Genomic DNA, 57,671 nt, shown 5'->3' with positions numbered 1-57,671 from the left:
AGGAACCATGGAAATTGATTAATTTGGATCAGGATATTAATGAGCAACATGATTTAAGTGCTAAATATCCTGAAATGTTGAGAGAAATGGTGGCTGAAACTGAAAAATGGAGCCAAACTCATCAGCAACCAATATGGTGGCACGATGAACAAACCGGCGTTGAATGGAAGCGGGATAGTATGCCGAGATTCGAGGAAACATTTAAAATTGATTAGCCTTTAATCAGAATAAAACTTACTTAAATGAAGAAGACACTTTTACTTTTCGGACTATTTTTATTTGCATTCTCGCAGTTTGCAATGGCCCAAAATGATTGGGAAAACGAGCTGATGTTTGAAAAAAACAAAATGGAGGCTCGCGTACCAACTTTCTCATACACGAATGCAAAGGATGCATTGAGTGGAGATCGAAATAAAGCGAGAGTAAAATCATTAAATGGGATTTGGAAATTTAATGATGTGGGAAAATCGGAAGATCGTCCAACGGATTTTATGACTAATGATTTTACCGGAGAGAATTGGAACGATATTGAAGTGCCTTCTAATTGGGAGTTGAAAGGATTTGGACAGCCAATTTATTCCAATATTATTTATCCGTTCACACCAAATATTTTGGATACAACGCTAAAGTTTAATTGGAGAGGACCACAACCTCCAAGACCTCCAAAAATTTATAGAGACAATCCTGTAGGTAGCTACTTTCGTGATTTTGAAGTTCCGGAGGAGTGGAAGGATCAATCAATTATTTTACATTTCGGTGGCGTTTCTTCAGCTTTTTATTTGTGGGTAAATGGCAAAAAAGTAGGTTATAGTCAGGGTAGTCGTTTAGCGGCAGAGTTTGATATTACCAAATTTGTTACTGCCGGTAAAAATAGAGTAGCAGTTCAGGTTTTTCGCTGGAGTGATGGATCTTATTTGGAAGATCAAGACATGTGGCGATTAAGTGGTATTCATCGTGAAGTTTTGTTGATGGCACAACCAAAAATTGCTTTGAATGATTTTTTTGTAAGAACCAAATTTGATGCAAACCTGCAGGATGCCAAGCTGGAAATTCGACCAAAAGTTTGGGTGGTAAATGAAGATGCGAAGTTGGATGGTTGGAAAGTGTCGGCACAATTATATGACGCTCAGGGCAATGCTGTTTTGGAAAGTCCAATGTCTGTTTCGGTAAAAGATATTTATTTGGAGAGATGGCCACAACGAGATATTACCAAGTTTGGGATGATGGAAGCGAATATTCGTTGTCCGAAAAAATGGTCTGCCGAAGCGCCATATTTATACAAACTTGTTTTTAGTGTCTTAAATTCGGAAGGAGAAGTTGTGGAAGCCAGAAGTCAGTCTATTGGTTTTCGAAAGATCGAGTTTAGTAACAAAAATGAGTTGCTGATTAATGGAAAGTCGGTTGAGATTATGGGCGTAAATCGTCACGATCATAGCCCTATTCATGGAAAAGCATTAACACGAGAAGAAATGCGTAAGGATGTTGAATTATTAAAACAATTTAATTTCAATGCGGTTCGCACATCTCATTATCCTAACGATCCCTATTTTTATGAGCTATGCAATGAGTATGGTTTGTATGTAATGGGAGAAGCAAATATTGAGTGCCACCATTTGGGAAGTTTTATTCCGCAAAGTCCTACTTGGCCAGCTGCAATTTTAAGCAGAACCATTCGTATGGTCGAAAGAGATAAAAATCATCCATGCATTATTTCGTGGTCGCTAGGAAACGAGGCAGGAACAGGTCCAGCCTTTGCTGCATCGGCTGCTTGGATAAAAGATTACGATCCCTCACGCTTTGTTCATTACGAAGGAGCACAAGGCGATCCTACCGATCCTGAATACGTAGAAGGAGTTGCCTTTTCATTATCAAAACTCCCAGTTTATGCGAATCCTGATGATCCGAATTATGTGGACGTACTTAGTAGGATGTATCCTGATTTGAGTCAATTGGTAGGAATGGCAAAAAGTGCACATATTACGCGACCAATTATTATGTGTGAGTACATGCATGCAATGGGAAATTCAATTGGTGGATTATCCGATTATTGGGAGGAAATAAGAAATAGACCCAACCTGATTGGTGGATTTATTTGGGATATGGTAGATCAAGGAATAGAAAAAACGACTGAAAAAGGAGAAAAATTTTATGCTTTTGGTGGCGATTTTGGGGATATTCCAAATGACGAAAACTTTTGTTTGAATGGAGTCTTTGCTTCTAATCGTACGCCAAATCCTCACGCTTGGGAATGTAAACATGTATTTCAACCAGTTGTTTTTGAGGATGCTGATGTTAAGAACGGACAGGTTAGAATTTTGAATAAATTTAATTTTACCAATTTAAATCAATATGAAATTCGTTGGGCATTGTCTGAAGATGGAAAAGCTTTGCAATCAGGAATTTTGCCAGAGCAAGATATTGATGCCTATGCTAGTTCAGTAGTAACAATTCCTTTTAAAGCACTTAATTTTAAGTCGGATGCTGAATATTGGTTGCGCGTAAGCTTGCATGAAAAAAAGGATCGCTTGTGGTGTAAACAAGGATATGAAATAGCAAGCAATCAAATTGTTCTGAAAGAAAGAGAAGAAGTAAGCCCTTACGTTTCAGCATCAAAAGAAAGTATTACCTATTCAGAAAGCGATGCTCAAGTTGTTGCGAAAGGGAAAGGATTTTCAGCAAGCATATCTAAAAGTAATGGGGAGCTATTGTCTTATGTAGTTAATGGTATGGAGCAATTAAAATCTCCTTTGCATGCCAATTTCTTGCGTCCCTCGGTTGATAATGATAGAAGAGGTGCCAGTAGTGGCGATTTTAAAAAATCGGAGCAAGTGTGGGGAAATCTGGAAACAAAACTAAAAATGAAAACGCTAACTGTAAATAGCGATAAGGATAAGTTTATTAGTGTTGTTGTAAAACAAAACTTTGAAGATAAAATTGAATTAGCTACTGTTTATACCATTTATAATGATGGAAAAATTCAGGTAAAAATGGATTTGAATGCAGACGAGTCTTTACCAAATTTGGTTCAGTTTGGCGTTACAATGGGTGTTTCTGAAAGCTATGTGAATGCGCTTTATTACGGAAATGGTCCGTGGGAAAATTATTGCGATCGTAAAGAAGCTTGTGAGGTTGATGAGTATAGTTTTAAAACGGATGATTTATTTACCAATTATGCCAAAACGCAAGGAAATGGAAATAGGACAGATACGCGTTGGTTGAAGTTGATGAATGAAAGTAAAAAGTATGGAATAAAGATTTCCGGAAAAGCCTTGTTTGGATTTTCAGTTTGGCCCTACTCTGCGATTAATATCGAGAAGGCAAATCATCCATACGATTTGGAGAAGCAAGGATTTTATACCCTTAATATTGATTGTGTGCAAGCAGGGGTTGGCGGGACATTGTCGAATACTTTGCCAAAGTATATGCTAAAATCGGGAAAATATAGCTTTGAGTTTTTAATAGAGTCATTCAAATAATCATTTATTAAAAAAAATATACGCATGAATTATAAATTTAGTCACATAGGAATACCAACTACAGAAGAGAAAAATTGGGACGGTTTTTACGAACCCGGAAAAATTCATTTCACCGATTTTAGTAAGGATGAGTTTGGTATTGAATGGGTGAAATGTGATGCTGATAGTCCAATGCCAGCAATGTTTCAAAATGTTGCACATGTGGCTTATTTGGTTGATAATATTGAAGATGCATTGAAAGGAAAAGAAATCCTTGTGGATACATTTTCGCCAGGAGAAGGTGTTCGTGTTGCATTTATTGTGCATAATGGATCTCCTATCGAATTTATGGAGATAACAGAATTATAAAGAAGAGTGTAAGTTGCCGTTTAGAACAGTCCATTGGGTTTCCTAATCTAATGGACTGTTTTATTTGATCATGCAATTGGGATGCTGAGAAATCAAATAAAATTTAATTATATTGTAAGAATAACATTTGGATTCATTGTGTTTCTATAACGTGGAGATAGTTGTTTAAAAGATAGATACTTGATTTCATGAAACTGATATTAAAAAATACAGACAGTGCTTTGAATGGCAGGGTGATAATAACCAAAAAAGAAATTCCTTGTTTGGATTCCTCTTGGCATTATCACGATCAGTACGAACTTTTATACATATCAAAAAGCAATGGTATTCGTTTTGTCGGTGATAGTGTTTCGCAGTTTCATCCGGGGGAATTGGTTTTGGTAAGTCCTTACCTACCACATCTTTGGAGGAATGATGCTTCTTATTATAATCAGGATGAAACCAATAAGGTCAAGACAATTGTTATTAAGTTTTCGAAAGATTTTATAGGAGAAGGAACTTTTAATTTAGCAGAATTTATTGAAATAAATAATCTGTTCGAACAATCTAAATATGGAGTAAGTTTTGGTAATAATGTTAGTAGTGCTCTCCACAACGAACTAATAGAAATTATCGATTTATCGCCTGCACAGCAATTAATTAAACTTCTGGATATATTATGTCGTTTATCCGCTACTAAGGATAAAAAAATATTATCCTCTTCTGATATGCGGCAATATACCACCGATAGTTCAGATCGGTTGGATTCAGTAATAAAATTCGTTTCCGACAACTACTCCAGTGATATTAATTTAAATGATGTTGCTGATATTGCCTGCATGACAAGCAATTCGTTTTGCAGGTTTTTTAAAAAGATGACTAATAAGTCTTTTACACAATTTTTAAACGAAATACGTGTTCGTAATGCCTCCCGTCTTTTGGTGCAGGAAGATATACCTATTTCAGAAGTTTGTTATATGGTGGGTTACAATTCCATCACTAATTTTAATCGTCAGTTTAAGGAGATAATGGGCAGTACTCCGAATAGTTATCGCAACACAATATAGGGCAATTTATTCTTCAATCAGCTCTTATTTACCTCCTGCTTACCATCATTTACCCTACCCATAAAAATAGGGGTAAAATAATGTAGGAACAGGGTAAATTTAACCAATCCCACCATCAATATTTTCAGTTAATTTACAGTAATAAATTAAGGTTAAGGAGCTTACGTAAACGTTCTGCTTGATCGTATTTAGTGCTACTAGTAGGATTTTATCTTTACATAGTAGTTTTAATTAAGAACAGAACCTTCCATTATTCTGTTTGCAATCGCTTTATGCTACTTGTTAAATGGGTAGTACTACACGCGCAAATGACTATGCTTTAAATGGTGCTTGAATTATGGATGGGATACATATCGTAAATACAAATTCAAATTTTAATTAAAAATACTTAGGGAAAAATAGTAGTGCATTTTTTGAGTACATGCTTGTAATGCAATCGATATAAAAATTACAGCATTTTTTACTAAAAACAATTTAAAATCTAAAATAGAAATTAAGCCAGATAGTTGTTCAAATTATTATGGCACTAATGAATGTAAAAATCAACTAATCTTTTATTCACCTCAAGATGAAAATTTTATGAAAAAACCGAAAAATTTACAGAAAATTTTTAGGATTATATCTTTTACAGTATTTAGCTTTTTGCTTAGTGCAATGCAAGTTACTGCTGTGAATACTAATTCTCAAAATACAGCTTGGTCAGCCAATTTGGATGATGAAGCGATGGAAACTACTACGGTGCAAAAAGCTGTTTCAGGAATAATTAGTGACGCAACGGGTATGACTATGCCTGGTGTTAGTGTTGTTATAAAAGGGACTACTACTGGAACCATTACAAATATTGATGGATTTTATGAACTTTCAGGTGTTTCGGAAGGAGATATTCTGGTAATTTCTTTTGTAGGGATGAAAACACAGGAAATTGTGTTTACTAATCAAACTGCTTTGAATATTGTATTGGCAGAAGATACAATTGGTTTAAATGAAGTGGTTGCAATTGGTTATACAACTCGAAAAAAAGGTGAATTAACCGGATCTGTAAGTACTATTCAATCAGATGAAATTGCTAAGACATCTAACAAGGATTTAGCAAAATCATTAGCGGGTAAAGTTACTGGTTTAATTGTTGCCGACCGTGGAGGTTATCCTGGAGATAGCGATATGACACTTTTAATTCGAGGAAAATCGACTTTAAATAATAATTCACCCTTAATCTTAATTGATGGTATTACTGCCAGTAGTTTTTCTCACTTATCACCTCAAGATATAGAGTCGTTAACTGTGTTGAAAGATGGAGCTGCCGCTATTTATGGTGCTCGTGCAGCAAATGGGGTTATATTAATTACTACCAAAAGAGGTAAAACAGGAAAACCTCAATTCAATTTTTCCAGTTCGGTAAATATTGCCTCATTTTCAGCTACACCTGATGTAATGACATCTGAGCAATATGCAATTTACAATAATGAAATTGCTGAAAGAAATGGTACCGCTCTTCCTTATACTCAGGATGATATCGACAAGTATGCTGCAGGTAATGACCCTAACTATCCGAGTACCGATTGGTCCGATTTAACTTTTGCGGATTCCGCACCAGAGTATAGAAGCTCTCTTTCAATTTCTGGGGGTAATGAGAATGTAAACTACTTTGTGAGTGGTGATTATATGGATCAAACAGGTATGTATGAATCTGGTGATTTAAAATTTAAGCAATACCAAATTCGTTCAAATATCGATATTAAACTTCACGAGAAATTTAAAATTGGTCTTGATTTGTCAGGTCGATTCGGAGATAGAAAAGAACCTAGTGTTGAAGCATCATATATTTATAAGCACATTTATACAAATGAGCCTACACAAGTCGGTATTTACCCAAATGGATTACCTGGTTGGGGTGGTGAAAATGGCGCAAACCCCTATGTAATGTCTAGTGACGAAGCTGGCTTTGTTAAAAAAACAGATAATGATTTACGAGGTAAACTGTCTTACGATTGGAATCTTAACGCCATTACTGATGGATTGAAATTTAAAGGTTTTGCTAGTTATAGAAGACAGAATAGTGATACAAAATCATGGTACACTCCATGGACAACATATCAGTATCAACAAGGCACCGGAGAGTACGTTGCACAAGAAAGTTTCTCGCAAAGCGGAAATGAACGAATTTTAAGAGAAAGTTTCTGGAAGTTTGATGAGTTAATGCTGAATGGAGTCGTACATTATTCAAAAACAATAAATGACGATCATAACATTAGTGCATTTGCCGGTTATGAGTATTTCTCATCGGAAGAACGTTCATTCTGGGTAGAGAAAAAAGGATTTCCAACGGCAGATCATTCGGAGCTATTCGCTGGAAGTGTTGATGGAATGCAATCTTCTGGAGGATCATCGGAATGGGGTCGTGTTAACTATTTTGGATCTCTTTCTTATGATTATCAGAAGAAGTACTTCGTTGACATGACAATTCGTCGTGATGGCTCAAGTAATTTTGGAGAAAGTAAGTTTGGTACTTTCCCTGGAGTTGCTGTAGGATGGGCAATAAACAAGGAATCTTTTATGGATAACATTTCATGGTTAAGTGCTTTAAAATTAAGAGCATCATGGGCTCAAATGGGTAATGATCGTATTACGGGATTTCAATATCTAACAAAGTATAGTTATGGTGGAACTGATTGGAATCGACCTAATTCTTATGTTTTTGGAACGCCTGGTGTTCAATACAATTCCTACTCAAGTGATGTGCTACCTAATAAAGATGTTACTTGGGAAAGTGCTGATATGAAAAATATCGGTTTAAGTTTTAGTTTGTTCGATTATAGACTGTCTGGAGATGTTAACTATTTCTATCAAAAAAGAGAAGATATTTTGGTTGATCAGGCTGCTTCTATTCCAAATTTTAGTGGTTTGGATGCAAGTAAATTACCTGATATGAATATTGGTAAAGTAGATAATTTTGGATGGGAATTTGAATTGAACTGGAAGGATAAAATAGGAGCGGTGGATTATAACTTTGGTTTTAATTTGACTCAAGCTAAAAATGAAGTTGTATATATGTCGGAAGCAGCAGATGTTCCTGATGCATTAAAAAGAGAAGGACACTCAATGGATTCCTATATAGTTTATCCTACTGCAGGTATTTTTAAAGATCAGGCACAAGTTGATGCAACTTTAGTTAAAAAGGACAATACAGTTCCAGGTGAACCAATTTATTTAGATACGGATGGTAATGGGAAAATTGATTCAGGTGATAGAATTCGTACTTATGATTCTAATGTTCCTGAAATTCAGTATGGTATTCATGGTGGTGTGAGTTATAAAAACTTTGACTTTAGTTTCTTATTGCAAGGGCAAGCAAAAGCTAAAATGCTTGTATTCTTTGATCAATTGGGTGCAAAACCAGATTATGTATTCAATGAAAGATGGACTCCAGAAAATCGAGATTCTAGGTATCCAAGAGCATTCGTACAAGATGATTCTTTTAGTGGAAATCAAAGTGGTAATGCCAATAATTTTCAGGGAGCTGATTTCTGGTTACACGATGCATCTTACGTTAGATTAAAAGAGGTGTCGTTAGGCTACACATTCTCTGAGGATAAAATCAAGTTTGGAACTCTAAAAGTGTTTGCACGAGGATTTAATCTTCTAACAATGTTCTCTGATGTTTATGATTTAGGTTTAGACCCCGAAGCTAGTGGTTATAACAATTTTAAAGGGAGTACTTATCCATCTTTAAAATCTTATACTTTCGGATTTAACCTAAGTTTTTAATTAAAATTTAATAGATACACCTTTTAGCTAGAGGATTGTTTATTTATAAAATAAAAAGAGATGAAAAATATTAAATATATATTGATCGTATTTGCATTTTTTGCTGCATTTGGCTGTGAGGATGTGCTGGATACAGAAGCAAAAGATGCTTTTGCAGAGGATTTAATCTATAGTGATCCTGTGCAGGTGGAAAGATTAGTTTATACAGTCTATAACAGCACCGAGGGATGGGGTGTAAATCGCCAACAGTGGTGGTCTCGTCGATTTAATCTTGAAGGAGCTTCTTTTGAGGCAAAGTTCAATTTTCAAAATAAAGATTTATTCAGAGTAAGGGCTGGTTGGACTGCTAGTAATGTAGGCGTTCTAAAAGAAAAATGGCTGTATTACTGGGGATATGTGCAACAAGCTAATGAGTTTCTTGATAAAGTTGATGAAAGTGTAGCAATGCAAAAAGATCCAGATAAAGTAAAAGTCTTAAAAGCTGAGATGAAATTTTTAAGAGCCAACATCTATGCCAAGCTTATTCAATATTTCGGAGGGGTACCAATTATAGAAACAGCCTTTGGTTTGGGGGATGATTACAATTTAGCAAGAAATTCATATGAGGAATGTGTTGATTTTATTGTGAAAGAATTAGATGAAGTAGCTGCTGTTCTTCCTCAAACAAGGCCTAATGGTGAGTTTGGTAGAGCAACAAGTTTGGCTGCCTTGGCTGTAAAATCTAGAACATTGCTTTATGCTGCTAGTAAGTTGCACGATCCAGCATTTGCCCCGGATAACAATGCTCTTTATGTTTATACAAAAGCAACAAAATGGCAGGATGCAGCGGATGCTGCTAAAGCAATTATTGATATTGTAGAGGCTCGTAATTTAATTTCAGTTGCTAATGCTACAGAATATCAAAAGCTGTTTTTATCACCAAATCAGGATATTTTATTTGCAAGACCTTATGGATCTGTATACTACGATTATGGAACCGATGTGAATTCATTACCTGATATGACGCAGTCTCCTAATGGATATGGTGGATGGGGATTGTCGTCTCCAACTCATAATTTTGCTCTAGAGTTTAACATGGCTGATGGAACAACTACTGATGATGTGAATTATGATTCTAATAATCCGAATGATGGAAGAGAAATGAGATACTATGCAAATCTCCTTTATCAGGGTGCTGAATTTAGAGGAAGACCTGTTAATTACGCTTTATCTGCAGATCCTGCTATTATTTCTCATGGAGATGATTCACCGCTAGGATTAGGGAATAGAAATCATTCATCAAAAACAGGTTATAATATCAGAAAGTTTCAAGATGAAAGCTTAAGTGCTTTAACCGATATCTCTGCGTCAAGACCATACATATTGTATCGATTAGCTGAAGTGTATTTGAATTATGCTGAAGCTCAATACCACCTAGGTGCAGAAGGTGTTGCAAGAGAGTTTGTTTCTAAAGTTTCAACCAGAGCACTTCAGCCTGCTGTTACCGCAACAGGAGCAGATCTTTTGGAAGCTATTAAGAGAGAGCGTAGAGTTGAACTTTGTTTTGAAGGACATAATTTCTTCGATGAAAGAAGATGGATGAACGAGGCTCATTTAGGTTTTATAATTAATGGTTTAACATGGACAGCAGCAACTGATGGAAGTTTTTCTTTCACAGAAGGACCTGTTGTAACAAGACCATGGTGGGATAAACATTATTATTTGCCAATTCCTTCAGATGAGATTGAAAAAGCACCTGCTATGTTACAGAATACAGGATATTAATCCCAAAAAATTCAAGTTAGTGTTAGATTAGTTATAGTAAGATTAGTGTGAATGCCGGAAGGAAACTTCCGGCATTTTTTTGTGCCGTGCATGGTAATCCATGTTTTACAATATTAGCGAGTTAAAAATGATTAGCCCAATTATTGAATAAACTCAAACCTTTAATCTCAAAATTCTAATTGGTTCTATTCAATATAAATAGTAAAAGACTGACACCATAACATTAGCCCAGAGCGAAGTGGTGTCGCTAGTTCCCCTTTACTCTTTTAGGTAGTATATTCGGATCTAATTTGATAATGCAAGTATAAAAGTGATGTGGAAGGAAGAAACGGGAACTAATCCCGTTTCTTCGATCTGATTGATAGAGATAAGCATCTTTATAGTATGTGATTATTGGGGGGAATTAAAGGTATTTGATTGAATTTCGTTTGTATGTAACGATTTTTCACTGAGTAGCATAAATTTATTATTAGGATTAAATTCTACTCGAAATAGAGTTCGGATTGGATAGTTGTTTGAGAAATTCACCATTGGAATCAATTAAATCGAATTGATGTACTGTACTAAATTTGTTTCCCTATCTATTCCCATTTTCTTTCGCAACCTATGTCGAGCTACATTTACACTACCTTCCGAAATGCCTAATAAATAAGCCATTTCCTTACCTGAAAAGTTTAGTTTAATTAAGGCGCAAATTTTAAGGTCGGCAGCACTTAGGTCGGGAACTTGCTTTTTAAGACGATCATAAAACTCCTTGTTAAGTGCGATAAATCTAGTGTTAAAAGCTTCCCATAAACTTACAGAATGTTTTTCAATAGAAGACAAAAGGATTTTGTTGCTTGGATCTTTTTTTAATTGATTACTAAGTGTCTTAATAATTTCATCTTTTTCTATGAGCTGTAACATAGTTGATGTAAGCTCTTTGTTTTTGAGTTCAATCAGTTCTTTAGATTGTTGTTGTTTTTTATTATTAATAGCATTTTCTTTTTGATGTTTAAGGTATTGAGTTCTGTATCGAAAAATAAATACGACAACAATAATCAGAGAAATAGCAATAAAGAAAAATATTCTGAAACGTAAATTTTCTCGTTTACTCTCTGCTAATTCTAGGTTCTTTAGGTTAATTTCTGTGTTCTTTTTATTGATTTCTTCGCTGTATCGATTTTTTATGGAAAGAAAATTATGGTTTTCATCATTTCTAGGATTCAAATATTTATCGTTTATTTCTTGGGCACGTAACAAATTTTCATACGATTTTTTGAATTCGCCAATGTCATATAATAATGTAGCATAGGATTTATAGACAAAAGATTTGTAAAATGTGTGTTCACCATAAAGATCTTTTTCTTGAAGTGATTTTTCTAAAAATATCTTTGCTTTTTCAATCTTTCCTTGTGACCTATAAATGCTTCCTTTCGTTGCGTATAGGATAATCAGGAAACTCTTTTGTTTGAGAAACAATTTTTCATCTGTCTTGAGATTTTCTAAAGTTTGAATTGATTTTTCTATAAAGGCAATCGCTTTGTCAAAATCAGAATCCCATCTACATAGATTTGCTCGTTTTTCATTTATGAAAATTTTTTCAAAATTTAATAATCCATTTGACTTAGTTATGAAACTGCATGAATCTATATATGCTTTAGTTTTTTGATAATCTTTTATTCGTTGATAGTAAAGCAATAGATTATAGTATGGATGGAGAAGACTTTGTTGTTTATTGATAGCTTGGCTTTTTTTATAAAAGAGCAAGGAGTTTCTAAAATGTAAGCCAGCGCTATCGTCCTGTTTAAACAGGTAATTCAATACTCCAAGTTCCTCATGTGCTTTTGCGATAAGTAAAGCGTTATTGTATTGTTCAGCCAAAAACAAAGCTTCACCTGCGCGATCAAATGCAGTTCTATAATTGAGATTGATCCGCTCCATACTGCTTAACAATATAAGTGTCTGAATAACACTCACTGTATCTTGTTTTTGTACTACTTGTTTATACTTTTTAGTTACAAGATCTATAACTGATTTGCTATCTGTTTTTAATGGATGAAATGATTCAGGAAGATAATGGTTGAATTGTTGTGCTTGTAATGGTGAGTTTGTTCCATTGTTAATAGTTAATATTCCAACAATAAAAATACAGTACGTGAATTTTGCTCGTAAACATCTAGCTATCTGAATCATATAATCTATGTATTGGGTCAGTTTCAAAGATATGTTAATATATTGTAACAGGAAAAGATCTGCATGTTAATATTTTGTAATAGTTTTTTTTGGGTTTAATGTGTTGTTAAATCCTATTTTTAAATTATTGGAAATTTTAACATTTAATTAGATGAATAAACTTTTTATTGTTCTGTTTTTATTGATTACAGTATCGGGCTGTCAGACTCGTAATGAAAAAAAAGAAAGACCCAATATTCTCTTTATTGGAATAGATGATCTTCGACCGGAATTGGGTTGTTATGGATCCGATATAGCTGTGAGTCCAAATTTGGATAAATTAGCCGGACAGGGTTTACTTTTTAAGCGTGCTTATTGTCAAGAGGCTATTTGTGGCCCTTCAAGGGCTAGTTTAATGACCGGAATTCGTCCAGAAACAAGTGGTATTATTCATAATTATATAAAATTTCGGGAGAAAGTTCCTACAGAAGCTACTTTATCACAGCATTTTGGAGCTAATGGATACAATACTGCATATCTAGGCAAAATTTTTCATCATGGCGATGATGATGATGCATCTTGGAATTGGAAGCCAGTAACAGATAGCCTCGACCAGGCAAAAAGAAAGAAAATAAAGGGTTTTGCACTTTCTGAAAATATAGAGCGAACACAAAAAAAGAGGACGGAGATGTTTGCAAAATATGGTGAAGTAGCTAAATATGGACTTGCAATGGGACCAGCCTACGAATGTGCTGATGTGCCTGATAACGCATATATTGATGGATACAATACGGATATTGCGATAAAGACTATGCAAGAGATGTTGAAAAAAAGTGATAAGCCATTTTTTCTCGGATTAGGATTTAATAAACCACATTTGAATTGGATAGCACCGAAAAAATATTGGGATTTATATGATAGAGAGAGAATACCACTTGCTAATCAGCAATGTGGACCAGAAGGAGGTTCAGCGATGGGTTTACATCCATCTTTTGAATTAAGAACACGAGATTTTATTCCTAATAAAGGCGACATAGATCCAGAACTTGCTAAAACATTAAAACATGCCTATTTGGCTTGTGTTAGTTACGTTGATGCTCAAATAGGTAGGATGATTCATGCTTTGGAAGAAGCTGGCGTTCGCGATAATACAATAATAATAATTTGGAGTGATCATGGTTGGCATCTTGGAGATATGGGAATATGGGGAAAAGCTACAAATTATGAGATTTCTAATCGTGTACCTTTACTAATATGGACGCCAGATATGCCAAAAGGAAGTCGTGGAAAATCGACAGATGCTTTGGTTGAATTGGTTGACATGTATCCTAGTCTATGCGATCTTGCCGGAATAGGGATTCCTGAACATGTAGAAGGAACTAGCTTTAAAGCTTTAATCGAAAATCCTGATCGAAACTGGAAAACAGCATCTTTTAGTCAGTTTCCAACACCTGCATTACGCGAATGGGGAGGTTTTCCATTGCGCCCTGCAATGCGAGAAACCTACTTTGGCCCTCTTATTGAAGAAATGGAAAATAAAATTGAGGTGGAACAAAAAGGGAATTGGAACAAAGAAGAGTTTGAAAATAATGTGATGGGCTATTCAATGAGAACTAAATCATATCGCTTTATTGTTTGGAAAAACAATAAATTTCCAGATCGCAAGCCTCTTGCAATTGAATTATATGATCTAAAAGAAAATACTTCAGAAAGGGTAAATATAGCTGATAAGAACCCAGAGCTAGTTGAACAGCTAATGCAGCAATTTAATGCTGGCTGGAAAGGAAGTAGTGTTGGTATTTAAGCTATAAAATAGTATGATATGAAAAGAAGAGATTTTTTTATTAAAGGAGCAATTGGAGCTATTGCAACAAGTATAGTTCCAATATCTGCAATAGCTTCAACAAAAGAATTAAGTGTTTCGGATAAGGCTACAGACAATTGGGTAAGAATGGCTGATGGCAAAAAAGGAATTTCTCAACGGAAAGAAATTCATAGTTTTGATGTTGCTGTTTTGGGAGGTGGTTTGGCTGGAATTTGTGCGGCAGTAGCAGCAGCTCGAAATGGTTCCAAAACAGTATTGGTTCAAGATAGATCGGTATTAGGAGGTAATAGTTCTAGTGAAATGAGGGTTCATGTTCATGGAGTTACTCGCTTAAAACCTGACAATAAACCGGAGCGTGAAACTGGTATATTGGAGGAAATATTACTTCATAATAGGTTCTGTAATCCTCAGGAATCGTTCTATGTTTGGGATCATGTTTTGTATGATTTTGTAAGTCGGGAGCCAAATTTGAAATTGATGTTGAACACTCAGGCTATTGATGCTGTAATGGATGGTTCATTAATAAAGGCTGCGCGTTGTCACCAATTAACAACAGAGAAAGAAATTACTCTAAATGCGAAACAATTTATTGATTGTTCAGGTGATGGGTTATTGGCAGCAACTTCGGGTGCAGAATATAGAACCGGACGAGAAGGGAAAGCAGAATTTAATGAAAAATATGCTCCTGATGAACCAGATGGATGGCAAATGGGTGCAACATTACTTTGGCAAGCGAAAGATATGGGTAAACCTATTCCTTACGAAGCTCCACCTTTCGCAATTAAATACGAAGCAGAAAAATCAAATCCAAAACGTAATTTTGCCAAATTTCAGAATGGTATTTGGTGGATCGAGATTGGAAGTGAAAATGATATAATCGGCGAAGCAGAAGAAATTCGTCATAAATTAATGGGCTACCTGCATGGTGTGTGGGATTACATTAAAAATTCGGGTAAATTTCCTGAAGCAGAAAATATGGCTTTGGACTGGGTTGGAAGTATTCCAGGTCGTCGAGAATCGAGAAGATTTATGGGAGATTTTATCTTATCTGAAAAAGATTTATTAGAACACAGGCATTTTAGTGATGCAGTAGCTTATGGTGGTTGGTCTTTAGATGAGCATTGCTGGGCAGGGATTGAAAATTTGCAGGATCCTCCGAGTTATTTCCACGAACATTTTCATGAGATTTATGAAATTCCATTTAGAAGTTTGTACTCTAAAAACATTTCTAATCTGTTCTTTGCAGGTCGAAATATTAGTCAAACGCACATAGCTCTTTCTTCATCACGTGTTATGGGTACTTGTTCCTTAGAAGGGCAGGCTGCGGGAACAGCGGCTAATTTATGTGTGCAAAAAGGGGTGAATCCAAGAGAGATCTATACCGATCACATCAATGAATTGCAAGAGAATTTACTACGCGATGATGCATTTATACCAAATCGTCCGGCTAATGATTCGAAAGATTTAGCGAAACGAGCAAGTCTGATTATTGCTTCGTCAACAATTTCGGGTGATGCGAAATTATTAAGCAACGGGATGTCAAGAGATTTTAAAGGGGAAATAAATCATTGGCAATCGGATGGTTTGCCAGCAAATATTCAAGTAGAATGGAAAAAGCCTGTTTCTCTTTCGAAGGTGGAAATTAAATGTGATACCAATTTGAAACGTAATATAATGATGCTTAAGGAATCATTAAGTGATGAGGCACATACGAATACAGTGCCTAAAGAGTTGTTGAAATCACTAAAGGTTGAGGCTCGTGTAAATGGGGAATGGATTGATTTTGGATCTATTGACAAGAATAAGAAGCGACTAATTAAATTTCAGTCGGAGCAAATAAAAACCACAGCCATTCGGGTTACGTTAAATGAAACTTATGGAGTGAAAAATGCTAAATTGTTTGAAATTCGTTGTTACAAATCCTGATTTTAAATTTTCACAATATTTTATAGCCACACCTTTTTAAGTGTGGCTTTTGTTTTAGTCTATTTTGGATCTGGCAATATTGCAATAGGAATGCTTAAGGTTTGGGTGCATCTAATATTACTGTAGGGTAAAATAATGTAATGACAAGGTAAATTTCACCAAGCAAATTCATTCTGATTTGATTTTCTTTGCTAATAAGATTAATTTATAACGGTTGCAGAATTGTAATTTGAATAGTAAAGATAAATTAGAGTAGGTGAAAATTCATAATTTACTAAGATGAGATATAAAATATTATTTATTGTGATGCTGCTTTTTCAGCAGTTTGCATTTGCACAAAAAAAACCCAATATCATTCTTCTTTTTTCGGATGATGCAGGTTATGCTGATTTTGGCTTTCAGGGAAGTAAGGAAATGATTACTCCTAACTTAGATAAATTAGCAACCGAAGGGGTGCGGTTTACACAAGGCTATGTTTCGGCATCGGTATGTGGTCCTTCTCGTGCAGGACTAATGACAGGGCGTTATCAGCAACGATTTGGTTTTGAGGAGAATAATGTGCCACAATATATGAGTAGTAATTCGGCATTGGATGGTGAGAATATGGGTTTACCTCTCGATCAGGTAACTATTGGAGATCATTTAAAGGCCTTGGGTTATACTACTGCTGTTTTTGGAAAATGGCATTTAGGAGGTGCTGATTGTTACCATCCTTTAAAACGTGGTTTTGACGAGTTTTATGGATTTCGTGGTGGGGCACGTAGCTATTACGAATATCCAAATGTTGATAATGTGGTACGCGAGAATCGTTTGGAACGTAATTTTGAAGGTTACGCCGAGCCAGAAAGATATTTAACCGACAGACTTGGGGAAGAAGCGGTCGATTTTATTGAAAGAAACCAGAACAAACCATTTTTCGCTTTTGTGTCCTTCAACGCGGTTCATACTCCTATGGAGGCCGAAGAAAACGACATGGCAAAATTTCCACAATTATCAGGAAAAAGACAGCAAGTTGCTGGTATGACATTGGCTTTGGATCGTGCTTGCGGATTAATTCTTGATAAACTAAAAGAACTTGGATTAGATGAAAATACCATTGTGGTTTATACAAACGATAATGGAGGACCAACCGATAAGAATGCTTCTATTAATCTTCCTTTGGCAGGAACAAAATCGAATCACCTCGAAGGGGGAGTTCGGGTTCCTTACATCATGCGATGGCCAGGTAAAATCAAAGAAAATACTCAATATAGTAATCCTGTGAGTACGATGGATTTGCTACCTACTTTTGTAGCCGCTGCCGGAGGAAACGCTAATGAATTAGAACAGGTAGATGGAGTAGATTTATTGCCTTTCATTCAGAATGTTAATACAGGGAAACCGCATAAAGCTTTATTCTGGAAAAAAGATTGCCGAGCTTCTGTGCGTATGGGTGATTGGAAGTTATTACGTTTTCCCGATCGTCCTGCAGAGTTATATAATATCATTAAGGATGAGTCGGAACAAAACGATTTGGCCGCAAAATATCCTGATAAAGTAAATGAAATGTATAAAATGATATTTGAGTGGGAATCAACTTTAGAGCGCCCTCGTTGGTTGTTGGACCGTAAATTCGAAAATGTTGATATTGATAGAATGGATAAATATAGAAAAGTTAAATAATCATGATAAAGAGATTACTATTTATTGCTTGTGGAATAACGTTTTTATTTTCGGGGCAGGCGCAGGAAAAGGGGATCATTAATAATGCAAAAAGTTCCTATGTGAAACTCAAGAGTATAGATATGGGCGACTGTGTTTGGACTGATGGTTTTTGGGCTGAAAGATTTGAGGTGTGTGAACACAATATGGTTCCTTATATGGGAGAATTGTTATGTGGAGACACCGGACATGCTTTAAATAATTTTAAGATTGCCGCAGGTGAAATGAAAGGCGAACACAAGGGAATGCGTTGGCACGATGGTGATTTTTATAAATTTATGGAGGCTAAGACGTATGTTTATGCTCAAAATAAGGATCCAAAACTTTTAAAGGAATTAGACGAGTACATTCGTATTATTGGAAAAGCGCAGGAAGAAGATGGATATTTGCAAACACAAATCCAATTGAATCCTAAGGTAGATCGTTACGAAAATAGGAAATATCATGAGATGTACAATACAGGACATTTATTAACAAGTGCTTGTATTCACTATAGAATTACTGGACAAAGAAACTTTTTGGATATCGCTATTAAGCATGCCGATTTGTTGTACACCATCTTTATGCCAGAGGATAAAAAGTTTGCTCGCTTTGGCTTTAATCAAACTCAAATTATGGGATTGGTTGAATTGTATCGTACCGTTGGAGATGAAAAATATTTGAGATTGGCTCAAAAATTTGTTGACAATCGAGGGAAATATAAAGTAGTAGAAACGCCTGCAACCGAAGGATATCCTATTGGAGATATGGTTCAGGAATTTACTCCTCTTCGCGAATCGAGCGAAGCTGTAGGTCATGCAGTGCTTGCTCAATATTATTATGCAGGAGCTGCCGATGTGTATGCTGAAACTGGAGAAAAGGCTATTGTTGATGCTTTGGATCGTTTATGGGAAAATATCACCGATCAGAAAATGTATGTAACTGGAGCTACAGGACAAACACATTATGGTGCATCTACCAATCGACAAATGATTGAGGAAGGCTTTATAGATTCTTATATGATGCCGAACATGACAGCTTATAATGAGACTTGTGCAAATATCTGTAATGCAATGTTTAGTAAGCGATTATTGGATATTCACGGGGAGTCGAAGTATGCCGATATTATGGAATTGGTTGAATTCAATAGTGGTTTATCAGGTATTAGTTTGGAAGGTAAAGATTATTACTATGCCAACCCATTGCGAGTAATTAATGGCACTCGTGACTACGATAAGTTGGTAACTGAATTTCCTGAGCGTCAGCCATATTTAGAGTGTTTTTGTTGTCCTCCCAATTTGGTTCGTACTGTTGCTAAACTTTCGGGTTGGGCTTATAGTAAATCAGAAAATGGAATTGCCGTGAATCTATTTGGAGGGAATAAACTTTCAACTACATTGTTGGACGGTTCTAAGCTTGAATTGTCTCAGGTGACAAATTATCCTTGGGAGGGAGTTATTAACATTACTGTTGATAAGTGTAAAAAAGATGCTTTTGATGTACTGCTTCGTATTCCAAGATGGGCTAAAGGAACATCAATTAAAGTAAACGGAGAATCGACTACTATTGATGCGAAAGAAGGACAATTTGCAAGCATTAATCGTAAATGGAAAAAAGGCGATGTGATCTCTATTGATATGCCAATGGAAATTGCTATGGTTGAGGGACATACTCGTATTGAGGAAGTACGTAATCAGGTGGCAATTAAACGTGGACCAATTGTTTACTGTATTGAATCAGCGGATCTGCCTGAAGGCACAAAAATTACTGATGTCTACTTAAGTGCTGAAAATGAAATGAAAGCGGTTTATAAAAAAGATTTGCTTGATGGAGTTACTGTAATTGAAACAGAAGTGCTTATTCGTACCAATAATAATGATGAAACTATGTATAAGAAGGTGGAAAAGCCAGAATTTACCAAGTACAAAACTCAATTGGTTCCTAATTATGCGTGGAGTAATCGTGGACAAGGTGAAATGACAGTTTTTATGCCAATAATCTGGAAATAATAAAAATTTAATAATCATATTGCGTTCAACCATTATGATTGAACGCAGTAAAATAGTTTTAATCAAAACAGGCTAGAATGAATCAGTATCTCATGCAAGTAGGAAACTATCAAGCGAGGTACTGATTTTTTTGTGAAATCAAGTTTTAGATAAAAATAATCTGATGAAGAAATTACTGTTAATCTCATTGAGTATAGTTGTGTTTAGCTCTACTTTTGCTCAAAATCGTGGAATCATTAACAATACCGAAAGTCCGAATGTGAAATTCAAGAGTATTAATATTGGCGATTGCACATGGACCGAAGGCTTTTGGGCTGATAAATTTAAAGTGTGCGAACAAACAATGGTTCCCTACATGGGCGAATTGTTGTGTGGTAATACAGGTCATGCACTTAATAATTTTAAAATTGCTGCCGGACTTAAAGAAGGTGAGCACAAAGGAATGAAATGGCACGACGGTGATTTCTACAAATGGATGGAAGCCGAAATGTATGTTTATGCCCAGAATAAGGATGAAAAAATTCTTGCGGATCTAGATTCCTACATTGCTATTATCGGAAAAGCGCAACAGCCTGATGGTTATCTGCAAACTCAGGTGACTGTTGCAGGTAGGGAGCGCTACGGAAATAGACAATATCACGAAATGTATAACAGTGGCCATTTATACACTAGTGCCTGTATTCACAATCGAATTACCGGAAAAACGAATTTTCTGGATATTGCTATTAAGCATGCCGATAATTTGTACGATACCTTTATGGTAGATAATCTTTCTGATGATCTGAAACGCTTTGGTTTTAATCAAACACAAATTATGGGTTTGGTGGAATTGTATCGTACAACCAAAAATAAAAAATACCTCGAATTAGCAGAACTTTTCATTAATATGAGAGGTGAATCAGCATCAAATCCATCTAAAGTGGCTGGTTTTAAGTTTATTGGCGACATGGTTCAGGAACGAACTCCCTTGCGGGATGAAAAAACAGCGGAAGGTCATGCTGTTTTGGCTTTGTATTTTTATGCCGGAGCTGCCGATGTTGTTGCCGAAACAGGTGAGAAAGCATTGCTGGATGCTTTGGACAGACTTTGGGATAATGTTGTAAATAAGAAAATGTACGTTACTGGCGCGTGTGGGCAAACTCATCATGGAGTTTCGTCGCATGTAGATATGGTTCACGAAGGTTTTATCAACGAATACATGATGCCAAACTTAACTGCCTACAACGAAACGTGTGCAAATATTTGCAATTCAATGTTTAGCTATCGCATGTTGGGTATTCATGGAGAATCTAAATATGCCGATATTATGGAGTTGGTACTATTTAATAGTGCTCTTTCCGGTATCAGTATCGAAGGGAAAGACTATTTCTATGCGAATCCTTTACGGGTTTGTAATCACTCGCACGATAATCCCGATGCAGCAACAGAATTTGATCAACGTATTCCCTACGTAGAATGCTTTTGCTGTCCTCCAAACCTAGTTCGTACTATAGCAAAAATATCAGGATGGGCATATAGTTTAACTAATAATGGTCTTGCAGTTAATTTATATGGTGGAAATAAACTGACCACGAATTTGTTGGATGGATCAGCTATTCAGCTTACTCAAGTTACAAAGTATCCTTGGGAAGGTGCGGTGAAAATTATAGTGGGTAAGTGTAAAAAAGATGCTTTTCAGTTAATGCTTCGCATTCCTGATTGGGCAAAAGAAAGTAAAATTTTAGTGAATGGTAAAGATGCCGAAGTAGAAGTTAAAGCAGGAACTTATGCTATTCTTGAGCGCAATTGGAAAAAGGGGGATGAAATTTTGCTAGATATGCCGATGGATGTAAAGTTGATGGAAGGCAATCCCTTAATCGAAGAGGTAAGAAATCAAGTTGCCGTTAAAAGAGGTCCTGTAGTTTATTGTGTGGAGTCGCCGGATTTGCCAAAAGAGGCTGGAATATTAGATGTTTATTTTCCTCGAACTTCAAAATTAGAAGTGAATTACAAACCTGATTTATTAGGAGGTGTTGCTACGATCAGCGCAGACGTAAAACTTCGTAAAGCGAATAGTGACGAGATGTATAGCGAAGTGAAGAATGTGAAGTGGGAAACATACAAAACACAATTGGTTCCCTACTTTTCGTGGAGCAACAGAGGGAAATCTGAAATGACAGTTTGGATGCCAATTGTTTGGGAATAGTAAAATGAAAATTGAATCTTTTAAATTAAATAAACAATGAATAATCGTTTTGTAGTTAAACTGATTAGCCTTGCTTTTCTTCTAATTGTAGGATTTGCTTGCCAATCTAAACAAGAGCCTAAAAAAAAGCTAAATATTCTTTTTTTGGCAGTAGATGATTTACGACCCGAATTGGGATGTTATGGTTCTGAGATTGCTGTAACTCCAAATTTAGATGCTTTAGCCGCTGATGGATTGTTGTTCGAGAACGCATATTGTCAGCAGGCTATTTGTAGTCCTTCACGGGCTAGTTTAATGACGGGTGCTCGCCCCGAAACTATTGGTGTAATTGAAAACTATACCGACTTTCGTGATGTAAATCCTGATATTGTAACGCTACCACAGCATTTAATGAAATTTGGTTACGAAGCGGTTTGTACTGGAAAAATTTTTCATGGGAAGTATAACGATCCAGATTCTTCATGGAGTAGATTACCTGTGACACCTAAAGTGGAACGTGTAGCTACTAAAGGTGGTTTCGCACTAAAAGAAAATCAGGAATTCTGGCAAAGCGATCGCGATAAAATGGTTGCAAAGTATGGTCCCGATGCTACAAAAAATGGCTTGGCTCAAGGTCCTGCTTACGAATGTGCCGATGTGCCTGATGAAACCTATGAAGATGGTTACAACACACTTGCTGCAATCGCAACTTTAAAAGACATGTTGGCGAAAAATCCGGATAAACCTTTCTTTTTAGGATTGGGATTAAAAAAGCCTCACTTAAATTTTGTTGCTCCTAAAAAATATTGGGATTTATACAATCGGGAAGCTATTCCATTGGCTGAATGTACCGAGGCTCCAATTAATGGAGCCACAATGGCATTGCATCCTTCTTTTGAGTTAAGAGCAAGGGCAGGTATTCCTAAATCGGGAGCCATTAGTGATTCTTTGGCAAGAACATTAAAGCACGGTTATTTGGCTTGTGTGAGTTATGCCGATGCACAACTTGGAATGATGATTAAAGCTTTGGAAGAAGCTGGTGTTCGTGAAAATACTATTATTATTCTTTGGGGCGATCATGGCTGGCATCTTGGAGATATGGGAGTTTGGGGAAAAGCAACCAATTATGAAATTTCTACTCGTGTTCCAATGATGATTACAACACCAAACATGCCAACTAAAAATAGAGGAGCTAAAACAAAGGCATTAGTCGAATTAGTGGATATGTATCCAACTCTTTGCGAACTTGCCGAAGTGCCTATTCCAGAACATTTGGAAGGACAAAGTTTTGTTCCCCTTTTAAATAATCCTGAAAAAGAGTGGAAAAAAGCTGCGTTTAGTCAGTTTCCAACTCCTGCATTAAGAGAATGGGCAGCAAATCCTCTTTCGCAGGGAATGCGCGAAACGTATTTTGGACCACTAATCGAGGAAGTAGAAGGGAAAATTATTGCGCAGCAGAAGGAAAAGTGGGATCGGAATTTATTTGAAAATTACTTAATGGGATATTCCATGCGAACCGAACAGTATCGATTTGTGGTTTGGAAAGATTATACAAAACCAGAATCGGAACCAATCTTTTTCGAATTGTTTGATCATAAAACCGATCCGCAGGAAACTATTAATATTGCTGATGAAAATCCACAATTAGTGAAAGAATTGTTGGTTCAATTCAACAGTGGTTGGAAAGGGAATCTTGCAAAGGTTCAGAAATAAAAATTAGGAACTTAAAATATCGAGGATGAGGAATATAGTGATACTGGTGTTGGCAATTGTTATGAGTTCTTGTGAACTTGAAAAACCGATTCAAACCATTTCTATAGTTAATAACTATAAAAATTGGCAGTGGGATAGTGTTTTTGTTGCCAAGAATAAATACATCAGTTTAGCTGTAGTTCCTCAAGCTGCAGGTAGAGTTTTGGAATACAATCTGGGCGATGTGCCTTCTCTTTGGCTCAACCCAGATTTGTTTGGAAAATCATTCGCTTCAAGCGAAGAGGTGAAAACTGATGAATGGCGAAATTTTGGAGGTTATCGCCTAGTACCTATACCTGTTGATAATTGTGCAATTGGTGCCGATGGCAAGAAAACGAAACGTTGGCCACCGCCCGTAACGATCGGAGATAGCCCGTATAAAGTTAAATTGTCCACCGATAAAAATGGCCATCAATCCATTGATGTGGAGTCAGGAATTCAAGAGCTTCCTGTTCCCACTTTCGATACTAAATCTCAAAAATTTATTTATCCAGAAGTAATTGATGAGCGTTTGCAATACAAACGTAGCTTGCGTATCGAAACGGCTAGTAGTTTGGTTTTTATCAAGCATACGTTAATGAATAGAGGCAATAAAACAGTGAAAAGAGGAATCATGACCACAAGTCAGCATATTTCTCGAAGCCAGCCAGAACTAGAAGATGGTGAGAATTTTAGAGCTTACATTCCTTTCGATGAGGGCTTGAAAATGCCGGATGGAGAGCAGTATCATATTAATGTGACTCCAGAATCTCGATGGAGATACGTAGATAGAAATCGAATGCCTTTGAACAAGAACAATCCTGAACATGTAAAGAAGTATTACAATCACGGAACCAACTGGAATGGGGAAGTAGCTCCAGGAATTTTCGAAATTCAATACGACTATTATTTAATGGGTGGTTTTCATATGATTTCTTCGAAGAACTGGCTTTGCTACGTGAATAGGACGAACAACACGGCATTTGTGAAAATCATGGAACCTTTTGATCCCAGTCTTGATTACGATTTTGGAGTAAATGCAGCCATTTACAATAGTGGTATGGTTACTGGTTATTTGGAAACGGAAGTTAAAACTCCAATACATACACTTTTGCCCGGAGAGAGTTTCGATTACGAAGAAATGCAGGGGGCGGCTAAAATTGTTTCTACTCCAATTTTGGATGTTAACAGAACTGGAATTATTACTAAAAAATTGAATTTCGACAGAGTCACAACAAGTTTGAATGGTGAGTATGGCGTATTTAATGAGGGTGTTGCGGTACTTCAACTGTTCGACAAGTCAGGGGAAATCGTAAAGAAAATAGAGCTGGAAAAGGTGAACCCGTTAAAAGCGTTTATTTTTAATTGCTCATTAGAGGATGAGGCTAGGTTGTCTGAATGTCAGTTGCTTATAAAGGGCGACTATGGTGAAGAATATCTGCTGGATTCATTTACTTTTTAGAAAAAAATAAATTTGTATTTATCTGGCGGTAAAGAAAAAGCCTGAAAAATCATGTGATTTTTCAGGCTTTTTTTGTGACCCGTACAGGATTCAAACCTGTGACCTTCAGAACCGGAATCTGACGTTCTATTCAGCTGAACTAACGGGCCAATTACGGGTGCAAATTTAGAAAAATATTTTGTTCTGCATCGCATCCAGTCTTATTCCTGTAAATAAATATAATTCATTGTTTTAATCTTAACTACCTAAAGCATTAAAATCCATATCCTAATAAAATCAGACTTCCTTCTTAAACACGGTAAATATTTATAAACTTTTGTTAATTTTGCGGTTCGAAAGCAAGAAATAACCATATTTTATCAATATTACCATGGAGTACAACTTTAAAGAGATAGAACAAAAGTGGCAGAAGTACTGGACTGAAAAGAAAACGTACAAAGTTGAGGTGAATTCAGAAAAACCAAAATTTTATGTACTCGATATGTTTCCATATCCTTCGGGAGCTGGTTTGCATGTGGGTCACCCACTTGGATATATCGCTTCGGATATTTATTCCCGTTATAAAACTTTAAAGGGATATAATGTGCTTCATCCAATGGGATACGATGCTTATGGTTTGCCTGCCGAGCAATATGCTATCCAAACTGGTCAGCATCCTGCTATTACAACAGAAACAAATATTGCCCGATATCGTGAGCAATTAAATAAAATAGGCTTTTCGTACGATTGGGATCGCGAAGTGAGAACTTGCCAGCCTGAGTATTATAAATGGACACAGTGGGCATTTATTCAAATGTTCAACCATTTTTTTAATAATGATATTGAAAAAGCAGAATCCATTGAATCTCTAATTTCAAAATTCGAATTAGAAGGAAATGGGAATGTAAATGCAGCCTGTTCCGAAACAGAAGTGTTTACAGCAGCGCAGTGGAAAGCTTTTTCTGATAACGAAAAACAAGCTATTCTTTTAAATTACCGTCTGGCTTATTTGGCTGATACAATGGTGAACTGGTGTCCTAAATTAGGTACTGTTTTAGCCAACGATGAGGTGAAAGATGGTCTTTCTGCACGTGGAGGATATCCTGTCGAGCAAAAGAGAATGCGTCAATGGTCATTGCGTGTTTCTGCTTATGCAAAGCGCCTTTTAGATGGTATGGAAACTTTAGAGTGGACGGATTCTTTAAAAGAGATTCAAAAAAACTGGATTGGACGATCTGTTGGTGCCGAAGTAAACTTTAATGTGAAAGGTTCCGATATCAAAATGGAAGTTTTTACCACTCGTCCCGATACTATTTTTGGTGTTACTTTTATGGTATTGGCTCCAGAGAGTGATTTGGTGAAAGAACTAACAACTCCCGAAAATCAGGATGCTATCGATGCCTATATCGAGGCAACGAATAAAAGAACTGAAAGGGAGCGATTAGCCGATGTGAAAACAATTAGTGGTGCCTTTACTGGAGCGTATGCAATAAACCCTTTTACCGGCGAGGAAATTCCTGTTTGGGTGAGCGATTACGTGCTTGCCGGATATGGAACTGGTGCAATTATGGCTGTTCCTGCTCACGATAGCAGAGATTACGCTTTTGCAAAGCATTTCAATTTACCTATTATTCAGGTGGTTTCAGGTGGTGATATTTCTGAGGAATCTTACGATGCCAAAGAAGGAAAATCGATGAACTCTGACTTTTTGAACGGATTAGATGTAAAAGATGCGATTGTAAAGGCAAACGAAGAAGTTGAAGCACGAGGATTAGGAAAGAAAAAAATCAACTATAGATTGAGAGATGCAATTTTCTCTCGTCAAAGATATTGGGGAGAACCATTCCCAGTTTATTTTAAAGATGGCATGCCACAAATGATGGATTTGGACAAGTTGCCTTTAGAATTACCTGAGATTGATAAATATTTACCTACAGAGACTGGAGAACCACCATTGGGTCGCGCAGAAAATTGGGTTACCGAAGATGGATATCCTATTGAATTGAATACCATGCCAGGTTTTGCAGGATCATCAGCATATTATTTGCGTTATATGGATCCTCGCAATAACGATACATTGGTTTCTACCGAAGCAAATGAATATTGGCAGGATGTAGATTTGTATATTGGTGGTACCGAGCATGCTACGGGTCATCTAATTTATTCTCGTTTTTGGAATAAATTCCTTTTCGATATCAACGAAGTTTGCAAAGATGAGCCTTTCAAGAAATTGATCAATCAAGGAATGATTCAAGGCCGATCAAATTTCGTTTACCGTGATAAAAAAACAAATAAATACGTTTCGCACGGATTAATCGAGAAATACGATACTACAGCAATTCATGTTGATGTAAATATCGTGAAAAATGATGTGCTTGATTTGGAAGCTTTCAAAAATTGGATGCCTGAATATAAAAATGCAGAATTTATTTTAGAGGATGGAAAATACCATTGTGGTTGGGCAGTTGAAAAAATGTCTAAATCCATGTTTAATGTGGTAAATCCAGATGTGATTGTTGAAGAATACGGAGCCGATACACTTCGTTTGTACGAAATGTTTTTAGGACCATTGGAAGCACACAAACCTTGGGATACAAATGGTATCGATGGAGTGCACAAATTCCTGAAAAAATTATGGCGATTGTTCCATAACGAAGCTGGCGAATTTGAATTAACAACTAATGAGCCTACTGCTGACGAATTAAAGGTCTTGCACAAAACCATTAAGAAAATTCAGGATGATATCGAGCGTTTTTCATTCAATACATCTGTTTCGGCTTTCATGATTTGTGTGAATGAATTGTATACTTTGAAATGTAACAATAAAGCTGTTTTGGAAGATTTATTGCTTACCCTTGCTCCATTTGCTCCACATGTATCCGAAGAGTTGTGGACCTTGTGTGGCAATACAACAAGTATTACAAAAGCAAGTTTCCCAGAATTCAACGAAAGTTTTGTTCAGGAAAACAATCATAAATATCCAGTCTCATTTAATGGTAAAATGAGGTTTATATTAGAGTTGCCTGTCGATTTAAGTAGAGATGAAATTGAAAAGGAGGTGCTTTCTTTAGAAAAATCTCAAAAATGGATCGACGGAAAAACTCCTAAAAAAATAATTATTGTTCCTAACAAGATCATTAATATAGTTGTATAAAAATTAATTAATCAAATAAGTTATAAGCTTTAAGCTTTGTTGATTATTTGACAACAAAGTTTAAAGCTATTTTTTTAATACGAGATGAAACGAGCCATCAGAAAATGTTCTTCCAGAAAAGGTTGACTATTTAGCGAGTTCCATGTGGCAACTTTAAATAATATTACACACATGAAAATAAATTATTCAGAATTAAAGTCCTTGTTCATAATTACCTTAGGTATGGCAATTTATACCTTTAGTTGGGCAGCCTTCCTAATTCCATCTGGAATAATTGGTGGAGGGGTTAGTGGTATTGGTACCTTAATCTATTTTGCAAGTGAAAAAACCATACTGGTTGGTTATTCCTATTTTATTATTAATGCCTTTTTAATATTAATAGCTTTACGAATACTAGGAAGTAAATTTGGGGTGAAAACAGTTTATGCAATTATTGTAGGTTCAATTTTACTTTCGGTACTGCCTAAGCTTATTCCAGAGCCTTTGGTAAATGAGAAATTTATGGCGGCAATTATAGGTGGCGCATTGGCAGGAGTGGGAGTTGGTATTACAATTTCTCAAGGAGGTAGTTCCGGAGGTACGGATATTATTGCAATGATAATTAATAAGTATAGAAATATTAGTCCTGGACGTATTATATTATACCTGGATATTTTTATCATCGCTTCGTCCTATATCGTGTTTCATGATGTTCCAACCATTGTATATGGTTATGTAGTGATGTCTATTACTTCTTATGCCATTGATATGGTGATTTCCGGTTCTAAACAATCGGCGCAGCTTTTTATTATTTCTACCGAGTTCGAGAAAATTGCCGATGAAATTACCGGAACAATGAATAGAGGAGTGTCGGTAATGGATGCAAAAGGTTGGTATTCAAAGGAAAATAAGAAAATCTTGATGGTCGTAGTGCGAAAACATGAAGCTCCATCCATATTCAAATTAGTGAAAGAGATTGATGGAAACGCCTTTATATCAATGGGATCGGTTATGGGAGTTTATGGTTTAGGATTTGAAGAAATAAGAGCGTAATTGTTATGGAGATAAAAAGAGCAGTGCTAAAATCAAAATTTGATTTCCAATCCTACCTTATTATTACACTAGGTTTAGTGGTTGGCTCGTTCGGTTGGACAGGTTTTATTATTCCAGCTGAAATTGTTGGTTCAGGTGTTGGTGGTATTGCTACCATGATTTTTTATATTACGGGCTTTAAAGTTGGTTATAGTGTTTTTCTCATAAATACTGTTTTTCTTCTTCTTGCTTTGCGGGTTTTAGGTTTTGGCTTTGGGGTTAAAACTATTTACGGAATTATTGTTCTTTCCTTTTTTCTTTGGCTGTTTCAGTCCTTAATAACAGAGCCTTTGGTTTCCGACCGATTTATGTGTGCCATTATTGGGGGAATATTAGCAGGTGCAAGTGCCGGTATGATTCTGTCTCGCGGAGGAAGTACCGGAGGAACCGATATTTTGGCCATGATGATTAATAAGTATAAGAATTATTCTCCAGGTCAATTATTACTTACCATTGATGTGCTTATTATCTCTTCCTCGTATTTTCTGGAGGGTTCCATAGAGCAAGTTGTTTATGGATTTGTTACTATGGGCGTAAGTGCTTATTGTGTCGATTTAATTATAGAGGGAAGTAAACAGTCGGTGCAGATTTTTATTTTTACCCGAAAGCCCGATGAAATCCGAAAAGAGGTTGTTGAAACGCTGGATCAGGGAATAACTGTTCTTAGTGGTACGGGCGGTTATAGTGGGAAAGAAGTGAAAGTGCTCATGCTCTTAGCTAAAAGAAGGGAATCGCAAAGCATTTTAAACATGATTAAATTGGTGGACCCTGATGCTTTTATATCTTTAGGAAGTGTTATGGGGGTTTATGGAAAGGGATTTGATAAGATTAAATAGCAATTCTTAAAAAAGCTTAAATCGTTGCGGATGGGGTAAAACCTATTGTTCTCCTATGAGAATAGTAATATCTTTAGGCCTCTCAAAAATAAATATCCACGATGAAAAAATTCTTGAACATTAAGTTTCTATTAATTGCAGGTGCAGTTTTGTTAGGTTTAATAGCCCTAAAATGGGTTTTAAAGGAAGAGTCAGTAAAACAAATCGAACAAGAAGAAGTGGTTATTGACACCACGGAAATAGAACAGGTGCATTTAAGATATGGATTTCCAATCGAAGAATTTACGGTGGAAACCAACAGGGTGGAACGTAATCATAGCTTATCAACCATATTAAGGCAATACGATGTTAGTTTTGGTACAATTGATAATATCGCTAAAAAAGCAAAAAAGGTGTTTAATGTACGAAGAATCAAATCGGGACATGAATACTCTGTGCTGTTTACCAAAGACAGTTTAAAAACACCCGAATATTTTATTTACGAAAATACTCCTGTAGAATATATTGTATTCGACTTGCGCGATACATTAGATGTATTTAAGGGCGAAAAGGAAATTGTTAAACATAGGAAACAAATTAAGGGCAGTATCGAATCCTCTTTGTGGAATGCCATGGTGGAATCTAATTCCGATCCATTATTGTCTGTTGAACTATCGGATATTTATGCTTGGACTATTGATTTCTTTGGTATTGGAAAGGGAGATCAATTCAATATAATTTACGAAGAATCTTATGTGGATGATAAGCCAATTCATCAACTTAAAGTGATTGCTGCAAATTTTGTGCATCATAACACCAATAATTATGCCTTTGCATTTGTCGAAGGAGATAAAGAAGGCTACTTCGATGAACAAGGGAAAAGTTTGCAAAAAGCATTTTTAAAAGCACCTTTGCGTTATTCTAGAATCAGTTCTAAATTCTCCAATAATAGATTTCATCCTGTATTAAAAAGATATCGTGCTCATCATGGTGTCGATTATGCAGCTCCAACAGGCACTCCTGTTCATACAATTGGCGATGGTGTGATCACAAAAAGAGGATATCAGGCAAATGGTGGAGGAAATTACCTTACTATTAAGCACAACAGTGTTTACTCAACCACTTATATGCACCTTTCTCGATTTGCCCCAAAGATGAATACGGGTACCAGAGTGAAGCAAGGGGAAACAATAGGATATGTTGGAGCAACCGGACTGGCAACTGGTCCTCATTTAGATTTTAGAGTATATAAAAATGGAACTCCTATTAATCCATTAAATATGAAATCGCCTCCTGTGTCGCCGGTGAAAGAGGAAAACGTGTCTAGATACAATCAGGAAATGGAAAAATTGATGCTGGAACTAAACCCGAAGGAAGCAATTACTTTAGAGTAATTGCTCAATTATTTTCGGGAAGAATTTATGTTCTAGCTGATGAATTTTTTCAGCTATATCTTCTGCAGAATCATCAGGTGAAACGCTGCATGTGGCTTGAAATACAATTTTTCCTTCGTCGTATTTCTCATTCACCATATGAATAGTAATACCGCTTTCAGTCTCTTTATTTTCGAGAACTGCTTGGTGAACCTTCATGCCATACATTCCTTTTCCACCATATTTAGGTAAAAGAGCTGGATGTATATTTACGATAGAATTAGGATATTTACGCAGTAAATTGATCGGAAGCAGTAAAAGAAATCCTGCCAAAACAATAAAATCGACCTTTTTTTCAGTTAAAAAATCAAGAATTTTATCGGTTTCGTTAAATTCTGATCGGGAAAAAACTAAAGTTGGAATATTTAAGTTACTGGCTCTGGAAAGTACATAGGCATTGGCGTTGTTGGAAAGAATTGCCGAAATTTCGAATTCGGGCTTTTTGCTGAAATACCTTGCGATATTTTCAGCATTACTCCCTGATCCAGAAGCAAATATGGCTAGTCGTTTCATGTAGTGTTTTCAAATTTAACAAAGACACACAAATATATGCAAAAGGCATTTCGCAGTGAAATAATTTCGCAGAAAAGGAAAAAGAATTACCTTTGACCGCAACTTTGTGAAATAAATTTGAATTTTTTAGAGTAAATTTATTTCTTTGCACAGTTGAAAATTAATTAGTTTAAATATTTAATCACTTAAAATTTTAAAGTTATGTCTGATATTGCATCTAGAGTAAAAGCTATCATAGTTGATAAGTTGGGTGTGGACGAAACTGAGGTAACACTTGAGGCTAGTTTCACTAACGATCTTGGAGCTGATTCATTGGATACAGTTGAGCTTATCATGGAATTCGAAAAAGAATTTAATATCGCTATTCCAGACGATCAAGCAGAAAACATTGGTACTGTAGGTGACGCTATTTCTTACATCGGAGAAAACGCTAAGTAATTATTAACCAGAACCTTTCTTATGGAATTTAGAAGAGTAGTAGTAACTGGGCTAGGAACAATTAACCCAATAGGTAATTCTGTTGCCGAATATTGGGAGAATTTGAAGAATGGAGTGAGTGGATCAGAAATGATTACCCATTTTGATGCTTCGAAGTTCAAGACACAGTTTGCTTGCGAAGTTAAAAATTTCGAGCCGAATGATCATTTCGATCGCAAGGAAGTTAGAAAACTAGATTTGTATGCGCAGTATGCCTTGGTTGCGGCTAAGCAAGCTGTTGAGGATTCAAAACTTGATCTTGAAGCGGAAGATTTAACTAAGGCTGGAGTAATTTGGGGTTCTGGTATTGGCGGAATTAAGACTTTCTTAGATGAAGTAACAGGATATGCAAACGGGGATGGAACTCCTCGTTTCTCTCCTTTTTTCATTCCTAAGATGATTTCTGATATTGCCGCCGGTCATATTTCTATGAAATATGGATTCCAAGGAATTAATTACGGTACTGTTTCTGCATGTGCATCGTCTTCACATGCAATGATTGACGCAATGAATTACATCCGCATGGGTAAAGCAAATATCTTTATCACCGGAGGTTCTGAAGCATCGATTAATGAAGCAGGCGTTGGTGGATTCAACTCTATGCAGGCAATGTCCACAAACAATGCTGAGTATAAAACTGCATCTCGTCCCTTCTGTAATACTCGTGACGGTTTCGTTATGGGTGAGGGAGGTGGCTGCTTAATTCTTGAAGAATACGAGCATGCTAAAAAACGTGGTGCTAAAATTTATGCCGAAATTGTTGGTGGCGGAATGTCTGGTGATGCCTATCACCTTACAGCAACTCATCCGGAAGGAAGAGGAGCTATTAACGCTATGAAAATGGCGCTGGAAGACGCTAATCTGAAGCCGGAAGATATTGATTATGTCAATGTTCATGGAACTTCAACACCAGTTGGAGATATTCCTGAAACAAAAGCGCTTCAGGCTGTATTTGGCGAACATGCCTACGAATTGAACATTAGTGCTACAAAATCAATGACTGGTCACTTGTTAGGAGCAGCAGGTTCTGTTGAAGCAATTGCCTGTATTTTGGCATTGAACAATCAATTAGTTCCTCCTACAATTAACTTTACTGTGGCAGATCCTAATATTGATGAAAGACTAAACCTTACATTTCATAAAGCTCAGAAGCGCGAAATTCGTGCCGCTTTGAGTAATACATTTGGGTTTGGTGGTCATAATGCTTCGGTTATTTTCAAATCATTCATTGAATAATTTGTGGTAAAGTCTATATTTCAATCCATAAAACTTTTTTTCTATCCTGAAAGGGAGTTTTATGGATTGTTTTTTGATTTGTTGGGGATTAAACCAAATAACCCGGATTTGTATGAGCTCGCTTTTATACACAAATCTGCAACGATCCAAAAAAAAGGTTTCGGTTTAAATAATGAACGTCTCGAATATCTTGGAGACGCTATTCTTGGTGCCATAATCGCAGATATTCTTTACAAGTATTTCCCGAATAAAGACGAAGGCTTTCTGACTCAAATCAGATCTAAAATTGTTAGCAGAGAATCCTTAAATAAGCTGGCAGTTAAAATTGAGCTCGATAAGCAGGTTGTTTCCAATGTAAACCTAAATAATAATAAGCATATTTACGGCGACGCATTCGAAGCTTTTATTGGTGCAATTTACCTGGATCAGGGATACGATAATACAAGACGATTTATCGAGGATAAAATTTTTAGAACTCATATTGATTTGGAAGAAGTGGTAACTGTCGAAACCAATTTTAAAAGCAAATTAATTGAGTGGGCTCAAAAAAATAAAAAGGATGTCTATTTTGATACTCACGAAGGTGGTGTCGATCATGCCTTACGCTTGCCATTGTTTACTTCAGAAGTTGAAGTGGAAGAAGTGAAAATGGGCACCGGTATGGGCACATCTAAAAAGGAGGCCCAACAAAAAGCTGCCCAAGAGGCTTTAACAAGAATCGGCGAAACCGAACTTGCTTCGTAATTCTATTACTTGTCGATCTTTAACAGTCTGGTTAAGATTTCTTCACCATTTGTTTTTCAAAAAAAATAAGGACTTTTATTGAGTGCTGATTGTATTTTTATCTAATCAGCAAATCTCATTTTTTAAAAGTTTTCTTTTCTGCGATATCTTCTTTACAAAAGTTCAAAACTTACTTGGCTACCTTATCAAAAAAATGATTCCATCGTAATTAAAGAGACTTTTGGAATTAAATGGGGATATAATTTAGTCAGTGCTATTTTTGTTTTTCCCAAAAAAGCACAAAAAAAAGGACGGTAACCACAACCGCCCTTTCATCTAACTATTAACCAAAATTTTTAATCAAGGAGATTGTTTCTTATAGATTCGCTCTCCATTGGCAAATATAGTATCAAATTATTAACTTCAAAGTCGTTTTTGTGAAAAATTATCAAAAAATGGCCAATTTTGTTTAAAATAGAATAAATCCAAATCTATAAAAGCACCTCTTATTTTTACGAACGGATAATATAATATTAGCACGCATTTAAACTTGTGTTAAAGATTGTTAAGCTGGAATAGCTACAGCTGGTTTTTTTTATATTTGTATCTATGAATCAAAAATATATTTGGCTTGTAACAATTGTACTCTGTATTTCTTTATCTGGACTAATATTGGTTCAGATAAACTTTTTTCAGACTGCTTCAAAAATCAAAGAAGAGCAGTTAGCCCTTACCGTTAGTAAGGCGTTGGATCAAGTGGTTTCTGAGCTGGAAAGAGCCGAGAAGGAGATGATTATATTGGAAGGCAATATTTCTAGTTTTAGTAATGGGAGAGCTATTAGCTCTAAAAGTTCAGGGTTTAATATTATTATACCTATGGATTTTACGCATGAAAAAGCCAGATTAAGTTTTTATTCAGAAAACAAAGAATATAGCATTGGCGAGGGATATTTAAATCCGGAAGGAATATCTGGTTTGTCTAAAATGCAGTCGCAGTTTACCAAATCTTTAGAGTCAGGAAATTCCCGGTTTGCACTAATTGCTGGGCAGTTTGGCAATTCTCAGTTGCCTTTGGGCGAGAGAATAAAAATGGATAAGTTACCACAACTTATTCAAGAAAAACTTCGGGAGAATGGAATTAAACTGAATTTCGAGTATGCGGTAAAATCAAATAATAAGTTTGAAAAAAGATCTAAAAATTATTTTCGAAATCCTTCTTTCGAAAAGTACAGTAAACAATTATTTCCCAACGACTTTTTTTCCAATTTAAATTTCTTATACATTTATTTCCCTGGACAACAAAAGTATATGCTGCAGTCGTATTCTTTGTTAGTTCCTTCGTTTATATTAACGCTTGTGCTGATTCTTTCTAGTGCATTCACCATTTTCATTATATTTCGTCAGAAAAGATTATCGAATATTAAGAACGATTTTATTAATAATATGACTCACGAGTTTAAAACTCCAATTGCAACTATCTCTTTAGCATCGCAAATGTTGAAAGATAATACGGTTACAACCACTGCATCAACAAGAGATCATATTGCTAAAATTATTAATGACGAGAGTAGAAGGCTAACCTATCAGGTCGAAAAGGTATTGCAAATGGCTGTTTTTAACGAGGTTAGAATGAAGTTAAAGTTGAAAGCAGTAAGCGTTCATAAAATAATTCAGAATTTATTACCTAACTTTACAATAAGGGTCGAAGATCGAAAAGGGAACATGTATCAGAATATTGATGCAGAGCATGATCTTGTTATGGCGGATGAAGTTCATTTAAGTAATGTAATCGCAAATTTACTCGATAATGCTATTAAGTATTGCAAGGATGCTCCCGAATTAAGTATTAGTACAAGAAATAAAAATAAGGGAATTGTGATTACAATTACCGATAATGGAATTGGAATTTCAAAAGAAGATCAGAAAATGATTTTTGAACGTTTCTTTCGAGTACATACGGGTAATGTTCACGACGTGAAAGGCTTTGGTTTGGGATTGTCATACGTTAAAAAAATAGTAGATGCCCACAACGGACAAGTTAATGTCGAAAGTGTACTGGATAAAGGATCCAAATTTGAAATATATCTTCCCTTAAAAAAATAGATACATATGGAACAAGTTAAAATTTTGTTAGCAGAGGATGATGCTAATTTAGGACTTCTGCTAAAAGAGTATTTAGTGGCAAAAGGATATAATACCACGCTTTGTGAAGATGGCGATAAAGCATACGATGAATTTTTAAAGAATCCATATGATCTATGTATTTTTGATATCATGATGCCTCATAGGGATGGTTTTACTTTAGCCAAGGATATTCGTTTAATAAACAGTGAAATACCAATTATCTTTTTAACAGCGAAATCGATGAAAGAGGATGTGCTGGAAGGATTTAAGTTGGGTGCCGATGATTATATGACAAAACCATTTAGTATGGAGGAGTTATTGGTTCGTATCGAAGCGGTTTTAAGAAGAACTTCTGGAGTGAAAAGCGAAAGTACACTGGAAGAATTTAAATTAGGACGCTTTTTGTTCGATTCTAAAAAACAATTTCTTCAGGATGGCGATACTACCATTAAGCTTACCACTAAAGAATCGGAGTTGCTAAAACTTCTTTGTAATAATGTGAATAAAGTGTTGGAGCGTAATTTGGCGCTTAGAACGATCTGGTCCGACGATAATTATTTTAATGCCAGAAGTATGGATGTGTATATTACGAAGCTTAGAAAGCATTTAAAGCCTGAGCCAGGCATTGAAATAATCAATGTTCATGGTCGAGGATATAAATTAATCATGTAATAAATGATTATATATAAGAAACGCCGGTTGTTTAACCGGCGTTTTTTGTGCTATATCTTATTCTGAAACCTTTTCTTCGGAGTCAGATTGTTCTGTTTTCTTTTCGTTTTTAGCAACTTCTTTTTCTCGTTGTATCATATCTTGATACATACTCCGCATGTATTTAATTCCAAATTGTAAAGCTTCTTTTTTGCTTTGAAAATTTGATTTTATTAATTGATGCATGCTTAATTCTTCACTCGGATCATCGGTATAATAGAAAATATCGATATTGGGTCTGTTCCCTTTCTTTTTGATTTCCATTCCGAACCAGGTTTCAAATTCCTGATCTCCTACTTTAATATGACGTACAAATTTTATCATCTTCTGATTTTTTTTCCGTTGCGAAGATACTTCATTTTTTTTTAAGGTTGGATGTTCCTGTTTGAGAAGATAAAAAAAGAGGATCTTCTTTTGAAGATCCTCGGTATTTATAAGCTAATTATTTTCAAAAAGAAGGTTGAGGAGCAATAACATCAGAAAGAATCTCATGATAGCGACCCGAGTAATTTTCGAGGCACCAATTTTTAAGTTGCTCAAAATCTGTCGGCGTTAGCCAATGAAAGGCTTTGGTTAACTCTTTGCGAAAAAGAGCGAGATCAAAACTTACATTTGCAAGTACGATTTTTGTTTGTTCAAGCATAATAATTCAAGTTTATAGTTATTAAAATAGCTCGTGCTACTAAGCTACAATTTTTCTGTTTGGTTTAAGGAATGCATTAACAAGGCTTAACATTTTTTATGTTTTCGTATGGGGTCTCTTTCTTTTTATTATTTCTTGATAAATTGAAAATTTCGGACATAAAAAAAGGAGCTGTTAAAGCTCCTCAGTTTGTTTTTTTTCTAACTCTTTAATCTTTTTTTCCTGATTGTTAAGCAATACCATCGAGATGGTAAGAAGGAACATTACTACTAACTCAATGTATATTCCGCTTCGGTCAGGGTTCGGTGCCGACGAGTTCAGAAGATTTAATATTGCAGCCACCATAATTAAAAAGGTGGACATGATCAGCAAGAGTTTTATTAGTTTCATGTGTTTTTAATTTTAGCTAATTTTTATATCTAAGCAGGTCATTTTCTGTATGTCGATATGAAAACGAGTGATGTTTTGTTTAAATAATTGGTTTCTATCCGGAGAATGAAATTACTAAAATTCAAATGAAAAAAAAATGGCTTCCCTTAGAAAGCCATTGTATTTTTATTTATCCAAAACGAAATCTGGTTTTTTTAATTCCATTCTGTTTTTTACAGGATTTGCGTAAATTTCAAGAAAAATGTGATTTAAACGTTTCAAATCACCATGGTCCGAAGTAATCTTCTTTTCCATGTGTTTTAGGAAAAGATCTTTTTCTTCGGAAGTATACTTATTTGCAAACTCATCGGTATTGTTTATTAGGTCGTAAGCAATGTAATTATCGGGCCAAAGTTTATAGTTCTTGTGAATTCGGTAATCAATTAAATCGGCAAGTGCTTTAAATTTATCTCTGCTGTCATCCATCTCTTCAATAACATCCAGCATTTCGGATATTGGTTTTCCGATTACAAAGTTAACGCGCCCTTTTTCATTCACCATTCCTTTTATCATACTTCGTAAATCATCCTTAGGGGTTTTCTTAAACCCTTCTTCTGTCTCTTTTTTATAGAGCTCTATGGATTTCATTGCATCGCATGGTTCGTACTCGTACGAAATGGCAACAGGAACAATTCGCAAACTTTTAAAGTGTTCCGAGAAAGTAACATCTCCACTCATCTGCAGCATTTTCAACAAACTTTGTTGAGTTCTGTCATCACCATCTTTAGTACGGCCTTCTCTTTGTGCAATCCAAATAGATGATTTCTTAGTGTTTAAAGCATATTGTATGTAGGATGATAATTGTTTCGAGCTGGTAAGCATCTGACGAACAGTTACATTTCTTTGTACAACAAAGCTTTTGTTTAGTTTCACTAGATCAGCTATCCATGGTTGGATGAGAAGATTACTGCCAATTGCTATTTCTGTAGTTTCAAAACCATTGTTGTGAAGCATCACGTTTAGTAAGGCAGAGTCCAAAATAATATCTCTATGATCCGAAATAAATAAGTAACTTTCTTTTGGATCCAAATTTTCCAGACCATCAATGGTTATCCCTTTGGTGGTATGGTCAATAATGTGCTGTGCTAGTCGTACAATGAAGTTGCTCTGAAATTCTTTTATTGTTTTTACTTCGCTCAAAGCTTTCACAATCATTTCTTTCGAAAATCCTGGGAATAACTGTTGAGAGAATCGAATAAAAGCTTCTTCTTTTATTAAACGTCCGATAGTTTCTACAACTTCGGAATCGTTATATGGTCGAATAGCATCAAAATCTGAGTCAGTGAACATTGCTTGGTTCTTTTTGTTTTTAAGGAAAGGCAAAAATAAGCAAATTATATGGAATGTCTAGGAGATGATGCCTGCTTTTTGTTTTAGTGGTTGTTTAATCGGGTTGGGATTCAAATATTTACATTTCTATATAGGTTCACTATATAGCTGGGTTTCGGGCGAATGACTACTAGTTAATGGGTTATAATGTCTGTCAATTAGACAGGAAATGTATTAGAATCAATTTTGGCAGAGAATTTGAGAATTTAAAACGGAAAGATGAATTAAACGAATAGGAGGAACTAAAATGGGTGGAATTTGGATTATATTTATTGCATTTACATTAGTAAGCTGGTTGGTTAGTAATCAGTTAAAGTCGCGATTTAAAAAGTACTCACAGTTACCTACGGCAAATGGCATGTCAGGAAAGGAAGTGGTGGAGCAGATGTTAAGGGATCATGGCATTAAAGGGATAAGGATTGGTTCTGTTGATGGACAGTTGTCGGATCATTACAATCCTACCGATAAAACCATTAACTTAAGTAAGGATGTATATCACGGCAGAAGTATTGCCGCAGCGGCCGTAGCGGCTCATGAAACGGGTCATGCTATTCAGCATGCAGAAGCATACATTTGGTTGCAAATGCGTTCTGCATTAGTGCCTATTGTTAGTTTTAGTTCGAAGTGGGTACAGTGGGTGCTTTTGGCTGGAATTCTTATGGTGAACTCTTTTCCTCAACTACTTTTGGTGGGAATTGTATTGTTTGCAGGTACTACCTTGTTTAGCATTATTACTTTGCCTGTAGAGGTGGATGCGAGTCGTAGAGCCTTAGTTTGGCTAAAAACATCAGGGATTACAACCTACGAAACTCAGAAAAGTGCTTATGATGCATTAAAGTGGGCAGCTTATACTTATTTTGTAGCGGCTCTTTCTTCTTTAGCAACCTTACTTTACTATGTAATGATTTACATGGGAAGAAGAGATTAGGATTACAAAATTTTAGGGAATAGGAAGGTGTTGTCCTTTTGCAAGAAGTTGATTTATCAACTGCTGTAAAAGGACTTTTTATTTTCACGAAGGGTTTGCGATAGTGCTGCACGTTTCTTTTTTTCTAAAAATTTAAATAGAAAGGAAAGAATTGGAATCCTTTTCTTATTTTTAATCTTTCAAAATAAGAAAAAGAGATATGTCTAAAATAGCAAAATACGGGTTTGTTCTTTCCTTTGTTTGGATCGGATTTTTATTGGCAATTAGTTTTATGGAAGCTTGGGTTAAGTTTCGGGCAGTATCGCTCGACTTACCTACCGGATTGGATGTGGGAGTACACGTATTTGGCGCTTTAAATATGGTGGAACGTATTTTTTCGGTCTTGCTTTTAATTTACGTGTTTATCTACTACACCGATAAAGTGGTGGTGTTTACGGGTTTGGTTATATTCACTTTTATTGTTGCTCAGTCGGGTTATCTATTGCCAGAATTGAATGAGAATGCCAAGCTAATTATTCTCGGTATGCAACCCGAGAAAAATTCTGTTCATCATTTGTATGTTCTAATGGAAGTGGTGAAATTGTTTGCTTTGTTGATTTTAGGTTTTAGACAGGTGCGAATTTTTAAGCAAGAATAGGTATATCTTAATTGTTAAGGCTTCTGTATTTTTATTATACAGAAGCAAATTTGGTGCAGTATTGCAAAGCTTCATTGTTAAAAAATAAACATTAGCCATATTGGGGATGTTTTTCTTTCCTAAAAATCTATTCTAAATAGTGACTCCCCAAATTATGCAATTTTCTTTTCAATTTTAATTATTTATTAAATTTTGCTTACGGAATTTAGGGTTTATTCCAAAAAAACAATCAATCCATAAAAATATGTTGTAGAACATGTGGGCGGAAAGGTGTCGCAATGTATGTTGTAGAGCATATATTGGGACTGATTAGTCTCCTTCGAAATATATATTTTTAACAGAAAAGTTAAAAATATAACACAAATATGTTCGTAAATGAGCTTTTAAGCCTTTTATTGTAGCTTGTTTAGAATGATTAAAAAGATCGATAGGTTTCCCAAATTCATCATTTAGAATCGGTCTTAATATGGAAAATTGCAATCGTTTTCATTCGAACTTTAAAAAATTATCTTTGTTCTATAAATAAACTAAAAGCTTTTATTTTATTGGCTTAAGAGTTTTTTGTAGCGAAACGGTAAAAACTATTTTTCGATGAATAAGATAATCTCAATTAAAGAGGCAGTTGCTAAACTGCAGGATGGAATGACCATTATGATCGGTGGATTTCTTTCGGTTGGAACTGCAAATAATATGATCGATCAGATCGTATCTTCCAATGTTAAAAATTTAACTATTATTTGTAACGATACAGCTTTTGCAGATAAAGGCTTAGGAAAGCTGATTGCCAATAAGCAGGTTGTTAAAGTAATTACCTCACACATTGGAACAAATCCTGCTACAATTGAGCAAATGAACAATGGTGAAATAATAGTAGAATTTAGTCCGCAAGGCACTCTGGCAGAGCGTGTTCGTTCTGGCGGTGCTGGTTTGGGAGGAGTACTTACTCCAACAGGTTTGGGAACCATGGTAGCTGATGGGAAAGAAATTATTACTGTGGATGGGAAAGAGTATTTGTTGGAGAAGCCTTTGCGTGCTGATGTAGCACTGATTGGAGCAAGTGTTTCTGATACTCTTGGTAATCTGACTTATAGAGGAACAAGTCAGAATTTTAATCCATTAATGGCTACAGCAGCTGATTTGGTGATTGTGGAGGCTCGGAATATTGTGGAGGCGGGAAGCTTGAAACCTGAAGAGGTAAAGACGCCTTCTATTTTTGTTGATTTTATTGTAAACAACTAACTAATATATACAAATGGAAAAGGTAATGATAAGATTGCGTATGAGTTCTCATGATGCTCATTATGGTGGAAATTTAGTGGATGGAGCAAAAATGCTTCAGCTATTTGGTGATGTTGCAACGGAGTTATTGATTCGTCGTGATGGGGATGAAGGATTGTTTGCAGGTTACGAAAATGTTGAATTTTTGGCACCAGTTTATGCAGGTGACTTTATCGAAGCTGTTGGTGAAATTATTAAAGAAGGTAATTCAAGCCGAAAAATGACATTTGAAGCTCGTAAGGTAATTGTTCCAAGAACTGATATTTCTGATTCGGCAGCTGACTTCTTAGAGGAACCAATTGTGGTGTGCAGAGCGGTTGGAACTTGTGTTACTCCGAAAAAATCTCAACGTAAATAAATAGAAAGCCATGGAAAAACTGATCATTACAGCAGCCATTTGTGGCGCAGAGGTTACTAAAGAGCACAATCCAAATGTTCCTTATACAATTGAAGAGTGTGTTCGTGAAGCTGGTTTGGCTTATAAAGCTGGAGCTAGTATAATTCATCTTCACGTTAGAACTGATGATGGAACTCCAACTCAGGATAAGAATCGTTTTAAAATGGTGATGGATGCAATTCATGCGAAATATCCGGATGTAATTATTCAGCCTTCAACAGGAGGTGCTGTTGGCATGACTAACGATGAGAGATTACAGCCAACTGAGTTGAATCCAGAAATGGCAACTTTAGATTGTGGTACCCTGAATTTTGGTGGCGACGAGATTTTCGAGAATACAGAAAATACCATTAAGTATTTTGGCGAAAAAATGATCGATAGGGGAATTAAACCAGAATTGGAAGTGTTCGATAAATCGATGATCGACATGGCGCTTCGTTTAAATAAGAAAGGTTTTATTAAATCACCAATGCATTTCGATTTTGTAATGGGAGTGAATGGTGGAATTTCAGGGACTCTTCGCGATTTCGTTTTCTTAAGAGGAAGCATTCCTGCCGATGCAACTTACACGGTTGCTGGTATTGGTCGTTTCGAATTTCCATTGGCGGTAGCTGCTATTATTGATGGTGGTCATGTGCGAGTTGGATTCGAAGATAATACAATGATATCGAGAGGGATTGTTGCAGAATCGAATGGTCAGTTGGTAGAGAAAGTAGTTCGTTTGGCGAAAGAATTAGGCCGAGAGATTGCTACGCCAGCCGAGGCAAGAGAAATTTTAGGATTAAAGAAAAAATAGGATTAGACGGGGGATATGACGGAATGTACTCATATCTCACATCTAAATATCTCATATCTATAAAAGGAAATGAACAAAGGAAATAAATACGGAACGCACAGGGTACTTGAACCAAAGGGTACTCTTCCACAACCAGCTCAAAAGTTGGATAACAACATGTCGATTTTCGATAATGAGGTTTTAATTGATGTGCAAACATTAAATATTGATTCGGCAAGTTTTACCCAAATAAAGGGTGCTTGTGGAGCAGATAAAGTAAAAATGGAAGAAATGATTCTTTCCATTGTTGCTGAGCGTGGAAAAATGCAAAATCCGGTAACGGGTTCGGGGGGAATGTTGATTGGTACGGTTAAGGCTGTTGGTCCTAATTTCCCAAATCAGGATTTAAAAGTTGGAGATAAAATTGCCACACTGGTTTCTTTATCCTTAACTCCTTTAAATATCAAAAAAGTGACAAATATTAACCTGTCAAACGATCAGGTGGATGTAGATGCTCAAGCTATTTTATTTGCAAGTGGTTTGTATGCTGTTCTTCCTACCGATTTACCTGAGAAGTTAGCTTTAGCGGCTCTTGATGTTGCTGGTGCACCTGCACAGGTGGATCGCTTGGTGAAAGAAGGCAACACGGTTTGTATCATCGGTGGTGGTGGAAAATCGGGAGTACTTTGTTGCTACCAAGCGATGCAGAAAGTTGGAGCCAAAGGAAAAGTAATTGTTGTGGAGTATTCGAAAGAAAATGCACAGCGAATTAAAGATCTTGGTTTAGCAACCGATGTTTTGGTTGGCGATGCAACCGATGTAATGGATGTTTACGCAAGAGTGACTGAAATTACTGGTGAGGAAGGATGCGATGTGGTTATCAACAATGTAAATGTAGCTTCTACCGAGATGTCGTCTATTTTAATTACCAAAGACAGAGGTTGTGTTTACTTCTTCTCTATGGCAACATCATTTAGCAAGGCCGCTCTTGGAGCCGAAGGTGTTGGTAAAGATGTTGACATGATTGTAGGGAATGGTTATGCAATTGGGCATGCCGACCTAACATTAGATATTATCAGAAAATCAAAAGGAATTAGAGAATTGTTCGAAAAATTATACGTGTAATGACTAATAACGACAGACGCAGAGACATGTTTCCTGAGGTAACCGATATTCAGTGGAATGACTGGAAATGGCAGGTTCGTAACCGTATTGAAACACTAGATCAGTTAAAGAAATATATTAGCTTGACTGAAGAGGAAGAAGAAGGAATTCGTAGATCATTAGCATCCTTGCGTATGGCTATTACTCCATACTATCTGACTCTGATTGATCAGGAAAATCCACATTGTCCGATACGTAAGCAAGCAATACCAACAGCTGCAGAATTGCATTTTTCCGATGCAGATCTTTTGGATCCATTGCACGAGGATGAGGATTCTCCAGTTCCTGGTTTAACTCATCGTTATCCGGATCGTGTGTTGTTCTTGATTACGGATATGTGTTCGATGTATTGTCGTCATTGTACTCGTCGTCGTTTTGCCGGCCAGTCCGATGCTTCCACGCCACAAGATAATATCGAGAAAGCAATTGAGTACATCGCGAATACACCACAGGTGAGAGACGTTGTTCTTTCTGGTGGCGATGCTTTGCTAATTAGTGATGATAAGCTAGAATATATCATTAGCCGTTTGCGAGACATTCCTCATGTTGAGATTATCCGAATTGGAACTCGTACACCTGTTGTTTTACCACAACGGATAACCGATGATTTGGTAAATATGTTGAAAAAATATCATCCAATTTGGTTGAATACACACTTCAATCACTCGGATGAAATGACCGAAGATGCAAAAAGTGCATTGGCTCGTATGGCAGATGCAGGTATTCCTTTGGGAAACCAGTCGGTGCTTTTAAAGGGGGTGAACGATTGTGTTCATATCATGAAAAAGTTAATGCACAATTTAGTGATGAACCGAGTTCGTCCTTACTATATCTATCAATGCGATCTATCGATGGGATTGGAGCATTTTAGAACTCCAGTATCAAAAGGAATAGAGATTATTGAGAATCTTCGTGGGCATACTTCGGGTTTTGCAGTACCAACTTTTGTGGTAGACGCTCCAGGTGGAGGAGGAAAAACTCCGGTGATGCCACAGTATGTTATCTCGCAAAGTCCAGGAAAAATTGTTCTAAGGAATTTTGAAGGGGTAATTACTACTTACACCGAACCTACTCATTACGAAAATAAATGTACTTGTCCTGATTGTGCTATGAATGAGGAACGCGAAGGAGTTGCTTCTTTATTGCACGGCGATAGGTTATCAATTGAGCCAGATCATTTGGCACGTAAAGACAGAAATAAAAAGATAGATGCCGTTTCTTAACGACATAGCGAATTATAGAAGTCTTTCGATTGTAGGACTTGAGAAGAATACCGGGAAAACCGAGTGTTTAAATTATGTGCTGTCTCGACTTCGAGGCAGCCATAAACAAATTGCACTTACGTCGATTGGTATTGATGGTGAAAACCGCGATCAAGTGACTAAAACCAATAAGCCGGAAATTGAGCTTAGCGAAGGGATGATTTTTGTGACTTCGGAATTGCATTACAGGCAGCGAAAGCTGGTTTCTGAAATTATAGATGTTTCCACTCAATCAACCAGTTTAGGTCGATTGGTAAGCGCAAAAGCATTAAGTAGAGGCAAGGTTCTTTTATCGGGACCTGTAAGTAATCATTCTATTAAGGAGTTAATTGCTGATTTAAAAAATAAAGGAGTAGAGCTAACTATTGTGGATGGTGCTTTGTCTCGCAAAAGTATAGGATCGCCTGCAGTAACCGAAGCCATGATTTTGGCAACAGGAGCAGCTCTTTCGGCAAATATTACACAATTGGTTTACAAAACTAAATATGTGTACGATTTAATTCGATTGCAGGAAATTGAAATGAATCTGAAAACTCAATTATCACAAGTAGATAATGGCATTTGGGCAATAGATTCGGAAGGAAATATAAAGGATACAGGAATAACTTCTGTTTTGTTGATTCAAAAAGACAAAGACAAACTTTTTCAATATGGCAATCGCTTTTTTGTGAGTGGTGCAGTAACGGATCAGTTTTTAGAATTTCTAAAAAATCAGAAGCAAATTTCTGAAATCAACTTGATTGTAAGAGATTTTACCAAAGTTTTTGCCAAGCCTGAAACCTATTATGCTTTTGTTAAGCGAGGTGGAAGTATTCAGGTTTTGAATAAAACGAATTTAATAGCGATATGCATTAATCCGGTTTCGCCCGATGGTTACCGATTAAATTCGGAGGAGTTGAAAAGTGCATTGCAGGAGAAAGTGAATGTACCGGTTTACGATATAAAAAAGTTGTAGTAATGTTTCGAGAAGTAGTAGCACATACAAGCGGATTGCAGTTTCTAATGGAAGATCTTGATTTGAGATCTCCAATGGGAAGACGTTACCTGTTGGATTCTAAAATGATGAGCTGCGAAAAGGAAATTACTGCAGAATTAAACTTGGTGGATCGGGTAGTGAAAGCTCTGGAATGGCATTCCGATTTGATTGCTAAAATTCAAAATAAATTGGCGCACTTGCGTGATATCAGCGGAAGCGTGAATAATTTAATTGGAAATTTAGTGCTCGATGATGTGGAGTTGTTCGAAATAAAGGTTTTTGCCTTAGTGGCTCAGGAAATAGCAGCACTTCAGAAAGAGGGAAATTCTATTTTTCTGAAAATTCCAGATTTAAGTCCGCTGGTTCGTTTGTTGGATCCTCAAAATACAAAAATTCCATCTTTTTACATCTACGATAATTACTCGAAGGAATTGGCAGAAGCTCGTATAGAGTTAAAACGATCTAAAAGTAAAAATGGAGAATCGGATGAAGATATAGAGGCTTTGTTTGCCAAGATGCAGGGAATTGAGGCAAAAGTTCGCGAGGAATTGTGTACTAAAATTTCGGTACATGGAACCGACTTGGCAAATGCACTGCAACAATTGGCTCACTTGGACTTGTTGATCGCGAAAGCGGCGCAGGCAAAAAAACTACAGTTTAGTAAAGGCGAAATAAGCAAAGACAAAACAAGCTATCGGGGTGTTTTTCATCCAATGATTAAGCATGATTTGGCAGTTCAGTCGAAAGAATATCAAGCGGTTGATATTGAGCTTGAACAATCGGTTTGTATAATTACCGGAGCTAATATGGCAGGAAAAACGGTGGTGCTAAAAACGCTTGCTCTCTGTCAGTATTTGTTTCAATTTGGCTTTTTTGTACCGGCAGCATTTGCTCAAATTAGTATTGTCGATAAGGTATTGATTTCGGTTGGCGATGAGCAATCGGAAATGAATGGTTTGTCTTCGTTCGCATCGGAAATGTTGAAGGTGAGCAGTATGGTAAAGGAGTCTAAAAATCAGAAAAATGTTTTGGTTTTAATTGATGAATTGGCTCGAACAACAAACCCGGTAGAAGGATTAGCTATTGTGAATGCAGTAGCAGATATTTTTTACGATGCAAAAGTAAAAAGCGTAATAACCACTCATTACAGTGGTTTAAAATCTAAATTCAGAAAACTTCGAGTGAAAGGGCTGGACAAGGATTTGGGTGCAAATGTAATCACCCACAAAAATATTAACAGTTATATGGATTATTCATTGGTAGAGGATTTTGAAGGGGAAGTTCCTCACGAAGCGCTTCGAATTGCATCTTTATTGGGAATCGATAAAGAGATAATTGAACGAGCGCAGGACCAATTAGCGAGTAAGAATAAATTTTGAGTTATTAGTTATAAATGATGAATTGTGCGATACCATTTCTCGATTTATAATTCATAATTCTTAAATCATAATAAGGAAGAAATGATGAGGAGTAAACTAGGTCTTGACTTTGAAAAAGTTGGTTACGCCAAAGAGGTGTCGAAGCGAATTGCAGACGATGTTCAAAAATTCGTAGACAACTACTCGACTGTTGCAGTTGAGCGTACTTTGTGTCGTCTTTTGGGAATCGATGGTGTGGATAAGAATGAGGTGCCATTGCCAAATGTTCTTGTAGATGAATTGCAGGAAAAAGGAGTGTTGAGCGAAGGTGTAATGTTCTTTTTGGGAAATGCTGTTATCGAAACAGGCTTAAACCCTCAGGAAATTGCCGAGAAAATTGCTGTAGGTCAGTTAGATTTAACAAGCATTCCGGTTCATTCTACCGAAGAAATTCGCAAGGCAATTCAACCTTTTGTGATGAAAAGCATACAGGTAATTAAGGATCGTAAAGCGAAAAGAGATAATTACCTGAATACAATTGGCGAAGGTGCTAAACCATATTTATATGTGATTGTGGCTACTGGAAATATCTACGAAGATGTTGTTCAGGCCGAAGCTGCCGCTCGTCAGGGTGCCGATATTATTGCGGTAATTCGTACTACCGGACAAAGTTTATTGGATTACGTTCCTTATGGTGCAACCACCGAAGGTTTCGGCGGAACTGTTGCCACACAAGAGAATTTCCGAATTATGCGTACTGCCTTGGATAAGGTGGGCGAAGAAGAAGGTCGTTATATTCGTTTGTGTAACTACTGCTCTGGTTTATGTATGCCCGAAATTGCCGCTATGGGAGCAATTGAAGGTTTAGACGTGATGTTGAACGATGCATTGTATGGTATTCTTTTCCGAGATATTAACATGCAACGTACTATTGTTGATCAGTACTTCTCTAGATTATTGAATGGTTTTGCGGGTGTTATTATCAACACCGGAGAAGATAACTACCTAACTACTGCGGATGCTTTTGACGAGGCGCACACCGTGTTAGCTTCCGATTTTATTAATGAGCAGTTGGCTTTGGTTGCAGGTATTCCTGAAGAGCAAATGGGATTGGGTCATGCATTCGAAATGACTCCTGATTTGGAGAATGGATTCCTGTACGAACTGGCACAAGCTCAGATGATTAGGGAAATTTTCCCAAAAGCACCTCTAAAATATATGCCTCCGACTAAATTCATGACTGGAAATGTGTTTAAAGGTCATGTTCAGGATGCATTATTCAATCAAATATCAATTTGGACCGGACAAGGAATTCAATTATTGGGAATGCTTACCGAAGCAATTCACACCCCATTCATGTCCGACAGATATCTTTCTATTGAGAATGCAAAATACATCTTTAAAAATATGAAGAGTATTGGCGACGAAATGGAATTTAAAGAAGGCGGAATTATTCGTCAGCGAGCAGCAAAAGTTTTGGATGATGCAACCGAATTGGTAGTGAAAATCGAAAAAGAAGGATTGTTTACAGCACTCGAAAAAGGAATATTTGCGGATATCAAACGTCCGAAAAATGGCGGTAAAGGTTTAGCTGGAGTTGTGGAAAAAGGAAGCAACTACTTTAATCCGTTTATTGAATTATTGCATAAAAAGTAAAAATTAGATTTGAGATATAAGACATGAGATAAGAGAAACGCTTTTGTTTTTTTAATCTCCATATTGAATCTAACATCTTATAATAGTAATGAGACATGAGAAATGGGAGTTATGGATATAGAGTTATCTCACATCTAATATCTCAAATCTCACATCTATAAAAAATATAAAAATGAGCGGAGGTCTTTATTCAACCGATTCCAACGAATTCGATAAAACATTAGATCTAACCAAGATCAAGCCTTACGGGGATACCATGAACGATGGTAAAACTCAGGTGAGTTTTACTTTGCCGGTAGCCAAAGGCGATGAGGCTATAGAAGCTGCCAAGCAAATGATGAGGAAAATGGGTTTTGAAAATCCTCAGGTGGTATATGTGCAGGAGTTGATGGCAGGATTCACATTTTTTAATTGCTATGGCAATTGTATTCATACTGTCGATTTTACAGGAATTACAGTTCCTAAAGTGGAAGCTACGGCTATGGATATGCACGAAACGGACGATTTTATTAAAGAAAATATTGGTCGCCCGATTCGTATTTTGGGAGCTAGCACTGGCTCCGATGCACATACCGTTGGTATCGATGCTATTATGAATATGAAAGGTTTTGCCGGACACTATGGCTTGGAGCGTTACGAAATGATGGAAGCTTTAAACATGGGAAGTCAGGTGCCAAATGAGGAGTTTATTGCGAAAGCAATAGAGTTTCAGGCAGATGTTTTGCTGGTATCGCAAACAGTAACTCAAAAAGATGTTCACATTAAAAACCTTGTTGAACTGGTGGAGTTAATGGAAGCGGAAGGATTACGCGAAAAGGTAATTTTGATTTGTGGCGGACCACGTATTTCTCATGAGCTTGCAAAAGAATTGGGTTACGATGCCGGTTTTGGAATGAACAAATATGCCGATGATGTTGCATCTTATGCGGCTCAGGAGTTAAGCAGACGATTAAATAAATAAGAAGAGTAGGAGATAAGAGATGCGAGATAAGAGATAAAAAGGAAATTGGATTTTTTGGTTCTTCTCTGTTTTGGTAGATAAGAATAGATTTCTTTTCGTAAATAATTTCTCTAATCTAATATCTCACATCTTAAATCTAATATCTAAATAAATTTCACATGGATAAAAACGAAATTAGAGAGGTAATTGCTAGAAGAGCTGCTCTCGAATTACACGATGGCGATGTAGTAAATCTTGGAATAGGTTTGCCAACGATTATCCCAAATTACGTTCCTGAAGAAGTGAATGTGATTTTACAATCGGAGAATGGATTGCTAGGAATGGGTGTTGCTCCTGCTGAAGGAGAAGAAGATCCTGATTTTGTGAATGCAGGAGGTGGATATATTACTTGTAAAAATGGCGCTAGTAGCTTCGATAGTTCGGTTTCTTTTGGAATTATTAGAGGTGGACATGTTGACGTTACTATTTTAGGTGCTCTCCAGGTTGACGAAAAGGGAAACTTGGCAAACTGGATTATTCCAGGGAAAAAAACTCCAGGAATGGGTGGAGCCATGGATTTGATCGTTGGAGCCAAGCGAGTGATTCTTGCTATGGAACATACCGCACGAGGAAGTCATAAAATCATGACAAATTGTAACCTTCCTTTAACTGCTGCAGGCCAGGTAAATATGATTATTACCGAAATGGGTGTTATGGAAATTGTTCCTGAAGGGATTCTTTTAAAAGAAATAAATTCAGAGTTTACTATTGAGCAAATTCAGGAAGCTACCGAAGCAAAATTAATTATTGCGACTGATTTAATTGAAATGCGTAAAAATTAGATATGAGAACATAGATATGAGATACTAGACATGAGGTATTAGATTTAAGAAATTGGATAGTCGTAAAAACGAATGGTTTTAATTTCAGGTCTTACATCTCGGTTTTTATATCTCACATCTTTCATCTCACATCTCAAATCTAAAAAAGATATGAGCAAAGTATATATTGTTGCAGCGAAACGAACTGCAATCGGAAAATTTTTAGGAGCATTAACTCCAGTTAAAGCTGTTGATATGGCAGCAACTGTTATTAAAAACATCATCCAAGAAACAAAAGTGGATACCTCCAGAATTGATGAAGTTGTTGTTGGTAATATTCTGTCGGCTGGTCAAGGTCAGGGAATTGCCCGTCAGGCATCTATTAAAGCTGGAATTCCTCAGGAAGTACCTGCATATGGTATCAACATGATTTGTGGTTCGGGAATGAAAACAATTAATTTGGCTTATGCTAATATTAAAGCCGGCGAAGCAAATTTGATTATTGCCGGAGGAACAGAGAACATGTCGGATGCTGGTTTTGTGATGCCGGGAACTGTTCGTGGCGGACATAAAATGATGGATTTAAAAGCAATTGACCACATGGTTTTTGATGGTTTAACAGATGCTTTTGAAGGATGCCACATGGGAATAACTGCCGAAAATATTGCTAGTAAATATAATTTAACCCGCGAAGAGCAGGATGCATTTTCGTTTGCTTCTCAGCAAAAAGCAATGAGTGCAATAGATAATGGTAGGTTTAAAAATGAAATTGTTCCAGTAGAAATTAAATCTCGCAAAGAAACAATCATTTTTGATACAGATGAATTTGTTAATCGTGGCACTAGCCTTGACAAATTAGCAGGTTTACGTCCGGCTTTTAAAAAGGATGGAAGTGTAACTGCAGGTAATGCTTCTGGTATTAACGATGGTGCTGCTTTTGTAATGGTTGCTTCCGAGGAAGCGGTTAAAGAGTTTGGTTTAACTCCTCTTGCCGAGATTATAGCTACCGGTCAGGGTGGTGTTGATCCTTCAATTATGGGAATGGGACCTGTTCCTGCAATTGAAAAGGTGTTGAAAAAAGCGAACATGAAATTGGAGCAAATGGATGTGCTGGAATTGAATGAAGCTTTTGCGGCTCAATCCCTGGGAGTGATGAAACAATTGTGTGAAGATCATTCTGTAAGTCCCGATTTCTTTGCAGAAAAATGCAATTTGAATGGAGGCGCAATTGCTTTAGGTCATCCAATTGGAGCATCAGGAACTCGTATTACCGTAAGTTTAATTCACGAAATGAAACGTACCGGAAAACAATACGGTTTGGCTTCTCTTTGTATTGGTGGCGGAATGGGTACTGCAATTATTTTGAAAAATGTGTAAGGAGAAGTGAGATATTAGAAGTGAGATAGGAGAAATTCTTGCACTTAATATTTTGAATCTTATATTTCAACTTATCTGTGGTTTTAGTTCAGAGATTATTTAGAAAGATATATAACTTATGATTAGATATGAGGCACCGGATGTGAGATGTGAATAAATCTAACATCTAAAATCTCATATCTGAAATCTATATTTAAGGAATGAATTTTAGCTTAACAAAAGAACAGGAATTGTTCCAGCAAATGATTAAAGATTTTGCTGAGAAGGAAGTAAAGCCTTTGGCGGCTGAAGTAGACGATTTGGAAAGATTTCCAGCGGAAACGGTCGAGAAAATGGCCAAAATTGGAATTATGGGTATTCCGATTCCAAAGCAATATGGTGGCGCAGGCGGAAGTAATGTAATGTATTCGATGGCTGTGGAAGAATTGTCGGCAGTATGTGCAACCACAGGGGTTATTGTATCGGCTCACACTTCCTTGTGTGCGGCGCCTATTTTAGAGTTCGGAACAGAGGAACAAAAACAAAAATTCCTTCCTAAGCTTGCTTCGGGAGAGTGGATTGGAGCTTTTGGCTTAACAGAACCTAACGCGGGTACCGATGCTGCAGGACAACAGACTATTGCAGTGGAAGATGGGGATAATTATATCATCAGCGGAAGCAAAATTTTTATAACCAATGCCGGTTTTGCTCATGTTTATGTGATTTTAGCAATGACTGATAAATCGCAGGGAACACGTGGTATTAGTGCCTTTATTATTGAAAAAGATACTCCTGGTTTCTCTATCGGTAAAAAGGAGAAGAAAATGGGGATTCGTGGTTCCGCAACTTGCGAATTGATATTCGAAAACTGTGTGGTTCCTAAGGAAAACTTATTGGGAAAATTGAACAAGGGTTTTGGCATTGCAATGAAAACTTTAGATGGTGGTCGTATTGGTATCGCCGCTCAGGCTTTGGGTATTGCTCAGGGAGCTATCGACGAAACTGTAAAATATGTGAAGGAAAGAAAGCAATTTGGTCGTGCGATTTCAGCTTTTCAAAACACACAATTTCAGTTGGCTGATATGAATACCAAAACCGAAGCTTCTCGGATGTTAGTTCGCAAAGCGGCTTATAAAAAAGACGCTAAACTTCCTTATTCGGTAGATGCTGCGATGGCTAAATTGTATGCTGCTGAAACGGCAATGGAGGTAACCAATAAGGCAGTTCAACTTCACGGAGGATATGGTTATACCAGAGAATATCCTGTGGAGCGTATGATGCGTGATGCAAAAATCACCGAAATATACGAAGGAACATCCGAAGTTCAGAAAATGGTGATTTCGGCGAATATGCTGAAGTAATGATTAATAGGTGTCAACTAGAAAGAGATCAAAAAACATTTGCATTATACCCCAAACCCCTAAAGGGGCTTAAAAAATGTAAATGAAAAGTCCCCTTTAGGGGATTTAGGGGTGAAACAAAAGAAATCTTTCGGATACAAAAATTATAAAAAATGAAAATAGTTGTCTGTATTAAACAGGTACCGGATACAACCGAAATAAAAATAGATCCGGCAACGGGAACTTTGATTCGCGACGGTGTGCCAAGTATTATGAACCCTGATGATAAAAGTGGTTTGGAAATGGCATTGCAATTAAAAGATGAAAAAGGTGCTCACGTAACTGTGATTACTATGGGACCACCTCAGGCCGATTTGATTCTTCGTGAGGCTTATGCCATGGGAGTGGATCGCGCAATTCATTTAACGGACAGGAAATTTGCAGGAGCAGATACTTTGGCTACTTCACACGCTTTGGCTGGTGCATTAAGAAAGATTGAATTCGATCTTTTGATCACAGGTCGTCAGGCGATTGATGGAGATACCGCTCAGGTTGGTCCTCAAATTGCTGAGCATTTGGATTTGCCTCAGGTATCGTATTTGGAAGATTTAAAATTCGACGGAGATAAGACTTTTACCATGAAACGTCATATCGAAGATGGATACCAAATGTTAGAAGTGGAAGCTCCTTGCGTGGTTACTGTTCTTTCATCCGCAAATACACCTCGTTACATGAATGTGGGCGGTATTGTCGATTCCTATCAAAAAGAAGTGGAGGTTTGGGGATTCAACGAAATTGAAGTGGATGAGAAAGATCTTGGATTGAAAGGATCACCAACAAGCGTATACAAAGCATTTGCACGTGGTTTAAAACCAGCAGGTGAATTGTACGAAGTGGGTACCGATGAGGCCGTAGGAATCATCATCAAGAAGTTAAAAGAGAAATTCATTCTAAACTAGAAACAATTACAAATTATAAATTACGAATTACGAGTTGTCAAGCAGATGTGGGTTTTAGACTGTCATTTGAAATTGATAAGCCAAATGTAGAAGTTTCCGTAATTCGTAATTATTTATTCGTAATTACTTATTCGTAATTGATCATGAAATTAGAGGAATACAAAGGCATATACGTTTTCATAGAACAACGTGAAGGGGTAATTCAGAACGTAGCTTTAGAATTATTAGGACAGGCTCGAAAATTAGCCAATGAGTTGAACGATAAGGTGTACGCCATGTTGTTGGGTCACGGAATTGCCGAACAGGCGCAGCGCTTAATTGCTCGTGGTGCCGATGAGGTAATTGTTGTGGATGCTCCTGAATTGAAAGAATACACTACTGAGCCATATACACAGGCAATTTGTCAAATTATTACTGATAGAAAACCAGAATCTTTATTTATTGGGGCAACCACTTTAGGTCGCGATTTGGGGCCAAGAGTTTCTGCTCGTGTTGGCACTGGCTTAACTGCCGATTGTACCAAAATTGAGATCGGCGAAAAAGGCGAAATGTTAATGACTCGTCCTGCTTTTGGTGGAAACCTGATGGCGACCATTGTTTGTAAGAACCACCGTCCGCAAATGGGAACGGTTCGTCCGGGTGTATTGTTCGCAATGGATGCCGACGAAAATCGTACCGGAGCTATCGTAAACTACGAAGTGAAATTTAATACTGCTAAGTTTCGTGTGAAGTTGTTGGAGACTGTAAAAGAAGACAACAATCTAATCGATATTACCGAAGCTAAAATTTTGGTTTCGGGTGGTCGTGGAATTGGAAATAAAGAAGGTTTTGAAGCAATGGATGCATTGGCAAAAACATTGGATGCAGAAGTTGCAGCTTCTCGTGCTATGGTCGATGCAGGTTATATTGGTCACGATCGTCAGGTAGGACAAACAGGAAAAACGGTTCGTCCCGATTTATACTTCGCATTCGGTATTTCAGGAGCCATTCAGCACGTTGCCGGAATGGAAGATTCCGATTTAATTATTGCCGTAAACAAAGACAAATACGCACCAATTTTTCAGGTTTCCGATTTGGGTATCGTTGGGGACGCTAAACAAATCATTAAAAAGCTAACCGAGAGATTGAAAAAATAAAAATAGTCACACTACTAACTACTTGTTGAAAAGACCTGTTCGATTTCTATCGGATGGGTCTTTTTTTTAGGATAAAAACCTGACAGGTTTAAGTATATCATGTAAATAAACCTGTCAGGTTGGAATTTATCAATCTAAATTTCCAACCATTCATCTATCTTTATAAAATCGACCTGTTGCTGGTGCATGAATTTAAAATTGGCTTCATCATCGAAGTACTCCATTACCTCTTTTCGTTTTAGCTTGGTCGGTTTGTCCGATAAACAAGTCAGGTAACTACTCCACAGATAATCAATCGCCATATCCGTAAAACCATGATGAATGGGATTGTTGTGGATGTATAAAATCAGTGTTCGAAAATAAGTTTCGTCATCTACTAGTTTTCTTTTAAAAGGGCGTTCGAAAAGTGAGCCTGTTCGTTGGTATTTACTATTGATATATTTGGAGTAGGCGTTGAATAAATTCGAGAAATGTTGGTGTATTGCCTTTAAATGGATAGGTGTATTTTCATCATTCAACCTGACAGGTTGATTTACGTTTCGTTCATTTAACCTGTCAGGTTTCTCGCTAAGGATATAGTACCCTCGTTTTGTTGGACCAAGATTTCTGTTTTCTAAGTTGAATTTAAGCTGCCATATTATAGATTATAAACGGCTTCTTCCTATCGATGCCTTGATGATCTCTGTTATGATATCTATCAA

Annotated in this window: 45 protein-coding genes and 1 tRNA gene (1 of these 46 running past the window's edge); 38 read left to right on the top strand and 8 right to left on the bottom strand. The window is 36.5% G+C overall.

Features of this window, described 5'->3' with window-relative positions; all coding sequences use genetic code 11:
• From BZG02_RS17265 to BZG02_RS17240, 6 genes are all read left to right on the top strand, one after another.
• Positions 1 to 215: the end of a sulfatase family protein gene (locus tag BZG02_RS17265; RefSeq protein WP_218972287.1), read on the top strand. 1,255 nt of this gene lie to the left of the window's left edge; 215 of the gene's 1,470 nt are visible here — the last part of the coding sequence; its start codon lies beyond the left edge, outside the window; its stop codon occupies positions 213 to 215.
• 27 nt (positions 216 to 242) lie between these two features.
• Complete coding sequence (locus BZG02_RS17260; protein WP_101263001.1) at positions 243 to 3,476, top strand: glycoside hydrolase family 2 TIM barrel-domain containing protein; 3,234 nt, start codon at positions 243 to 245, stop codon at positions 3,474 to 3,476.
• A gap of 24 nt (positions 3,477 to 3,500) precedes the next feature.
• Positions 3,501 to 3,824 (top strand): hypothetical protein, encoded by a 324-nt coding sequence (locus tag BZG02_RS17255; protein ID WP_101263000.1) that lies wholly within the window; start codon positions 3,501 to 3,503, stop codon positions 3,822 to 3,824.
• Positions 3,825 to 4,012: 188 nt separating this feature from the next.
• Positions 4,013 to 4,870 carry an AraC family transcriptional regulator gene (locus BZG02_RS17250; protein ID WP_101262999.1) on the top strand — a complete coding sequence of 286 codons (858 nt, stop codon included), beginning with the start codon at positions 4,013 to 4,015 and terminating at the stop codon, positions 4,868 to 4,870.
• Positions 4,871 to 5,449: 579 nt separating this feature from the next.
• Entirely contained in the window at positions 5,450 to 8,635 is a 3,186-nt protein-coding gene (locus BZG02_RS17245; protein ID WP_218972286.1) for a SusC/RagA family TonB-linked outer membrane protein, read from the top strand.
• 60 nt (positions 8,636 to 8,695) lie between these two features.
• Positions 8,696 to 10,399 carry a RagB/SusD family nutrient uptake outer membrane protein gene (locus BZG02_RS17240; protein WP_101262998.1) on the top strand — a complete coding sequence of 568 codons (1,704 nt, stop codon included), beginning with the start codon at positions 8,696 to 8,698 and terminating at the stop codon, positions 10,397 to 10,399.
• 540 nt (positions 10,400 to 10,939) lie between these two features.
• Here BZG02_RS17240 and BZG02_RS17235 read toward each other — a convergent pair.
• Complete coding sequence (locus tag BZG02_RS17235; RefSeq protein WP_101262997.1) at positions 10,940 to 12,574, bottom strand: helix-turn-helix transcriptional regulator; 1,635 nt, start codon at positions 12,572 to 12,574, stop codon at positions 10,940 to 10,942.
• Positions 12,575 to 12,725: 151 nt separating this feature from the next.
• On the opposite strand from BZG02_RS17235, the gene BZG02_RS17230 reads away from it, so the two are divergent.
• From BZG02_RS17230 to BZG02_RS17200, 7 genes are all read left to right on the top strand, one after another.
• Positions 12,726 to 14,357 (top strand): sulfatase, encoded by a 1,632-nt coding sequence (locus tag BZG02_RS17230; RefSeq protein WP_101262996.1) that lies wholly within the window; start codon positions 12,726 to 12,728, stop codon positions 14,355 to 14,357.
• An 18-nt stretch (positions 14,358 to 14,375) separates the two neighbouring features.
• Positions 14,376 to 16,304 (top strand): FAD-dependent oxidoreductase, encoded by a 1,929-nt coding sequence (locus tag BZG02_RS17225; RefSeq protein ID WP_101262995.1) that lies wholly within the window; start codon positions 14,376 to 14,378, stop codon positions 16,302 to 16,304.
• 279 nt (positions 16,305 to 16,583) lie between these two features.
• Complete coding sequence (locus BZG02_RS17220) at positions 16,584 to 17,966, top strand: sulfatase (protein ID WP_101262994.1); 1,383 nt, start codon at positions 16,584 to 16,586, stop codon at positions 17,964 to 17,966.
• Between the two features lie 2 nt (positions 17,967 to 17,968).
• Positions 17,969 to 19,993: a glycoside hydrolase family 127 protein gene (locus BZG02_RS17215; RefSeq protein ID WP_101262993.1), complete on the top strand. Its 2,025-nt coding sequence runs from the start codon at positions 17,969 to 17,971 to the stop codon at positions 19,991 to 19,993.
• Between the two features lie 163 nt (positions 19,994 to 20,156).
• Positions 20,157 to 22,178: a glycoside hydrolase family 127 protein gene (locus BZG02_RS17210; protein ID WP_101262992.1), complete on the top strand. Its 2,022-nt coding sequence runs from the start codon at positions 20,157 to 20,159 to the stop codon at positions 22,176 to 22,178.
• 36 nt (positions 22,179 to 22,214) lie between these two features.
• The gene (locus tag BZG02_RS17205; RefSeq protein ID WP_101262991.1) at positions 22,215 to 23,870 is read left to right on the top strand and encodes a sulfatase; all 1,656 of its coding nucleotides are present in this window, start codon (positions 22,215 to 22,217) and stop codon (positions 23,868 to 23,870) included.
• Between the two features lie 25 nt (positions 23,871 to 23,895).
• The gene (locus BZG02_RS17200) at positions 23,896 to 25,350 is read left to right on the top strand and encodes a hypothetical protein (protein ID WP_101262990.1); all 1,455 of its coding nucleotides are present in this window, start codon (positions 23,896 to 23,898) and stop codon (positions 25,348 to 25,350) included.
• A 75-nt stretch (positions 25,351 to 25,425) separates the two neighbouring features.
• Here the strand turns inward: BZG02_RS17200 and BZG02_RS17195 are convergent.
• A tRNA-Arg gene (locus tag BZG02_RS17195) sits at positions 25,426 to 25,499 on the bottom strand.
• A 221-nt stretch (positions 25,500 to 25,720) separates the two neighbouring features.
• On the opposite strand from BZG02_RS17195, the gene leuS reads away from it, so the two are divergent.
• The 4 genes from leuS (at position 25,721) to BZG02_RS17175 (ending at position 31,763) form a co-directional block, all read left to right on the top strand.
• Positions 25,721 to 28,483 (top strand): leucine--tRNA ligase, encoded by a 2,763-nt coding sequence (leuS, locus tag BZG02_RS17190; RefSeq protein WP_101262989.1) that lies wholly within the window; start codon positions 25,721 to 25,723, stop codon positions 28,481 to 28,483.
• A 171-nt stretch (positions 28,484 to 28,654) separates the two neighbouring features.
• On the top strand, positions 28,655 to 29,515 hold the full coding sequence (locus BZG02_RS17185; protein WP_101262988.1) for a YitT family protein: 861 nt from the start codon (positions 28,655 to 28,657) through the stop codon (positions 29,513 to 29,515).
• Between the two features lie 5 nt (positions 29,516 to 29,520).
• A complete protein-coding gene (locus BZG02_RS17180; RefSeq protein WP_101262987.1) occupies positions 29,521 to 30,390 on the top strand; it encodes a YitT family protein in 870 nt (289 codons plus the stop codon).
• 101 nt (positions 30,391 to 30,491) lie between these two features.
• On the top strand, positions 30,492 to 31,763 hold the full coding sequence (locus BZG02_RS17175; RefSeq protein ID WP_101262986.1) for a peptidoglycan DD-metalloendopeptidase family protein: 1,272 nt from the start codon (positions 30,492 to 30,494) through the stop codon (positions 31,761 to 31,763).
• On the opposite strand, the gene purN is transcribed toward BZG02_RS17175, so the two are convergent.
• Entirely contained in the window at positions 31,755 to 32,315 is a 561-nt protein-coding gene (gene purN, locus BZG02_RS17170; protein WP_101262985.1) for a phosphoribosylglycinamide formyltransferase, read from the bottom strand. The two genes, BZG02_RS17175 and purN, sit on opposite strands and share 9 nt — an antisense overlap.
• Positions 32,316 to 32,516: 201 nt before the next feature.
• Between purN and BZG02_RS17165 the strand changes: the two genes are divergently transcribed.
• The 5 genes from BZG02_RS17165 to rprY all read left to right on the top strand — a co-directional run bounded on the left by BZG02_RS17165 (position 32,517) and on the right by rprY (position 37,547).
• Positions 32,517 to 32,753, top strand: coding sequence for an acyl carrier protein (locus tag BZG02_RS17165; protein WP_096429419.1), 237 nt, complete (start codon positions 32,517 to 32,519; stop codon positions 32,751 to 32,753).
• Positions 32,754 to 32,774: 21 nt separating this feature from the next.
• Positions 32,775 to 34,028: a beta-ketoacyl-ACP synthase II gene (fabF, locus tag BZG02_RS17160; RefSeq protein ID WP_101262984.1), complete on the top strand. Its 1,254-nt coding sequence runs from the start codon at positions 32,775 to 32,777 to the stop codon at positions 34,026 to 34,028.
• A gap of 3 nt (positions 34,029 to 34,031) precedes the next feature.
• Positions 34,032 to 34,772, top strand: coding sequence for a ribonuclease III (rnc, locus tag BZG02_RS17155; protein WP_101262983.1), 741 nt, complete (start codon positions 34,032 to 34,034; stop codon positions 34,770 to 34,772).
• A 588-nt stretch (positions 34,773 to 35,360) separates the two neighbouring features.
• Positions 35,361 to 36,854 carry a sensor histidine kinase gene (locus BZG02_RS17150; RefSeq protein ID WP_101262982.1) on the top strand — a complete coding sequence of 498 codons (1,494 nt, stop codon included), beginning with the start codon at positions 35,361 to 35,363 and terminating at the stop codon, positions 36,852 to 36,854.
• A gap of 6 nt (positions 36,855 to 36,860) precedes the next feature.
• Complete coding sequence (rprY, locus tag BZG02_RS17145) at positions 36,861 to 37,547, top strand: response regulator transcription factor RprY (protein ID WP_101262981.1); 687 nt, start codon at positions 36,861 to 36,863, stop codon at positions 37,545 to 37,547.
• Positions 37,548 to 37,604: 57 nt separating this feature from the next.
• On the opposite strand, the gene BZG02_RS17140 is transcribed toward rprY, so the two are convergent.
• The 4 genes from BZG02_RS17140 to BZG02_RS17125 all read right to left on the bottom strand — a co-directional run bounded on the left by BZG02_RS17140 (position 37,605) and on the right by BZG02_RS17125 (position 39,948).
• Positions 37,605 to 37,910: a hypothetical protein gene (locus BZG02_RS17140; protein WP_101262980.1), complete on the bottom strand. Its 306-nt coding sequence runs from the start codon at positions 37,908 to 37,910 to the stop codon at positions 37,605 to 37,607.
• Between the two features lie 124 nt (positions 37,911 to 38,034).
• Positions 38,035 to 38,229 carry a hypothetical protein gene (locus tag BZG02_RS17135; RefSeq protein ID WP_101262979.1) on the bottom strand — a complete coding sequence of 65 codons (195 nt, stop codon included), beginning with the start codon at positions 38,227 to 38,229 and terminating at the stop codon, positions 38,035 to 38,037.
• Between the two features lie 174 nt (positions 38,230 to 38,403).
• Positions 38,404 to 38,619 carry a hypothetical protein gene (locus tag BZG02_RS17130; RefSeq protein WP_143470505.1) on the bottom strand — a complete coding sequence of 72 codons (216 nt, stop codon included), beginning with the start codon at positions 38,617 to 38,619 and terminating at the stop codon, positions 38,404 to 38,406.
• Between the two features lie 165 nt (positions 38,620 to 38,784).
• Entirely contained in the window at positions 38,785 to 39,948 is a 1,164-nt protein-coding gene (locus BZG02_RS17125; protein WP_101262977.1) for a 1-acyl-sn-glycerol-3-phosphate acyltransferase, read from the bottom strand.
• A 286-nt stretch (positions 39,949 to 40,234) separates the two neighbouring features.
• On the opposite strand from BZG02_RS17125, the gene BZG02_RS17120 reads away from it, so the two are divergent.
• From BZG02_RS17120 to BZG02_RS17045, 16 genes are all read left to right on the top strand, one after another.
• Positions 40,235 to 40,915 carry a zinc metallopeptidase gene (locus BZG02_RS17120; protein ID WP_101262976.1) on the top strand — a complete coding sequence of 227 codons (681 nt, stop codon included), beginning with the start codon at positions 40,235 to 40,237 and terminating at the stop codon, positions 40,913 to 40,915.
• 199 nt (positions 40,916 to 41,114) lie between these two features.
• Positions 41,115 to 41,552 (top strand): hypothetical protein, encoded by a 438-nt coding sequence (locus BZG02_RS17115; protein WP_101262975.1) that lies wholly within the window; start codon positions 41,115 to 41,117, stop codon positions 41,550 to 41,552.
• Between the two features lie 591 nt (positions 41,553 to 42,143).
• Positions 42,144 to 42,791 (top strand): CoA transferase subunit A, encoded by a 648-nt coding sequence (locus BZG02_RS17110; RefSeq protein ID WP_101262974.1) that lies wholly within the window; start codon positions 42,144 to 42,146, stop codon positions 42,789 to 42,791.
• Between the two features lie 25 nt (positions 42,792 to 42,816).
• A complete protein-coding gene (kal, locus tag BZG02_RS17105) occupies positions 42,817 to 43,188 on the top strand; it encodes a 3-aminobutyryl-CoA ammonia lyase (RefSeq protein WP_218972285.1) in 372 nt (123 codons plus the stop codon).
• A gap of 10 nt (positions 43,189 to 43,198) precedes the next feature.
• The gene (kce, locus tag BZG02_RS17100) at positions 43,199 to 44,023 is read left to right on the top strand and encodes a 3-keto-5-aminohexanoate cleavage enzyme (protein ID WP_101262972.1); all 825 of its coding nucleotides are present in this window, start codon (positions 43,199 to 43,201) and stop codon (positions 44,021 to 44,023) included.
• Between the two features lie 69 nt (positions 44,024 to 44,092).
• A complete protein-coding gene (kdd, locus tag BZG02_RS17095; RefSeq protein ID WP_101262971.1) occupies positions 44,093 to 45,127 on the top strand; it encodes an L-erythro-3,5-diaminohexanoate dehydrogenase in 1,035 nt (344 codons plus the stop codon).
• A complete protein-coding gene (kamA, locus tag BZG02_RS17090; protein WP_101262970.1) occupies positions 45,127 to 46,389 on the top strand; it encodes a lysine 2,3-aminomutase in 1,263 nt (420 codons plus the stop codon). The genes kdd and kamA overlap by 1 nt, the downstream gene beginning before the upstream one ends.
• Entirely contained in the window at positions 46,376 to 47,383 is a 1,008-nt protein-coding gene (kamB, locus tag BZG02_RS17085; protein ID WP_101262969.1) for a lysine 5,6-aminomutase reactivase subunit KamB, read from the top strand. Before kamA ends, kamB begins: the two co-directional genes overlap by 14 nt.
• 2 nt (positions 47,384 to 47,385) lie before the next feature.
• A complete protein-coding gene (gene kamC / locus BZG02_RS17080; protein ID WP_101262968.1) occupies positions 47,386 to 48,783 on the top strand; it encodes a lysine 5,6-aminomutase reactivase ATPase KamC in 1,398 nt (465 codons plus the stop codon).
• An 81-nt stretch (positions 48,784 to 48,864) separates the two neighbouring features.
• On the top strand, positions 48,865 to 50,418 hold the full coding sequence (gene kamD, locus BZG02_RS17075) for a lysine 5,6-aminomutase subunit alpha (RefSeq protein ID WP_101262967.1): 1,554 nt from the start codon (positions 48,865 to 48,867) through the stop codon (positions 50,416 to 50,418).
• Between the two features lie 172 nt (positions 50,419 to 50,590).
• A complete protein-coding gene (kamE, locus tag BZG02_RS17070; protein WP_101262966.1) occupies positions 50,591 to 51,379 on the top strand; it encodes a lysine 5,6-aminomutase subunit beta in 789 nt (262 codons plus the stop codon).
• 158 nt (positions 51,380 to 51,537) lie between these two features.
• Positions 51,538 to 52,200 carry a 3-oxoacid CoA-transferase subunit B gene (locus BZG02_RS17065; protein WP_101262965.1) on the top strand — a complete coding sequence of 221 codons (663 nt, stop codon included), beginning with the start codon at positions 51,538 to 51,540 and terminating at the stop codon, positions 52,198 to 52,200.
• A gap of 150 nt (positions 52,201 to 52,350) precedes the next feature.
• Positions 52,351 to 53,556: an acetyl-CoA C-acetyltransferase gene (locus BZG02_RS17060; protein WP_101262964.1), complete on the top strand. Its 1,206-nt coding sequence runs from the start codon at positions 52,351 to 52,353 to the stop codon at positions 53,554 to 53,556.
• 200 nt (positions 53,557 to 53,756) lie between these two features.
• Positions 53,757 to 54,896: an acyl-CoA dehydrogenase gene (locus BZG02_RS17055; RefSeq protein ID WP_101262963.1), complete on the top strand. Its 1,140-nt coding sequence runs from the start codon at positions 53,757 to 53,759 to the stop codon at positions 54,894 to 54,896.
• Positions 54,897 to 55,048: 152 nt separating this feature from the next.
• Positions 55,049 to 55,834, top strand: a complete 786-nt coding sequence (locus tag BZG02_RS17050; RefSeq protein ID WP_101262962.1) for an electron transfer flavoprotein subunit beta/FixA family protein — start codon at positions 55,049 to 55,051, stop codon at positions 55,832 to 55,834.
• Between the two features lie 143 nt (positions 55,835 to 55,977).
• Positions 55,978 to 56,970, top strand: a complete 993-nt coding sequence (locus tag BZG02_RS17045; RefSeq protein WP_101262961.1) for an electron transfer flavoprotein subunit alpha/FixB family protein — start codon at positions 55,978 to 55,980, stop codon at positions 56,968 to 56,970.
• A gap of 134 nt (positions 56,971 to 57,104) precedes the next feature.
• Here BZG02_RS17045 and BZG02_RS17040 read toward each other — a convergent pair whose 3' ends face one another.
• Positions 57,105 to 57,488 carry a hypothetical protein gene (locus BZG02_RS17040; protein WP_101262960.1) on the bottom strand — a complete coding sequence of 128 codons (384 nt, stop codon included), beginning with the start codon at positions 57,486 to 57,488 and terminating at the stop codon, positions 57,105 to 57,107.
• Positions 57,489 to 57,671 lie beyond the last annotated feature (183 nt).

It is taken from the genome of Labilibaculum filiforme (genome assembly GCF_002843315.1).
Taxonomy (GTDB): Bacteria; Bacteroidota; Bacteroidia; order Bacteroidales; family Marinifilaceae; genus Labilibaculum; species Labilibaculum filiforme.
The sequence above is the reverse complement of the archived record's forward strand: the minus strand, read 5'-3'. Positions and strand labels throughout refer to the sequence as shown.

Bases quoted from the DNA above. Each gene is read 5' to 3' on its own strand.
- BZG02_RS17260 (WP_101263001.1), top strand. From the start codon at position 243: ATGAAGAAGACACTTTTACTTTTCGGACTATTTTTATTTGCATTCTCG.
- BZG02_RS17255 (WP_101263000.1), top strand. From the start codon at position 3,501: ATGAATTATAAATTTAGTCACATAGGAATACCAACTACAGAAGAGAAA.
- BZG02_RS17250 (WP_101262999.1), top strand. From the start codon at position 4,013: ATGAAACTGATATTAAAAAATACAGACAGTGCTTTGAATGGCAGGGTG.
- BZG02_RS17245 (WP_218972286.1), top strand. From the start codon at position 5,450: ATGAAAAAACCGAAAAATTTACAGAAAATTTTTAGGATTATATCTTTT.
- BZG02_RS17240 (WP_101262998.1), top strand. From the start codon at position 8,696: ATGAAAAATATTAAATATATATTGATCGTATTTGCATTTTTTGCTGCA.
- BZG02_RS17235 (WP_101262997.1), bottom strand. From the start codon at position 12,574: ATGATTCAGATAGCTAGATGTTTACGAGCAAAATTCACGTACTGTATT.
- BZG02_RS17230 (WP_101262996.1), top strand. From the start codon at position 12,726: ATGAATAAACTTTTTATTGTTCTGTTTTTATTGATTACAGTATCGGGC.
- BZG02_RS17225 (WP_101262995.1), top strand. From the start codon at position 14,376: ATGAAAAGAAGAGATTTTTTTATTAAAGGAGCAATTGGAGCTATTGCA.
- BZG02_RS17220 (WP_101262994.1), top strand. From the start codon at position 16,584: ATGAGATATAAAATATTATTTATTGTGATGCTGCTTTTTCAGCAGTTT.
- BZG02_RS17215 (WP_101262993.1), top strand. From the start codon at position 17,969: ATGATAAAGAGATTACTATTTATTGCTTGTGGAATAACGTTTTTATTT.
- BZG02_RS17210 (WP_101262992.1), top strand. From the start codon at position 20,157: ATGAAGAAATTACTGTTAATCTCATTGAGTATAGTTGTGTTTAGCTCT.
- BZG02_RS17205 (WP_101262991.1), top strand. From the start codon at position 22,215: ATGAATAATCGTTTTGTAGTTAAACTGATTAGCCTTGCTTTTCTTCTA.
- BZG02_RS17200 (WP_101262990.1), top strand. From the start codon at position 23,896: ATGAGGAATATAGTGATACTGGTGTTGGCAATTGTTATGAGTTCTTGT.
- leuS (WP_101262989.1), top strand. From the start codon at position 25,721: ATGGAGTACAACTTTAAAGAGATAGAACAAAAGTGGCAGAAGTACTGG.
- BZG02_RS17185 (WP_101262988.1), top strand. From the start codon at position 28,655: ATGAAAATAAATTATTCAGAATTAAAGTCCTTGTTCATAATTACCTTA.
- BZG02_RS17180 (WP_101262987.1), top strand. From the start codon at position 29,521: ATGGAGATAAAAAGAGCAGTGCTAAAATCAAAATTTGATTTCCAATCC.
- BZG02_RS17175 (WP_101262986.1), top strand. From the start codon at position 30,492: ATGAAAAAATTCTTGAACATTAAGTTTCTATTAATTGCAGGTGCAGTT.
- purN (WP_101262985.1), bottom strand. From the start codon at position 32,315: ATGAAACGACTAGCCATATTTGCTTCTGGATCAGGGAGTAATGCTGAA.
- BZG02_RS17165 (WP_096429419.1), top strand. From the start codon at position 32,517: ATGTCTGATATTGCATCTAGAGTAAAAGCTATCATAGTTGATAAGTTG.
- fabF (WP_101262984.1), top strand. From the start codon at position 32,775: ATGGAATTTAGAAGAGTAGTAGTAACTGGGCTAGGAACAATTAACCCA.
- BZG02_RS17150 (WP_101262982.1), top strand. From the start codon at position 35,361: ATGAATCAAAAATATATTTGGCTTGTAACAATTGTACTCTGTATTTCT.
- rprY (WP_101262981.1), top strand. From the start codon at position 36,861: ATGGAACAAGTTAAAATTTTGTTAGCAGAGGATGATGCTAATTTAGGA.
- BZG02_RS17140 (WP_101262980.1), bottom strand. From the start codon at position 37,910: ATGATAAAATTTGTACGTCATATTAAAGTAGGAGATCAGGAATTTGAA.
- BZG02_RS17135 (WP_101262979.1), bottom strand. From the start codon at position 38,229: ATGCTTGAACAAACAAAAATCGTACTTGCAAATGTAAGTTTTGATCTC.
- BZG02_RS17130 (WP_143470505.1), bottom strand. From the start codon at position 38,619: ATGAAACTAATAAAACTCTTGCTGATCATGTCCACCTTTTTAATTATG.
- BZG02_RS17125 (WP_101262977.1), bottom strand. From the start codon at position 39,948: ATGTTCACTGACTCAGATTTTGATGCTATTCGACCATATAACGATTCC.
- BZG02_RS17120 (WP_101262976.1), top strand. From the start codon at position 40,235: ATGGGTGGAATTTGGATTATATTTATTGCATTTACATTAGTAAGCTGG.
- BZG02_RS17115 (WP_101262975.1), top strand. From the start codon at position 41,115: ATGTCTAAAATAGCAAAATACGGGTTTGTTCTTTCCTTTGTTTGGATC.
- BZG02_RS17110 (WP_101262974.1), top strand. From the start codon at position 42,144: ATGAATAAGATAATCTCAATTAAAGAGGCAGTTGCTAAACTGCAGGAT.
- kal (WP_218972285.1), top strand. From the start codon at position 42,817: ATGATAAGATTGCGTATGAGTTCTCATGATGCTCATTATGGTGGAAAT.
- kce (WP_101262972.1), top strand. From the start codon at position 43,199: ATGGAAAAACTGATCATTACAGCAGCCATTTGTGGCGCAGAGGTTACT.
- kdd (WP_101262971.1), top strand. From the start codon at position 44,093: ATGAACAAAGGAAATAAATACGGAACGCACAGGGTACTTGAACCAAAG.
- kamA (WP_101262970.1), top strand. From the start codon at position 45,127: ATGACTAATAACGACAGACGCAGAGACATGTTTCCTGAGGTAACCGAT.
- kamB (WP_101262969.1), top strand. From the start codon at position 46,376: ATGCCGTTTCTTAACGACATAGCGAATTATAGAAGTCTTTCGATTGTA.
- kamC (WP_101262968.1), top strand. From the start codon at position 47,386: ATGTTTCGAGAAGTAGTAGCACATACAAGCGGATTGCAGTTTCTAATG.
- kamD (WP_101262967.1), top strand. From the start codon at position 48,865: ATGATGAGGAGTAAACTAGGTCTTGACTTTGAAAAAGTTGGTTACGCC.
- kamE (WP_101262966.1), top strand. From the start codon at position 50,591: ATGAGCGGAGGTCTTTATTCAACCGATTCCAACGAATTCGATAAAACA.
- BZG02_RS17065 (WP_101262965.1), top strand. From the start codon at position 51,538: ATGGATAAAAACGAAATTAGAGAGGTAATTGCTAGAAGAGCTGCTCTC.
- BZG02_RS17060 (WP_101262964.1), top strand. From the start codon at position 52,351: ATGAGCAAAGTATATATTGTTGCAGCGAAACGAACTGCAATCGGAAAA.
- BZG02_RS17055 (WP_101262963.1), top strand. From the start codon at position 53,757: ATGAATTTTAGCTTAACAAAAGAACAGGAATTGTTCCAGCAAATGATT.
- BZG02_RS17050 (WP_101262962.1), top strand. From the start codon at position 55,049: ATGAAAATAGTTGTCTGTATTAAACAGGTACCGGATACAACCGAAATA.
- BZG02_RS17045 (WP_101262961.1), top strand. From the start codon at position 55,978: ATGAAATTAGAGGAATACAAAGGCATATACGTTTTCATAGAACAACGT.